This window comes from Streptomyces sp. NPDC056347 (genome assembly GCF_042262625.1).
Lineage (GTDB): Bacteria > Actinomycetota > Actinomycetes > Streptomycetales > Streptomycetaceae > Streptomyces.
Window position 1 is genome coordinate 1 of the sequence record NZ_JBHJQP010000009.1, and the last position, 56,413, is coordinate 56,413.

Below are 56,413 nucleotides of genomic sequence, written 5' to 3' on the forward strand. Positions count from 1 at the left end.
CCGCGTACCGAGCAGTACCGAGCCCCCGGCCGTCGGCCGGGGGCTCGTTCGTGGGCCGGGCGTCGACCGGGTCAGGCCGGGGCCAGCGGGTCCGCCCCGTACGTGATCCGGATGACGCCGTCCGGATGCCGTCCGGCGTGGGCGCGGACGCCGAAGACCTCGTGGAAGAGGTCCGGGGTGAGGACGTCGAGGACCGGGCCCGCGGCGACGGCACGCCCGTGGTGGAGCACGACGAGGCCGTCGCAGATCCTGGCCGCCAGATCGAGATCGTGCAGCACGGCGAGGGTCGTGACCCCGGTGTTCCTGATCAGGCCGAGGAGTTCGAACCGGGCACGGATGTCGAGGTGGTTGGTGAGTTCGTCCAGGACGAGGAGTTCCGGGGCCTGGGCGAGGGCGCGGGCGAGCAGGACGCGCTGGCGCTCGCCGCCGGACAGGGAGGAGAGGTCGCGGTCGGCGAGCGAGGCGACGCCGCAGCTCTCCGCCGCTCCGGCGACGGCGCGCCGGTCGCTCTCGCCGTCGCGTCCCAGCACCCCGTGGTGCGGGGTGCGGCCGAGGGCCACCGTCTCGGCGACGGTGAGGCCGCCCGCGCCCGCCCCGTCCTGGAGGACGGCGGCGGTGCGGCGGGCGGCGGTCCGCGAGGAGAGCCGCCACACGTCCGTCCCGCCCACCTCGACGACCCCCGCGAGGGGCCGCAGCGAGCGGTAGACGGCACGCAGCAGGGTGGACTTCCCGCTGCCGTTGGGGCCGACGAGGCCCACGACCTGGCCCGGCGCCACGTCGAGCGCGACGTCGTGCAGGACCGGGGTGCCGTCGAGGGCGGCGCACAGGCCGTTCACGGTGAGTCTCATGCGGAGTCGAGCCCCTTGTTGCGGCGCAGCAGCCAGAGGAAGAACGGTGCGCCGAGCAGCGCGGTGAGAATGCCCAACGGCAGTTCGCCGGGCCGGGCGAGGGTACGGGAGAGCAGGTCGACCAGTACGAGGTAGACGGCCCCGAGGAGGGCGCTCAGCGGGAGCAGCCTGCGGTGGTCGGCGCCGAGGACGAGCCGTACCAGGTGCGGGATCATCAGGCCGACGAAGCCGATGCCGCCCGCGACGGCGATGACGGTCCCGGTCAGCAGGGCGCTCACCACCAGCAGCACCGCACGGGTGCGGTGCACGTCCACGCCGAGCGATGCCGCCGACTCGTCCCCGGCGAGCAGCGCGTTCAGGCGCCGACCGAAGAGGGCGAGCAGCGTCACGCCGGTCGCCACCACGGCGGTGACGGTGGGCAGTTGGCTCCACCGGGCGCCGGCGACGCTGCCCAGCATCCAGAACATGACGCCCCGCAGCTCGTTCGGCGCGGCCCGCAGCTGCACGAAGCTCGTCGCCGACAGCAGTACGTAGCCGACCGCGACCCCGGCGAGCACGAGCCGCGTGGGTGCGAGCCGTCCGCCGCGCCGCCCGAGCACGAAGACCGCGGTCCCCGCCAGGAGCGCGCCCGCGAACGCCGCCCCGGAGACGCCGAGTCCGCCGAGCCCCGCCCCGCCGAGCGTCATCACCAGGGCCGCGCCCAGCGACGCCCCGTGCGAGAAGCCGAGGACCGTGGGGTCGGCGAGCGGGTTGGCCACGAGGGTCTGGAGTACGGCGCCGGATACGGCGAGTCCCGCCCCCACGACCGCGGCGAGGACCACACGCGGGGTGCGGAACCGCCAGACGATCTGGTCGAGGGCGACATCGTCCACCGGCCCCCGGCCGGTGACGTGGTGGACGAGGACCGTCCACACGTCACCGACCGGCACATCGACCGCGCCGATGCCGACGGCGAGGACCGTCGAGACCAGCAGTACGGCGGTGAGCACGAGGACGCAGACCCACAGCGGGAGGCGGCTCAGAAGGCCTCGGGATGCAGCATTCCGGCGATCCTCCTGACCGCCACGTCGTTGCTGGGGCCGAGATGCATCGAGTCGGACAGCACCACGAACTTGTTCTGCCTGGCCGCGGACCACTGGGGGAACTCCTTGAGCAGCTTCTTCGCGTACGCCGTCGGGTCCGGGTCGTTGTAGCTGACGACCACGAGGGCGTCCACGTCGGTGGCGGCGACCTGTTCCTTGCTGAGGTCGGCGAAGGACGACTTCGACGCGCTCGCGAACGCGTTGTCACCGCCGGCCTCGGCGAGGATGTCGTTGTAGATGCCGTGGGCGGCGACCGCACTGAACTCGTTGCTGCCCATGGTCATGTTGGCGAAGACGACCATGACCTTCGGTCTTGTGGTGCCGGCGACCTTCTCCGCCACTTCGGCGATGTTCCGCCGTGCGGTGGCGATGAGCTTCTCGGCCCTGTCCTCGACGCCGAAGACCTTGCCCAGGTCCCGCAGCAGTGTGTAGCTGTCGTCGATCGTCAGGTTCAGGTTGTCCCGGCCGCAGCCTTCGGGCGAGACATAGCTGCGCGCCCCGATCTCGTCGAGCTGCTCGCGGGTGGCGAAGCCGTTCGCGGCGTCGAAACCGTGGGCCATGACGGAGAGCACGAGGTCGGGGCGCAGGCCGATCATGGCCTCGCGCGGGATGTCGAAGGCCTCGTTCTGTTTCACCCCGCCCGTGGGCAGCTTCCTTATCGCCTCGGCGCGGCCGGGCACTTCGGACATGCCGTAGGACTGCTGGTTGGAGACGATCCGGTCCCCCTGGCCGAGGGCGAGCAGCGTGGACACCTCGGCGACCGATGCCCCGTTCATCACGACGACCCGGCCGGGGGGCTTGTCGAACCTCTGCTTCAGCCCGCAGTTCTCGAGGGTGACGGGGTACGCGCCCCGCGCGGCGGGGGACGCGTTCCCGGCGGCGGCGTCCGCCTTCCTGCTGCCGGAGCCGGAGCCCGGTTCCGCGCAGCCGGCCGCGGTGAGACACAGGAGGGCGGCGAGCGCGACGGCCGCCGGCCTGGGTGTCGGCATGGGGTTTCTCCTCGGTGGTCAAGTGGGGCGCTTCGAAGCGCTGTTGCAGGAGTCGGGAGCGGGGGCGGGGAAGTTCCCGGCGGACGCGGCGGGTCGAGGAGGCGGCGTACGCGTACGCGTACGCCATGCCGGGGCGGGGCGGGCACGCGGCACCGTCGGCCGTGACCCGTGTCATACCTCGTGCGCGGGAACTCGGGCGCCTCGCGCACCGACTCCTGTACGTCACCGTCCCCACCGGTCCACGTACGAGGAAGAGCCGATGCCCGAGACCACGCCTGCCGCGTCACCGCCGCCCCGGCAACGCCCGGCCGAGGAGTTCACCGCAGCCCAGGAGTTCCCCGCAGCCCAGGAGTCCGCCGCGACCGAGGAGTTCACCGCGACCGCGCCGAACGGCGGAGGCGGCGGCGCGTGGACCGGGCTGCGTCCCCTCCTGCTCCGCCTGCACTTCTACGCGGGCATCCTCATCGGCCCGTTCCTGTTCGTCGCGGCCGTCACCGGGCTGCTCTACACGGCCACCCCGCAGATCGAGTCCGTCGTCTACCGCCACGAGCTGAAGGTCACCCCGCACGGCGAGCCGAAGCCGCTCACCGCCCAGCTGGACGCCGCCCGCGGGGCGATACCCGGCGGGCGGCTCGTCTCCGTCACCAAGGGCGCGGGGGCCGACGACACGACCCGGGTCACCTTCGACGTCGAGGGGCTGCCCGAGGGGTACACGCGGACCGCCTTCGTCGATCCGTACACCGCGGAGGTGCGCGGCACGCTGCGCACCTTCGGCGAGTGGCTGCCCGTACGGTCCTGGTTCGACGGCCTGCACCGCACCCTGAACCTCGGTGACCTCGGCCGCAACTACAGCGAGACCGCGGCGAGCTGGCTGTGGGTCGAGGTGCTCGGCGGGCTCGCGCTGTGGCTCGGGGCGCCGCGGAGCCGGGAACGGCTGCGCGGGCTGTTCGTGCCGCGCCGGGGCCCGAAGGGGCGCAGGCGCACGCTGTCCTGGCACGGGGCGGTCGGGCTGTGGGTGTCGGTCGGCTTCCTCGCGCTCTCGGCGACCGGGCTGACCTGGTCGGCGCACGCGGGCGCGAACATCGGCAGGATCCAGGACGCGCTGGGCGGGGCGACGCCCGCCGTCTCCTCGGCCCTCGGTGACGGCGCTCAGGGGCATGGAGATCAGGGTCATGGAGATCAGGGGCATGGCGCTCAGGGGCACGGCGCGCACGGTGGCGGCCCGGCAGGGGCGGCCCCGGGCACCTCCGCCGAGGGTGCCGCCGTCCCGGCCGTCGATCTCGACGCAGCAGTCCGCATCGCCCACGCGGAGGGGCTGCGCGGCAAGCTCGTCATCACCCCGCCCGCGGACGCCCGGAGCGCGTACGTCGTACACGAGAACACCCGGCACTGGCCGGAGCGGCAGGACTCGATCGCGATCGACCCGGCCACCGGCCATGTCACGGACAGGCTGGCCTTCGACGACTTCCCCGTCCTCGCCAAGCTCACCCGCTGGGGCATCGACGCCCATATGGGCCTGCTCTTCGGTCCGGCCAACCAGATCGTCCTCGCGCTGATCGCCGTCGCGCTGATCGGGATGCTCTTCTGGGGCTACCGCATGTGGTGGCTGCGCAGGCCCACCCGGGCGGACGGGACGCGGCTCGGCCGGCCGCCGGCGCGCGGAGCCTGGCGCCGGGTGCCGGGCCGGGTCATGGCGCCGCTCGCCGTCGCGGCCGCCGTACTCGCCTACTACCTGCCGCTGTTCGGGCTGCCGCTGGTCTGCTTCCTGCTCGGGGACCTGGTGGTCGCACGGGCGCGCCGACACCGGAGCGCGCGCACGAAGACGCGCGCCGGGACATCCGAGGAGACCGCCCGATGATCACCGCCACCGGACTGCGCTGGATTCTGACGCTGCTCTTCTGCGCGCTCACCGTCTACGGGCTGTGGCGCGCCCTCGCGGCCCGCTCCCATCCGTGGACCGCGCGGCTCGCCCACGGTCTGCACGCGGTCATGGCGCTCGCCATGTTCGCGATGGCCTGGCCCTGGGGCATGGACCTGCCCGGCACACCTCAGGTGGTCCTCTTCTCCGCCGCCGCGGTGTGGTTCGTGCTGGCCGCGCTCACCGTGCCGGGTGTGCCCGGACCCCGGGCACGCGCCCTCGCGAACGCGCTGCCGCACACCGTGATGACCGGCGCGATGGCGTGGATGGTCGCCGCGATGTCCTCGGCCATGTCCATGGGCGCGGGAGGCGGGGGCCAGGCGCACGACATGCCCGGGATGGACATGCCGGCCCCGGGCGCGACCGCGACGATGACGCTCGACGGCACCGGTGACCGCTGGGGCGCCGGAGTGCTCGCCGTCGCCCTGCTGGCGCTCGCGCTGTGGTGGCTCGCGAAGGGGTTCGACACGGGCCGCCTCGCGCCCCGCACGACGAGCGGCGCGGGCGCGGACGGCGCGGGCCCGGACGGCGCGGGCCCGGACGGCGGGGTGCATGCCGCGTGGGACCTGGGCTGTCACGGGCTGATGGCGCTGGGCATGGCCGTGATGTTCGCCGTGATGACGTGATGACGTGATGACGTGATGACGTGATGACGTGACGGCGTGATGCCATGACGGCGTAGTCCTCGTAGCGCGGGGAGGAGGGCGTGATCCGCGTGATCCGCCGGGTCGCCCCCGGCCGTCGGAACCCCCGGGCCACCGTGGTGTTCCCGGGGCGCACGTGACAGGTGCCCGTTATGTGAGGCAGGTCACCCGATCATGGGGGAACTCGCGGCCCGGTCCGGCCGACCCCTGGACCGTACGACCCGCACTCTCGCCGGAGCCTGCCTCATGGATCACTCGGTGACGCCTTCCGCCGGACGGCGTGCCACCCCCGTGCCGTACGCGGCGCTCGGGGGCTTCCTGCTTCTGCTCGTCGCGCTCTTCTCCGTCTCGTACGGGGTGGGGCGCCTCGCCGGGCCTGTCGCCCCCGACATGCGCGGAGTGACCCGCCAGGACGACCCCCCGGCCCCGCACGACATGGGCGGGACGGACGGCACGGGCGGGACGGACGACATGGGCGGGATGGGCCACTGATGGGCCGGGATACCGCTCCGCACCCCCTCACCACGACCGATCTGATCGTCGGCGGCATGACGTGCGCGGCCTGCGTGCGCCGGGTCGAGAAGAAGCTCGGCGCCCTGGAGGGGGTAAGCGCCACCGTCAATCTCGCGACCGGAACGGCCCGCGTCGAGCACCCGGCGGGCCTCGGCACGGACGTGCTCGTCGCCGCCGTCGAACGGGGCGGGTACACCGCCCGTCTCCCCGAGCCGCCCGCGTCCGGCGGGGACCGGGAGGCCGGGGGCTCCGAGACCGGGGGCTCCGAGGCCGGGCCCCCGTCGCGGCTCCTGGTGACCGCGCTGCTCGCCGTCCCCGTCCTCGTTCTGTCGATGGTGCCTTCGCTCCAGTTCCGCAACTGGCAGTGGCTGTGCTTCGCGCTGGCCGCGCCCGTCGCCCTCTGGAGCGCGTGGCCCTTCCACGAGCGGGCCCGGCGCGGGCTGCGGCACGGCGCGGCGACCATGGACACGCTCGTCTCGCTCGGTGTCCTCGCCTCCTTCGGCTGGTCCGCGTACGCGCTCTTCCTCGGCGGGGCCGGCGTCCCCGGCATGCGGATGCCCTTCACCCTGCTGCCCACCGCGTCGGACGGCACGGCGCACGTCTACCTCGAAGCGGCGGTGGGCGTCCCGCTCTTCGTGCTCCTCGGCCGCCACCTGGAGGCCCGCGCCCGGCGCGGCACCTCGGCCGCCCTGCGCGCGCTCGCCGAACTCGGCGTGAAGGAGGTGACGGTGCGGGACGGGACCGTGGAACGCACCGTTCCGGCCGAACACCTCACGGTGGGCCGGGTCTTCCTCGTACGGCCCGGGGAACGGGTCGCGACGGACGGCGAGGTCGTGGAGGGCGCGTCCGCCGTGGACCTGTCCCTCGTGACGGGCGAGACGCGGCCCGTGGAGGTCACGGCCGGTTCCGCCGTCACGGGCGGCTCGGTCAACGCGGGCGGGCTGCTTCTCGTACGCGCGACCGCCGTCGGCGCCGACACCCGGCTCGCCCGCATCACGGCCCTCGTCACCGAGGCCCAGGCCGGGAAGGCCCGCGCCCAGCGGCTCGCCGACACCGTGGCCGGGGTCTTCGTGCCCGTCGTCCTCGCCCTCGCCGTCACCGTGCTGGGCTTCTGGCTCGGCGCGGGCGCGGACCCGCAGGCGGCCGTCACCGCCGGTGTCGCCGTCCTCGTCGTCGCCTGCCCCTGTGCGCTCGGGCTCGCGACCCCGACCGCGCTCATGGCGGCCACCGGCCGGGGCGCGCAGCTCGGCGTCCTCGTCAAAGGCCCGCAGGCCCTCGAAGCCCTCCGGCGGATCGACACCGTCGTCCTCGACAAGACGGGCACCCTCACCTCCGGGCACCTCACCGTCGCCGCCCTCACCGCGCGCGCGGACGGCCCCGGCGCACCGGAGGTGCTGCGGCTCGCGGCGACCGTCGAGACCGGCTCCGAGCACCCGCTCGGCCGGGCGCTCGTCCGCCACGCCGAGCGCACCCTTCCCGGGGGCGCGGTACGGCCCGGCGCGCTCGGCGGGTTCACCGCCACGCCCGGCAGCGGTGTGCGCGGACACGTGGACGGACGGCTCGTCGAGGTCGGCGCCCCCGGCGGCGAGCTGCCCGATGAACTGGACGCGGCGCTCGCCGCCGCCCTGGAAGCCGCCCACACCCCCGTCCTGGTACGGATCGACGGGCGCCCCGAGGCCGTCCTCGCACTCGGCGACGTCGTACGTCCCGGCAGCTACCACGCCGTCGACCGGCTCCGCCGCCTCGGCGTGCACCCCGTCCTCGCCACCGGGGACCGGGAGGAGCCCGCGCGGGCCGTCGCCGCCGCGCTCGGCATCGACGAGACGTACGCCCGCTGCACCCCCGAGCGCAAAGCCGAACTCGTCCGCACGCTGCGCGCGCGGGGGAAGCGGGTCGCGGTCGTCGGGGACGGCGTCAACGACGCGGCGGCACTCGCCGGGGCCGACCTCGGCATCGCGATGGGCACCGGCACCGATGTCGCCATCGGCGCCGCCGACGTCACCCTCGTCCGCGACGACATCGAAGCCCTCGCCGACGCCGTACGCCTCGCCCGCCGCACCCTCGCCACCATCCGCGGGAACCTGCTGTGGGCCTTCGGCTACAACGCCGTCACCCTCCCGCTCGCCATGGTGGGCCTGCTCAACCCGATGCTCGCCGCCGCCGCGATGTCCCTCAGCTCGGTCCTCGTCGTCCTCGGCAGCCTCCGCCTGCGCCGCTGGCAGCCCGTCGCGGCACCGGCCGCCGCGCGGCGCCGGCGCACCTCTCCCGGGGCGGCGTTCTGATGCCCGCCGTTCCCGCGCGCCTGCGCACGTCGGCCGCGGCCGTCGGAGTTCCCGTCCTGGCCTGCGGCCTCGCCCTCGCCGGTCTCGCCACCTGGGCGGTGAGCGGACGCGCCGGGAGCCCGCCGCGCGTGACCGTCACGGAGGCGTACGTCTTCCAGCCGCTCGGCCCGGCTCAGGAGACCGCCGCCTTCTTCACCCTCACCAACGACGGCGGCTCCGCGGACCGGCTCGTGGGCATCACCTCGCCCGGCACGGCCGCACCTCCCGCGCTGAGCGAACACCGCATGACGTCCTCCGCGGCCGCCTACCGGCAGCGGGTCGACTCCGCCGCCGTCCCCGCCGGGGACGGGCTCACGATGACCCCGTACGGGATCGACGTGACCGTCCGGCCGAAGGGAACGTGGCGGCCCGGCGACGAGGTCTCCTTCACGCTTCGTCTCAGGTACGGGAAGCCGCTGAAGGTCCGGGCGGTGGTGGTCCGCCCGGGTACGGGGACGGGCCGCCGCGCTCTCCCGTGACGGCGTGCCGCGCACCACCGGCCGTTCCCGCCGCATATGCCGGAACTCCGCTCCGGCAGGCAGGTTTCCGGCATTGGCGGCAAGCCGGACGCCCCGCCATGTCGCCCGGCGCCCCTCGATGGGAGGATGAGGCGCCATGGAAGCGGGACCGGTCGGACGCGCGGTGCGGGCGGCGATGTTCGCCGCCGTCTCCGTCGCGCTCGCCGCGACCGGGCACGTCCTCATGTCCGAGGCCCCGCTCCCCTTCTGGGTGCTTGCCGCCGGCTTCCTCGCGCTCGCGGTCCCCGGCTGGTGGTTCGCCGCCCGCGAGCGGGGCCCCTGGCTCGTCACGGGCCTCGCCGTCGCCGCCCAGGGCGTGCTGCACAACGCCTTCACCGCCGCCCAGTCCGCCCTCGGAACGGTCGGGGGTACGGCCGCACGGGCCGGTGCCGGAGCGACCGCGGCGCCGACGGACCCCATGGCGGGCATGGATCACATGGCGGGCATGAGCCACATGGCGGGCATGGACCACTCGGCCGCGAGCGGCGCGGTGGCCGGCCCGGACGGCATGACCGGCATGACCGGCATGGACCACGCCTCCGCCATGACCCACGCGGGCTCGATGGCGCACATGGGCCACGACATGGCCGGGATGTCCTCGGCGGGAATGCTCGCCGCGCACGTCCTCGCCGCCCTCGTCTGCGGCATGTGGCTGGCCCGCGGCGAACGTGCCGCCTTCCAGGTCCTGCGCGCGGTCGCGGGCCTGCTGCTCACCGCGCTGCACCCTCTCCTCACCGCACCGCTGCCGGCCCCGCGCCGCCGCCTGCGCCCCCACCGGGGCCTGAGCGACCGGCTGCCGCTCGGCCTGCGGTGCGCCCGCACCCGGGACCGGCGCGGACCGCCCGGGGTGCTCGCCGCGTCCTGAGGACGCGGCAGGCATTCCGGAGGACGTACGCACTCCGGCGCGCGACCGGTCGCCGACCGGCCCGCCGCCGTACCCGCACGCAGCGGGAGTCCTCCGGCACACCCGGCCCCGAAGGGCCCGGGTGCCCCATTCACCGGAGCCCCGGCCCCGTCCCGTACCCCGTCACGCACACCGTGGCCGCGGCGCGCGCCCGCGCGCCGTCACCGGACGCCCGGGCACCGGACCGATCCGTGAAGGACACATCTGGCGATGAACACCACGCCGCCCGCCCCGCGCGGGTCACAGTGCGCCTCCGTCCCGCGCGACAGGACCGAGACGGACGCCGCCGCGACCGGCTGGGCGCTCGCCGCCCGCGCCGGGGACCGCGAGGCCGCCGACGCCTTCGTACGGGCCCTGCACCGCGACGTCGTGCGCTACGTGGCCCACCTGTCCGCCGACCCGCAGGCCGCCGAGGACCTCGCGCAGGACACGTTCCTGCGCGCGCTGCGCACCCTGCACCGCTTCGAGGGCCGCTCGTCGGCCCGCACCTGGCTCCTCACCATCGCGCGCCGCGCCGTCGTCGACGACTTCCGCAGGACCGCCGCACGGCCCCTGCTCGCCGACACCGACGACTGGCGCGCGACCGTCGAGCGCGCCCAGCCGACGGGGCTGCCCGGCTTCGAGGAGGGGGTGGCGCTCCAGGAACTCCTGGCCGCGCTCCCGTACGACCGCCGCCAGGCGTTCGTCCTCACCCAGTTGCTCGGGCTCTCCTACGCGGAGGCCGCCCGCGCGGCGGACTGCCCGGTCGGCACGGTCCGCTCCCGGGTGGCCCGCGCGCGCACCGCACTGACCGCACAACTGGAAAGCGGCGAGGCGGAGGCCCTGGCCCCGGCCGCGTAGAACCCCACCGCCGGGGCCGCCCCCACACCGGGCGGCGGCCCCGGCGAAAGGTACCCCCGACGCCCTCGACCACACCGCCCTGCGGCGAGCGAGGGCTGTCGCGCGGAGGAACGGACCGGTCTCCCGTTCACAGGAGTGGGGGCCGCGGACCGGGCCGCTCGCTCCGGTCCCGTTCAACGCGGTCCCGTTCAGCGCGGTTCCGTTCAGCGCGGTTCCGTTCCGTTCCGGGGCCGTTCTAGGATCGCGGGCATGGCGCTGTCCGTGAGTGAGGTGGACCGGTTCGAGGCCGCCAGGCCCCGGCTGGAGGCCATTGCCTACCGGCTGCTCGGCTCCGCGAGCGAGGCGGAGGATGCCGTGCAGGAGACGTTCCTGCGCTGGCAGGCGGCCGATGTCGGGCGGATCGAGGTGCCCGAGGCCTGGCTGACGAAGGTCCTCACCAACTGGTGTCTCAACCTGCTCTCTTCGGCCCGTGCCCGGCGCGAGACGTACGTGGGGCGGTGGCTCCCCGAACCGCTGCTCGCCGGGGACCCGATGCTCGGCCCCGCCGACACCGCCGAGCAGCGCGAGTCGGTGTCGTACGCCGTCCTCGTCCTGCTGGAGCGCCTGTCGCCCAAGGAGCGCGCGGTGTACGTGCTGCGGGAGGCGTTCGACTACCCGCACCGGGAGATCGCCAGGATCCTGGACATCACCGAGGCCGCGGGCCAGCAGATCTACCACCGGGCCAAGAAGCACATCGCCGACGGCAACACCCGTACCGAGGTCGGCGAGGCCACCGCCCTGCGCATCGTCGAGGAGTTCCTGGCCGCGGCGACCAGCGGTCGCACCGAACCCCTCGTCCGCCTGCTCACCCAGGAGGCCGTCGCGGTCGGCGACGGCGGCGGCAAGGTCCCGGCCCGCGCGAAGGCATTCGAGGGCGCGCGCGCCGTCGCCACGTTCCTGCGCGGCCTGTTCAAGCCCGGCAAGGCCAAGCGGGCCCTCATCGGCGGCATTCCCGAGGTCTACGCCTCGACCGCCAACGGCGGGCCCGCCGTCGTCGTGGTCGTCGAGGGCCGGGTCGCCGGGATCGCCTGTCTGGAGGTCGGCCCGGAGGGCATCGTGGCGGTACGCAGCCAGGTCAACCCCGACAAGCTCGTCCGCGCGACCGGGCGTTGGGCCGCCACGGACCACGGGGAAGGACCGCTCCACACCCTCTGACGTGATGTGACGCAGCTCGCATCCCGGTCCTGTCAGGAAACCGGCGGCTGTCCGGTTCAAGGGGCGACACCACGCCGGACAACGGCGTACCCGCCCAGACAGGAGCACGGACATGCAGCACCGCATCGTCGTCCTCGGAGCCGGCTACACCGGTGCCATCGCCGCCGGCCGTCTCGCCAGGCGGCTGCACCCCGAGGACGTCACCATCACCCTCGTCAACCCCGAGCCCGACTTCGTCGAGCGGGTCCGGCTGCACCAGCTCGCGGCCGGCCAGGACCTCAGGCACCGGCCGTTCAGCGGGATGTTCGCGGGCACGGGAGTGGAACTGAAGCTCGCGAAGGTCACCGCCGTGCACGTGGAGCGCAGGACGGTGGCGCTCGCCGCCCCGGACGGCGCCGGACAGGAGGAGCTGGGCTACGACACTCTGGTCTACGCGCTGGGCAGCGGCTGGGACGACGGGGGCGTCCCCGGCGCCGCGGAGCACGCCCACGAGATCTCCGGCCGCCCCGGCGCGCTCCGCCTCCGCGACCGCCTGGCCACCCTGGCCCCCGGCCGGTCCGTGGTCGTGGTGGGCGCCGGTCTGACCGGGCTGGAGGCGGCGACCGAGATCGCCGAGGCCCGCCCGGACCTCGACGTCGTCCTGACCGCCCGCGGCGCCCTCGGCGACCGGCTCTCGGCGAAGGGCCGCGCCCACCTGCGGAAGGTGGTGGACGGGCTCGGCATCACGGTCCATGAGCGCACCCCGGTCGACGCCGTGGAGGCGGACCGGGTCGTGACCGCCGATGGACGGTCCCTCCCCGCCGATGTCACCGTCTGGACCACCGGATTCGCCGTCCACCCGATCGCCCGCGCCACCGCCCTGGAGGTCACCGACCGCGGTCGGATCGTGGTCGACGGCACGATGCGCTCGGTCTCCCACCCGGAGGTGTACGCCGTGGGCGACGCGGCGATGGCGGTCGGCCCCGGCGGCGAGCCCCTGCGCATGTCCTGCGCCTCGGGCGTCCCCATGGCCTGGCAGGCCGCCGACGCCATCGCCGCCCGGCTGGCCGGCGTCAAGGTCCCCCGGGTCCCCATCCGCTACTTCCAGCAGTGCGTCTCCCTCGGCCGCAAGGAGGGCCTGATCCAGTTCGTCACCGCCGACGACCGGGCGGTCGACCGCGCCATGACGGGCCGCGTCGCCGCCCGTTACAAGGAGCTGATCTGCCGGGGCGCGGCCTGGGGCGTCGGCAGGCCGACCCTGGGCATGCCGACCCGGCGCCGCCGGGTCGTACGGCAGGAGAGCCGGGGCCCGGCGCGAACGGAGGCGACTGCCTGACTCCCTCCCCCGACTGCCTGACTCCCTCGCCCCGACGGCCGGGGTACTCCCTTCCCTGACGGCCGGGGCAGTGCCCCGCCCGTCAGGCGAAGGCGGTTCGCAGCGCGGACCAGGCGATCTTGGGGTCGGCCAGGCCGTGGTAGATCGGCGGGATCTCCTCGTCGACGCCGAAGTGGTGGTAGACGGCGATCATGGCGGCCCGGACCGAGTACTCGACGGTGAAGACGACGTCCTCGGGGATCTCGACGAACTGGCCGAGGAAGGCGAAGTTCTCCGCGCCGTCCGGGACGACGCGGGGCCGGTCGGCCACGACACGGCGCTGGAACTGGGCGTCGATGTAGGGCATCTGGACGGTGGTGACCTGGGTGGTGGCACGCACCTCGTCGGCGATGTCGTCGAAGCCGAGGTGGCCGAGGAGTTCGTCGAGGATCTCGGCGCCGGTGCAGTCGTCCATCTTCTTCGGCACGTGGTCGCCGGGGACGTCGCCGAACAGCGCGTATCCCCACAGGGTGTACGTGTTCTCCGCCTGTTCCCGGAAGTGCGGCTGGGCGGGCACGACGACCGACAGCAGCCAGCGCGAGTCCTTCCAGGTCATCAGGGCGCCCTCGCCGGGCACGTTCCCGGTGTACTCCTGGATGCGGTCCAGGAGGGTGCGGCCGGTCGTGGTGAGGGTGAAGGACTCCCACTTCGTCTCGTCGATGTTGCCGCAGAAGGCCGTCGGGCGGCCGAAGTCCGGCGCCTTCTTGGCGATCGACTCCCACAGCCGCCAGGACCCGTCCCGCTTGTCGCGGATCAGCTCGGGGACGGTGGTGCGGTCGCCGTAGGTGGCGTCGGCGGTCATGGAGCCGATGGTCAGGAACGCGTAGTCGTCCTCGCCGAGCTCGATCGTCCCGGCCCCGGCGCCGTCGCGTTCCAGGTGCAGCCGGGAGATCCGGCGCGCGTCGGAGTCGGAGAACTCCGCGTCGGCGACGGTCACACCGAAGTCGATGTGAACGCCCTGCGCGGTGATCCACTCCTGGATCGGGCGGATGACGGAGTCGTACTGGTTGTACTTGCTGCGCCGCACCCCGGACAGGGTGTGGATACGGTCGAACTCCTGGACGAAGGCGAGGAAGTACCGCTTCAGTTCGATCGCCGAATGCCAGGTCTGGAAGGCGAAGGTCGTGCGCCACATGCACCAGAAATTGGTGGTGAAGAAGTGCGGCTGGAAGAAGTCGTCGATACGGCGCGCGCCGATGACCCGTTCGGGTAGCGCGAGCAGCCGGGTCATGTCGGCGCGGTCGCGGATGTCCAGGCCGAGCCGGGAGGCGTCGGCGATGGTGCGGTCGGCGTTGATGATCCGCGCCTTGGCGTTCGTGGGGTGCTCGATGTTGAAGGCGAGCATCTCCTGGCGCACCGAGATCGCCGGGTCGTCCAGGGTCGGGATCGTCTCCAGGAGGTTCCAGAGGCACACGTAGTGCTCCTCCTCGAACATCCGGCCGCCCCGGGTGACGTACCCGCCCTCGGGCGTGGGCGCGGGCGCTCCGTCCATCGAACCGCCGGCGATCGGCAACTGCTCCAGGATGTGCACGTTCTCCCCCGGGACACCCGCGTCCCGTACGAGGAAGGCCGCCGCGGCGAGCGAGGCGATACCGCCGCCGACCAGGTAGATCGTGGAGTTCTTCGATGCCGGCACGGTCGGACCTCCGGTACGTCGTGGTGCGGAGCGAGTACGGGGCTGGGCTCGATACAGGTACGGGGTGCGGCGGGGCCGGTCAGCGGTTCCGCCGCCCTGGACGCGTGCTCACGAGCCTGCCCCAGATGCGCTTCCGCCGCGATCGGAGACGGACCCGCGCGCGCATTCGCGGCGCGGCTGAACACGTACCGGGTCCCGTCCCCCGTCACACGCCGCCCCCGGCGCCGTCCTGGGTGGGCGGCGCCGGAGGGGTGTACTGCTCTGCCGTGGATCAGTGGCCGACGGCCGTCCTCGGCTTGTTCTTGTGGCATCCTCCGCACGGCTTGTTCTTCTCGGTGACCGTGATGCTGGCCTGGGCCCGGTTGCTGGCGACCTGCTCGCCGCCGGAGTCCGTGGCGGTCGCGCGGGCCACGTTGGTGATCACGCACTTCTTGCCGTCGTCGTCACCGCCTCCCCCGTCGCCGCCGTAGCCCTTGCTGCCGCCCTTCTCGCAGTTGTCCAGGCTGCTGCTGGTGACGGTGTACGTGCCGCGGCAGGTGGTCGAGGCGCCGGGGGCGAGCGTGGTCGCCTCGCAGGTGACGCCCTGGATCCGGTCGTCGCCCACCCGTACGCCGGTCAGGACCTCGCTGCCGGTGTTGGTGACGGTGTACGTGTAGTCGACCTTCGATCCGACCTTGAACGGGCCCTTCGAGGCCACCCGCTTCTCCAGGCTCATGGAGGACTCCCCGAGGGGGACGGTGACCTCGGCCTGTGCGGGCTCGCTGACGATCTCCCGGCCCTGCGGATCGGTGCCACCGGCCTGGGCCACGTTGACGATGGTGCAGCTCGCGGTCCCGCCGGTCTCCCGGCAGTCGTCGATGTCCGCCTGGGTGATCGTGTAGGTGGCGTGGCAGGTGGTGGACGCACCGGCGGCGAGCGTGGTCGCCGCACAGGTGACGTCGGTGGCGTGGTCGTCCAGCACCCGTACGTCGGTCAGTGTGGTGCCGCCGGTGTTGGTGACGGTGTACGCGTAGTCGACCCGCGATCCGACCTGGTACGGGCCGCTCGACGTGACCCGCTTCACCAGGGTCACGTGGGGCGTCCCGACGGGCAGGGTCAGCTCGGTCTCCGGAGAGGTGACCGTCTCGCCGTCCGTCGTGCCCGTCGCCGTGGCGGTGTTGGTGACCGAACCGGCCGTGCCGTCCGCCGCGGTGATCGTGTAGGTGCCGGTGCAAGTGGTGCTGTCACCGGCCTCTCCGGCGGGGGCCAGGGTGGTCGACAGGCAGGTGATGCCCGTGACGTGGTCGTCGTGGACCGCCACGGAGTTCAGCTGCGTCCCGCCGGTGTTGCGGACGGTGTAGCGGTAGGTGACCGTCTGCCCGACCGCGTAGGGGCCCGCCGTCACCACGTTCTTCTCGATCCCGATGGACGGGGGACGCCGGATCGGAACGGTCTCCGACGACGGCGGCGAGGTGACCGTGTCACCGTCCGATCTGCCGGTCGCGACAGCGGTGTTGTCGATGGAACCGGCGGCCGCGTCGGCGGCGGTCACGGTGTAGGTGGCGGTGCAGGTGACGGTCTGCCCGACCGCGAGGGTCGTGGTGGGGCAGCTCACCGGGCCGACCTTCGGGTCGGTGACGACGAGATCGGTGATGTTCGTCGTGCCCGAGTTGGTCACCACGAAGTCGTACGGGACCTGGGAGCCGGGGGCCAGATCACCGGGCAGCGGCTTCCTCGCCTGCTTCACCAGGTTCAGCTCGGGGAGCGGTTCGGCACTGTGGACGACCACGTTGCGGATGAGGTGGACGTCGGTGTTCGCGCCGGTCGAGGAGGCGAAGCCGAACTTGTAGGTCGAGGGGACGGGCTGCGGCGCGGGCGTGGAGAGGACCTGGTGCGAGCCGGTGCCGTCGTTGAAGTCGACGGAGACCGTGAGCACCGGGGCGGCGCCCGCGGAGATGTGCACGTTCACCCGGCGCCGGTCCACTTCGAGGATCTGCGCCGCCTCCTGCGGGGTGACGCCCGGCGGCATGGTGGTCGTCGGGCCCTGGAGCTCGCCCGGGAGGGTGGAGGGCCACGGCCCCGTGGTGGAGAAGTTGTTGGTCGTGGCGGTCATGAAGCAGTAGCCGGTCACGCCGTCGCCCGGACCACGCACGGTGATCACGTTGGGGGCGGGCGGCGGCCAGGACTCCATGCTCGGCGAGCGGTCGGTGCAGCCGTTGCCGCGCGACTCCCCGTCGCCGAAGAAGTTGCCGTACACGTCGAGGCCCACGCCGACGTAGCCGTGGTCGACGCCCGGCTGCATGGGAACCCCCGGATTGTCGCCCTCGCGGATCTGGGCGTAACCGAGGCTGCCGCCGAAGGCTCCCGGATGGGTCAGCGAGGCGGCGCCGTCGACGAGGAAGAAGGAGATGCCGTCGGCGGGACGCGCCGGGGTCGTGCTGCCGTACTGGTACTGGTCGAAGGTGACGTCCAGCCCCTGTCCCGCCGGGAGGGCGTGGTTGTACAGGACGGCCGCGCTCTGGAACTGGCTCGCGTCCGTCAGCCGCAGGAAGCCGTCCGGATCGGCGTTGTTGGGCGGTACGGGCCCCAGCGCGTTCGGGCCGCAGCTGCCGAGGGCGTGGCTGCCGCTGGGCGGCGCGGCCCCGGTGGGCGCGCCGGTCAGGCAGGAGGGCCCGACTCCGGTGAAGTCCGGGGCGGTGGCGTGGGTGAAGGTCTCGTCGACCAGGGGGGAGCCGACGGCCCGGGGCTGGGAGACGCTGTCGGCACTGGCGTCGGTGGCGAGTGCCAGAGGTGTTCCCGCGCTTACCAGGAGAGCCAGGACCGCGGTGACGAGTCGCGAGGCGCGTCCGGACGACGCTCGGCGGCCGGGCAGGGAAGGGGGGCGTTTTCTCCACATGATCGGAATGAGTATCAAAACGACCGGAAAACGCCGGGATGAGCTCCCGTCACCTCCCCCCAATGGCCGCCCGGCTCCACCCGCCTGCCCCAGCCGTCACGACCTTTCGTGACGGCCGTTCGCCGAGGATGCCGCGGGCCACGAAGTGCGCCTGCCCGGTCCTGGCGACGGCCTTCGGGTCGTCAGGTTCCGGAAACGTCGGTGATCCTTCACGGATGCACGGGTGGCACGGGTGAGCGATCCGTGCTTCCTGCGGCTCCCGCCCGGTGTGCCGGCGTACTCGTCCAGGGCGGTCGTTCAGGTCCGCCGGTCGCTCTCCGGCCCTCCCCCGTCCGAGGCGTCGGAGGCATCGGAGGTGTCGGAGGCATCGGACGTGGGTGCCGGGGCCCGGCCGGTCGCGCCGGGAGCGGATGCCGTGGAGACGCGCAGGCACCCGTCCGTGCCGAACATCTCGACCAGCTGAGACAGATGGGCTCGCGCCACGCTCCGGCCGGGGAACTCTCCGATGGTCATCCACGCCCCTCCAGTTCCGCCCAGACGACCTTCCCCCAGCACCGCTGGTCCGTTCCCCAGTCGGCCGCCAGCGCCGCCACCAGGAACAGGCCGCGCCCTTCCTCGTCACCGCCGCCCGCCTCGCGTTCCACGGGCAGCGCCCGCGAGAAGTCCGCGACGGCCACACGCACCGTGCCCGTGGCGATCCGCTCCACCACCACGCGGATGGACTCCCGCCGGGCGTGCCGCACGGCGTTTCCCACCAGCTCGGAAACAACCAGGGCGCCGTCGTCGCCCAACCCCTCCAAACCCCACACGGCGCACGCCTCGCGCACCAGGCGCCGGGCCGAGGCCGCACTCTCCGGCACGCGCGGCAGGGTCTCGCTGTAGCCGGGGTGCCCGGTGGGCCGGGATGTCGTGGTCGCGGTCATCAGGATCCCTCTTCGTTGAGCTGGAGATGCGGCCCGCCTCCGGCGAAAGCTGGAACGGGCCGCCCCAACAGGCCGTCGTACTGTCCCTTGCGGCGGCAGCCTGTACTCAGTCAACGACGCACCGTGACACATCGTCAGGAAAAGTCGCGCGACCGCGCACTACCGCCAACCGGAAATTTCGCCGCTTCCCAGGCGCCGAGATCGCGCTTCCTCGCTACCTTTTAGAGGTGGAGGCGAACAGGTGCCTGACGGAGGCGCTCGGCCAATCCGGGTTCACCCAGGCCGAGTTGGCAGAGGCGGTGAACGACTACCTCCGGTCCCTCGGCCGGGACGGCACGGTGAGCGACCGCACAGTGCGCCACTGGCTGACCGGAAAGACCCGCTGGCCCCACCCTCGGCAGCGCGACGCCCTGGAGGCAGTGCTGGGCCGAAGCGTCGGGGAGCTCGGATTCCGGCCCCCGGCGGACCGACGAAGCCCTGCCAGGACGGAGGACCCTGTGCATCGCAGAAACTTCCTGACCGCCGTCACCGGCACGACTGCCGCCGTCGTGCCCCTGGTCGCCGCCCGGCCTTACGCGGTCGGCACCGCCGACGTGATCCGGCTGCGCAGCGGCCTGGACGCCCTGACGGCCCTGGATGCCTCCAAAGGCGGGCACGAGGCCCTGGAGCGGGCCGCGCTCGCCGGTGCCTCCGAGGCACTGGGCCTCCAGAAGCGGGCCGCCTCGCAGCGAATCCGGCAGCGCCTCTTCGGTGTGGCCGCGAACTACACCGCGTCGGCCGCCCGGTCGGCCATGGACGCCTGGGAGAGCGACCGCGCGCACGGGCACCTGAACAGGGCGCTGTACCTGGCGGGCATGGCGAAGGACCCGGTGGCCGAGCTCCAGGTGTGGAACCTGCACGCCATGCTCGCGCTGCACCGCGGGGAGTTCTCGCAGGCCGTGCACGCGGGTCAGGCTGCGCAGGCGACCGCCGTCACGCGCCGGGACCCGCTGTTCGCCTCCCTCGCCCACGCCCGTACGGCCATCGGGCGTTCCAGCATCGGCGACCGTCAGGACGCCCTGCGGTCCCTGGGGCACGCGGAAGAGGCGTTGGCGAAGGCGGGCACGGACGAGTCCCGGCCGTCCTGGCTCGCCTTCTACGGACCCGCCGAGCTGCTGGCCCTCGCCTCCGTCGTACGGGACAGGACCGGGGACAGCGCGGGTGCGGAAGCGGCTTCGCACCGCGCCCTGTCAGCCATCCCGCGGCACTTCCGCCGCAACCGGGCCCTGGCCACCCTCCAGCTCGCCACGGCGCAGCTCCACCAGCGCGATGCGGACCAGGCCTGTGCCTCGACCGCGAAAGTGTTCGCACTGATGCGCGGCAACGCCCTGCCCGGCCGGATGCGCTCCTACCTCGGAGATTTCCACCGTGACCTGATCACTCTCGCGCCGGGCTCCGGCCTCGTACGGGAGTGGGAGGACCGCTACCGATCAGAATGGAGCCAGGCCCGATGACCCCAGCCCTGGAGCTGCGCCACTACGGCCACGCCAACTTGCCGGAGATCCGGCAGACGTTGATCGACGTTCACGCGGACGTGCATGCCGACCGGATGGCCGACGACGCGTTCCTGCGGAAGTTCCCCTGGTTCGTGGACCACTGGGGCGGGAGCCCCGGCTTCTCGTGCGTGATCGCCTACGACCGGGGCGAGCCCGCGGGCTTCTCGTACGGCGCACCGGGCACCAGGGGCCGCGAGTGGTGGCGGGAGCACCTGGACCCGGCACCGGCGAAATCGCGCACCTTCCACTTCTCCGAGCTGATGGTGCGTGAGCAGTGGCGCAGGACGGGGACTTCGGAGCGGCTGCACCGCGCGCTGATGGACACCCGCGACGAAGCCCTGGCCACACTGCTGGTGGATGTGACACACCCGAAGGTCCAGGCCCTGTACGAGTCCTGGGGGTACCGGAAGGTCGGGGAGGACCAGCCGTTCCCCGACTCACCGGTGTTCGCCGTCATGCTCGTGGACCTGCCGCTGCCCTGAGCCGCGCCCCCGCTGTCGTGGGCACCATCGCGGGTGAGAACGATCGGCGTTCAGTGGCGAGAGAGGGGTGACGGTGGTGGTGCAGCAGTGGCCGGAGGGTCCGCGCGCCGATCCCGATGCGGCGCGGGAGCGCTACGACGCGGAGATACGGGCGTCGCGCGGCGCGCTGCGGGACCTGTTCAGGGTGGAACTGCCCGTCGCGCATGTGGGATTGGCGCTTGTGCTCGTCGTGAGCGCGGTCGTGGGCGTGGCCCTGTCGCCGAAGGCGGGGGCGATCATCGCCGGGGCCTTTGCCGGGCTGTTCGTCGTGGCCCTGGTCGTGGCACGCCTGGCGGGCAGGCGGGGGTGGTCCGCGGTGCGTACGGCGTACAAGTTCGCCTTCGGGTGGGCGAATTGGGTCACGCCCTGAACGGGCGGTCCGGGCTCGAACCGGTGTTGGGCGATTGTGGCGCAAGCGGACGTTTTCATGCGGTACGGTGATCGCGTCATCACGCTCCGTACGCCTACGTGCACACGGAGCGGCCCCCGGGGGTGTTACAGCACCGATCCGAGGGCCTTCAACCGCGAGTGGAAACTAGGAGTCCACTGGGATGCTTTTGCATGCTATCTCGCCGCCCCGGCGCTTCACGAAGGCCTCGCACGATGTCGTGCGGCATCCGCGTCTGAGCAGCGACGCGAAGATCCTCCTCCTGTACGTACAGGGGCTCCCCGAACAGAATGCCGACAAGGCGCTCAGCGAGCACGCCAAGAAGATCGGGATCACCGGGCGGGCGTATCAGCGGGCCAAGGGGCTGCTGGTCATGTTCGGGTTCGTGCACGAGTGGAAGCGGCAGAACGACCGCGGCTTCTGGGTGACCGACCAGCTCTTCGCGAACGTACCCCTGACCACCGAACAGGCCGCCGCCGTACGGGACGAGCGGGTGGGCCGCGCCTCACCGGCCCCCGCGGCCCGGACCACCGATCCGGGTACGCAGTCTCCGACGGTCGGACCGCCGGGGGATCGGGTGGTCGGTGACTACAAACCCGCAGACGAAGAACCTGGGGAGAACTACCCCCACCCTCCCCCCGAAGACGGCGCGGACGACGCGAGCGACGCGGACGACGAAGGCGGCAGGCGCGACGGGGCGGACGGGACGGACGGGAGCGATCCGAGCACCAGCAGCCCCGAATTCGCCGAGGGGGAAGCGGTGTTGCTCTCCCTGCGGCATGCGCATCCGCAACTGCATCTCGGGGTGCGGGAGGCCCGTGGCCTGGCCGAAGCCGCCGCCGAGTGGATTCGGCGCGGGGTGAGCGGCGCCGATCTGCGGCGGGTGCTGACCCGCGAGCTGCCCCGGGACGGCGTACGGTCCGCCGTCGGGTTCCTGCGGCACCGGCTCGTCCAGAAACTCCCGGCCCCGCCCGTCCCCCCGCCCCCGCCCGTCGCACCGCCGCCGGTGAGGGAGCTGGTCGTCTGCGCGGGTTCGGACGAGGACGACGAGCACATGTTCCGGCCGCTCTTCGACGAGGCCATGTGCGGGCCGTGCACACGTGCGGCGAACGCCGCCTACGCGGCACGGCGGCGCGAGGAGGCCAGGAACGAGCCCCCACCACTGTCATGGCGGGAGCGGGTCGACGCGGAGAACGGCCGCGCCCCGGACGCGGGCGCGGACTGTCCCGAATACGGTCCGCCAAGGGCTGGTCAGGAAGCGAGTACGGCACATCCGTCCTTGGTCTGACCTCATACCGGGGTGATAGCCGTGCGACTCGCCCTCGATGGCTGCGAGGGCGGGTCCACGGATCAGCGGGTGATCAGCTCACGGACTGCGTCGCTGACCGGGGGCAGGTCGGTGGGACGGGCCCACTGGTGGGCATCGTGCTCGGTGAGGACGACGGGCTCGGTGTTCTTCACGGTGACAGCGAAGTTGAACTGGCGGGTGATGCCGCCTCGGCTGTTGGCATAGTCGAAGTGGCCGATGTAGCCGTTGACCGTGTCGATGATCAGCCCGGTCTCCTCGGTGGTCTCCCTGTGAAGGGCCTCCAGGATGGTCTCGCCGTCCTCGACCTTGCCGGAGGGAACCTCCCACAGGCCACCCATGTAGTCGTCCGGCCTTCGTCTCACGAGCAGGACGCGGTTGGCGTCGGTGACGACGGCAGCGGCCACGAATCCGGTAATGCCGTCTGCTTGGGCGTTGCTGACCAGGCCGGTCAGCAAGTCGGGCGAGGCAGCGGTCATGCCAGCAGCTCCTTGTGGTGGTCACTCACCTTGCTGGCCGCGCGCACGTACTGCCTGGCCAGCGCGAGATCCTGCTCACGATGCCAGACCGGGAGCTTAATCGTGTGCCGGTACGTGTGCTCGGCCACCGGGAAGGAGCCGGGCAGCCGCTGGCGGTGGTGCTGCGGGTGGCCGGGGAACAGCTGGTCCGGGTGCTGGTAGAGCGGAAGCGCGTACAGCGGACCGGTGGAGCCCGGCCGGTCGAACTCGGTCGCCCCCTCGGCCAGCAGAGCCTGGTGAAACCGCTCGATCGGCAGACCACCGAGATCATCGGGCCGATAAGTGAGCGTCAACCCATACCAGGAGTGGACCACCCCTTCGGGGAGCGGCGTGATCTCCAGTCCGGGGATCCGGGAGAGATTCTCGGTGAGATGGCGCGCGATTTCGGCGCGGCCCGCGAGGTAACTGTCCAGGCGGGAGAGCTGGTCGCAGGCAAGGGCCGCTGCGAGCGGGTGGATGCGGAGCTTGAGTCCGGATCCGGTGACCGCGAAGCGCGCGAGCGGATGGCCGTTCGGGATCTCGGACCGACACCGCTTGTTGTAGTGGGCGAACGTCAGCACCCTGTAATACAGATCGTCGTCGTTAGTGAGGACAAAGCCGCCCTCACCGCCGGACAGCGGCTTGGGACCGTTGAGGGAGAAGGCGGAGGCCAGGCCGAATGTTCCGGCCTTCTTGCCTTCGATACCGGCGCCGTGGGCGTGCGAGCCGTCCTCCAGCAGCACTAGCCCGTGAGCATCGGCGATTGCCACCAGCCGGGCCATGTCAGCCGGACGTCCCCACAGGTGAGTGACCATCACGGCCCGGGTGCGCGGGGTAATCAGCTCCTCCACCCTCGCGGGGTCGATATTGCCGTCCGGGCCGATCTCACACAGCACCGGTACCGCGCGCAGGTGAAACAGCGGAGAGGCGGTGGCGTGGAATGTCCAGGCGGGCACGATCACCTCGTCCCCGGCCTCGATACGCACGGCTGCGTAGGCGGCATGCAGGGCGGCGGTGCCGGAATTCGTAGTGATCGCGTGCCGGACACCGAAGTATTCCTTCAGACCGTCCTCCAACTCGGCAATGACACCCGAGCGACCGGGGATGGAGACGGCGGTGTCCAGTTGAGCAGCGACCCTGGTACGGGTGGTGCCGTCGATCGGCGGCCAGGTGAAGTGCGGGGCTGCGGCGCTCACAGCGGGACGGCCGCCGAGCAGGGCGAGCGTGGTCACAGCAGCTCCTTGGGGTCGACGTACCGCCCGGCCGCCTTGGACTCGTAGCAGGAGGCGATGAAGGCGGCGTGGGCAAGGTGCTGGTCGGGTCCGGAGGCATTGGGGCGCTCGCCGTCCAGAACCCGGCAGAAGTGGTCGATCTGCGCGGTCGCGGCGCTCGTCGGGGCGTGCGGGCGGGTCAACTCCTCCACCACGGTGCCAGTCAGGTCAAGCCGCTGTACCTGGCCTTTGGCCAGGAGTACCGAGCCACGTGTGCCGACGACGTGCAGCTTCTCGGTCTTCGGAGCCGCCCAGCGCGACAGCAGCACCGAACCGTACAGGCCGTGCTCGTAGCCCAACTGGATGATGGCGGTGTCCTCCGCGTCGTAGCACGCGCCGGGCACAGCGGTGGCGGAGAACTCGGCAAGGATCCGGCTGGGCAGGCCGAAGTACCACAGCAACAAGTCGATCAGGTGGTAGCCCATATCGATGATGCAGCCTCCACCGGCCTGCCTGACGTCACCGCGCCAGCCGGCTCCGGGGGCGTCGGTGTGGAAGGTGTACTGGCCGTCGATCAGGAACGGAGTGCCGATCTGGTCGAGCAGGCCGGGCATGCTGGTGTAGATCGGGTTGAACCGGCGCTGGAGGGTGACCATCAGCACGATCTGTCCGGCCTGGCAGACTCGGGCGAGCTCGCGGGCCTCGGCGAGCGAAGTGGCGAATGGCTTCTCCTTCAGCACATGCACGCTCCGCTTCGCGCACTCCTCAACCACCGCCCGGCCCGCGTGGTGCGGGACGGCAACGATGACGAAATCCGGCTCCACCGCATCCAGCAGGTCGCCGGGGCGGGCGAAAGCGGGCACCTGATACTGGTCCCGGCGCTCACGCAGGATGATGGGATTGCTGTCACAGACGGCGACAAGCTCGGCCCGACCAGAGCCGAGCAGGCCGGGCAAGTGATCTCCGAGGGCTTGGTGGCCGAGGCCAATGATCGCGGCGCGTCGCTTCATGGGCAGACTCCTTCCGCTTCACGAAGGAAGTTCGTCGGAATGCGTCGAGTACAGCCCAACTCGCCCTCGGTAGAAAGATTTTGTCGGTAGTCCCGGGGTTGTCCCGCCCTCGCTGACGGTAGGCTCGCGGTCACTGTCGATGATGGGATTGATCCCGTGGACGACCCGATCCGACACCCTCTCGCCTACGCGCGTGGCCAACGTGGTTGGTCCCAGGGCGACCTCGTCGCATCCCTCGACCGGGTGGCGCGTCGCCACGGGCTCCGCTCCGGCGCCGACAAGACGGCCGTCAGCCGGTGGGAGAACTGGCGCAAGACGCCGAACCTCGAATCCCAGCTGCTGATCGCCGAAGCCTTCGACGTGCCGGTGACGGACGTGGAGGCGTACGGCTGGCCCTACTGGCTGCCCGGGCGCGACAGTCCGCTGCCTCTGGGGTCCGCGTACACCGTCCGAGCACTCCACGACGCACAGAGAGCCTCCATGGACCGCCGCAACTTCATGGCCTACAGCGCCATCTCACTGGCCGGCCTGGCTTCCCAATGGGCCGCGATCGAACCCGACCGCCTCACCTCGGCGCTCAGTGGCAAACGGGTGGACCCCGAACTCGTGGACTGGCTGGAGGACACCAGCGCGAAGCTGACAGCTCTGCCCACCGAACAGCGTCAGCACACCATTCGCCTGCTGGACGCCCACCTCTCCACCGTCACCGAGCTGATCGAGGAAGGCCGCTACAGCGAGACCACGGGCAGCCGTCTTCACCTGCTCGCGGCCTCCCTCGCCACCACCTGCGGCTGGTACCGCTTCGACCACGGCCGGCACTGGGCAGCCGGGAAGTTCTGGGGCGCTGCCCTGCAGTCCGCCCACGCCGCCGGCGACCGCGACCACGGCGCCGGAGTCCTGTCCGACTTCGCCTACCAGTCCAACTGGCTCGGCAAGCCGAGGATCTCCGTCGACCAGCTCGGACACGCCCTCTCCGGCACGCAGCACCCCACCGCCCGCGCTCTGCTGTTCCTGCGCCGGGCCCGGGCGCACGCCGCCCTGGGTGAGCGGACCGCCTGCTACCGCGATCTGTCCGAGGCGGAGGCAGCCCTGGGTGCGGAGGCCGGTGACTCCGCCCCGGGCTGGTGCGCTTGGATGAGCCCGGCCGACCTCGCCGTCGACTCCGGCCAGTGCCTGCTCGACCTCGGCCGCACGGACGAGGCCCACGCCCGGATCTCTGAGGGCATGGCCCTGCTGCCACGCTCCCGGGACAAGACGCGCGGGATCTTCCTGACCTACCGGGCCAAGGGGTTTCTGCAGTCGAACGATGTCGAGCAGGCGCTCGCCGTCACCGGCGAGTCACTCGATCTGGCCACCCGGATCGGCGCCCCGCGATGCGTCGCCCTGGTGCGCGACCTGGCACCGGCGTTCGAGCCCCACCGCCAGGTGGACGGCGTCCCGGAGTTCCTGGAACAGCTCAGAGCGAGTTGAGCGCGATCAGGGCCACGATCCGGGCGGCCCGTCCGGGTCACCCCGTACCCGGAATCCCACTGCTCGGCCCCGCCTTCTGCCCGTGCAGAACAGCCCCCGCCCCGACAACTCCGGGGGCGGGCGGTGGCGCCACGCCTGCTCCGGGCTGTGGGGCGGGCGCGGGTACGGGGTCGTAGGCTCGCGGCCACGGAGCCACGGAAGGGGCACGCGATGGCGGACTTTCGGGAGCTGAAGTTCAAGGCGGTCACCGCGCTTCAGCGCAACGTCGTCAACCCGCTGGCCAGACGGTCGAAGGCGCAGATCCTGCTGGAGACCACGGGGCGCACCTCCGGCCGGCCGCGCCGGACGCCGGTCGGCGGGCGGAAGGTGGGTCAGGAGTTCTGGCTGGTCTCGGAGTACGGCACGAAGTCGCAGTACGTACGCAACATCCAGGCCGATCCCCGGGTCCGGGTGCGTATCGGTGGGCGCTGGCACAACGGCACGGCCCACCCGCTGCCGGACGACGACGCGCGCGCCCGGCTGCGTACCCTGCCGCGTTACAACAGTGCCGTCGTCCGGGCGGTCGGCACGCAGCTGCTGACGGTGCGGGTCGATCTGGCGGACTGAGCCGGGGCGTCGGGTACGTACGCGTGTGCCCGGACGGGTCGTCCTCCGTCCGGGCACACGGTGTTCGGTGGTGCGGCGGTCGCCGCGCCGGTCAGTCGGTGATCTCGATGGGGGTCTCGGCGGCCGGGGCCGGGGCCGGGACCTCGGGCTTCTTGTCGGACTTGGACTGGAGGTTCTGGAGCAGGGCGGCAAGGTCGACGCCCGTGGTGGAGCTGAGGAGTTCCATGCCCTGGGCGACGTTGTCCGTGACCGTACGGGACAGCCGGCTGGCGCCGTCCGTGGAGATCACGGTCATCTTGTCGACCGCGCTCAGCGGCTCGGACGCCTTGGCGACGACCTGCGGCAGCACCTCGACGAGCATCTGGAGCACGGCCGCGTCGCCGTACCGCTCGAAGGCGTCGGCCTTCTTGTGCATGGCCTCGGCCTCGGCGGAACCCCTCGCCGCGATGGCCGCGGCCTCCGCCTCACCCTCGATGCGGACGGCGTCGGCCAGCGCCGAACGGTGCAGCTTCTCGCCCTGACCGGTCAGCCGGGCGCGCTCCGCGTCCGCCTCGGCCTCCTTGACCTGGGCGATCCGGCGGGCCTCGGCCTCCTGCTCGGCCTGGTAGCGGGCGGCGTCGGCGGGCTTGCGGATCTTGGTGTCGAGTTCGCGGTCGGTCAGGGCGGCCTGGCGCTCGGCGACCTTCTCCTGCTCCGCGAGGATGTCCTGCTGGCGGGCGGCCTCGGCGAGCGGGCCCGCCGCGTTGGCCTGGGCGGCGGCGGCTTCCGTCTCGGCCTTGATCTCGGCCTGCTTGAGGTAGAAGGTCCGCTCGGCAATGGCGATCTCCTCGGCCGCCTTCAGCCGGGCCTGCTCGGAGGCGCGCCTGGCGATCGCCTCGGCGATGTCGGCCTCCTGCTTGGCGCGGGCGGCCTCGGGGCGGCCGAGGTCCTCCAGGTAGGAGCCCTCGGTGGTGATGTCCTGGATCTGGAAGGCGTCCAGGATCAGGCCCTGGCCGGAGAGGCTGGCCTCGGCCTCCTCCGCGACCTGGCCCGCGAACGCGGCGCGGTCGCGGATGATGTCCTCGACCGACATCCGGCCGACGATGGCGCGCAGCGCGCCGGAGAGCACTTCCTGGGTGAAGCCGACGATGCCGTCCTGCTGCTGGAGGAAGCGCTGGGCCGCGGCGCGGATCGCTTCCTCGCTGCCGCCGACCTTGACGATCGCGACGCCTTCCAGGTTGGACTTGACCCCGCGCAGGGTGACGGCACCGCGCACCGCGATCGGGATGTGACGGCTGGAGAGGTCCAGGGTGAACTTCTGCTGGACGAACGGGACGACGAAGACGCCGCCGCCGACCACGACCTTCTGGCCGCTGTTGTCGATGCTGGTCCGGCCGGTCACCGGGTCGGTCGACTTCTTGCCGCGGCGGCCGGTGATGATGAACGCCTCGCTGGGCCCGGCGACCTTGTAGCGGGTGATGACGACGAGTGCGAGCAGCACCAGGAGTACGACGACTCCGGCGACCGCGGCAACGACTGGACTCATGAGGTGTCCCCTCCTGCCGGCTCCAGGGCCGGCAGCTAGGTTTCGGGCAGTGCGCCGCGCTCGGGCGAGGGTGCGTGTGTGTGCGTGTCCGGGCGCGGTGGTGGTGGCAGTGGTCGGCGGGTGTGGCGCCGCCGGGGTGGGTGTGCGGTGGTCGGCCTACCTGGGGTTGTCGGCGGGCGGGGCGTTTGTCGGCGGGCGCGGTGTCAGTGCTCGACGGGGCGGACCGCGACCGAGGTGGTCGACAGCGCTGCCTCCACCCAGATCTCGGTGCCGCGGGCGATCGGCGTCGCGCTCTTCGCCGCCAGCTTCACGGGCTGGCCCGCGAGGCGCAGCAGGACCTCGCCGTACCCCTCGGCCGGGATGGCCGTGACGACCGAGCCTGAGGTTCCCACGAGGTCGTCGCCGCGCGGGGTGACGCTGGTCTGGTCCCGCATCAGGGCCCGGCTGAACTTCCAGGTCAGCCAGGCCGCGACCAGCCCGGCCAGCACCCCGGCCGCGGTCGCCACGACCGTACCGGCGCCGGTGGTCCCGAGCACGATCGCGCCCCCGAAGCCGAGCATCGAGAGGAACCCGGCGATGACCGGGAGCGAGAGCAGGCCGTCGAACAGGGCGTCCAGGACGCCCCCGAAGAGGCCTTCGAGAATCCCGTCGAAGATCAAGGACAGTACGAGCAGGACAATCCCGGCAATGCCGAGACCGAGAAACACGTTCACGCGTTCATCACCCTCCCCGATCCCGGTCTCGGTCCTCGTTCCCCGGAATCCCCCGAACGAACAATTCCACCGAACTGGCTGGATGGTGCCATACCTACGCTCTACGGTCACTGCCGGGTTCCGGCAGTCTTTTACGTTCCCTTTATGCCGGGGTTGCGCGAGCGGCGCCGTGCCGGGGGAGCCGATTCGTCCACAGGCTGTGGATGACTTCCGTCGTGCGCCGTGGTGCGCGGGCGGGGGAACGGGCGCACCCTGGTAACGAGGTGATCGTCATGGTGATGACAACCGTCGGATGGCATGTGGAGCTGGAGTTCGAGGAGGACACCCATCGCACCCGCGCGGCCGCTCTCGTACGGCTTCCGGACGGGACCGAGGTGCGGGCCCATGGTTATGCCAGCCGCCATCCCTCCGACAAGTCCCAGCCAAGAGTGGGCGAGGAGATCGCGGGGGCCAGAGCCCTCAACGAGCTGGCGATGCAGATGCTGACGAAGGCGCACGACGAGATCGACGAGGCGTCCGGCCGGACCTCGCACCCGCTGACCTGAACCGGGCCCACGACCCGGACCGGGCCGGCCACCGCGCCGGCCGGAGGGCCGACGCCCCGGGCCCGGCCGACCAGCGCGCCGACGCCCCGGGCCGGGCACACGCGGGCGCCGACAGCCCTGCGCCCGACCGTGCCGCGCCGGACAACCCTGCGCACGACGCTTCCGCGCCTTCCGTGCCTTCCGCGCCTCCCGCACCTCTCGCGCTGGAGTCGCTGGCAGCGCTGCTCGACGGCACCACGGCCGGGGTCGCCGTCTTCGACGAACGGCTGCGCTACCGCTACGTCAACCCGGCACTCGAACGGATCAACGGCATCCCGGCCGCCGAGCACCTGGGCCGCACCATCGGCGAGGTACTGCCGGGGCTCGACGCGCGCGAGGACATGATCCGGGCGGTACTGGCCGACGGAAAGCCCCGGGAGATCACCGTCAGCGGGTTCACCGCCAGCGACGCCACCGTCCGGCGCTACTGGCAGGGCGCCTTCCACCGCCTGGAGGCCGACGGGCGGATCATCGGCGTGGCCGCGATCGTCCTGGAGGTCATGGCCGCCGACCGCAGACAGCGCGAGCTGGAGCAGGCCCGGCGCCACCTGAACCTGCTGGACACCGCTGCCACCCGGATCGGCACCACCCTCGACATGGACACAACCTGCGCCGAGCTGGCCGGGCTGACCGTGCCGGGGCTGGCGGACGTCGCGATCGTCGAGGTCTTCCCGCCGGACGTCGCCGCGCCCGTCCGGCCCGCGCCCCCCGGAGTGCTGCGGCTGCGACGGGCGGCGCTGCGGGCGGTGCCCCGCCTGGAGGAGGATCTGGCGGCCTTCGGCTTCGGGCTGACCGGTGAGTACATCGACTACCAGGAGGGTGCGGCCGTACAGCGCTGCCTGGCCGCCAACCAGCCGGTGGTGGAGAACCTCACCAGCGACGAACAGCTGCTGCGCTCGGCCCCCGGACCCGGACGGCTCCCCTCCTACCGCGCCCTCGGGCTGCACTCGGCGGTCACCGTGCCCCTCGCCGTACGCGGCGGGCCGCTCGGCGTCCTCGGGCTGATCCGGTCGGGCGACTCACCGGTCTTCACCGACGAGGACGTACTGATAGCCCGGGAACTGGCCTCGCGGGCCGCCGTCGACCTCGACCACGCCCGCCGGTACGCGCACGAGCACACCATCGCCCTGGAGCTCCAGCGCTCGCTGCTGTCCGAACCGCGCCCGCCCCACCCGCACATCGAGATCGCCACCCGCTATCTGCCCGCCGACCGGAGCGTGATGGTGGGCGGCGACTGGTTCGACGTCATCCCGCTGCGGGACGGGCGCCATCTGAAGGCGATGGGCGACGTGATGGGCCACGGGGTGGAGGCGGCGGTCGCCATGAGCCACTACCGCTCCCTGCTGCGGATGTTCGCCGACGACGAGCTGCCGCCGCACCGGATACTCGAACAGCTGGACCGGATGGTCGAACGCTCCGGTCTCGACCGGGCCGCGACCTGTCTGCTGGCCGTCGTCGACCGGTACGGCGCGGCGTGCGAGGTGTCGAGCGCCGGGCACCTGCCGCCGGTGCTGCTCGATCCGCGCACGGGGACCCGGGTCTGCAAGGAAGTGGCGGTGGGGCCGCCGCTCGGCACCGGGTTCGGCGGCTACCGGACGACCCGGCTGGAATTCGATCCCCGTACGGTGCTCTTCCTGTACACGGACGGGCTGGTCGAGCGGCGGGACGAGGACATCGACATCTCGGTCGGCCGGCTGCGGGAGCTGGCCATGCCGGCCGGCGGCAGCCTGGAGGACCTGCTGGACGAGGTCCTGGAACGGTTCGGTCCGGGCGCCGAGGACGACATAGCCGTACTCGCCTCCCGGACCCGGAGCCCGGTGCAGCAGGCGTACGACCCCACCTGAGCCCGCACGGGCGACGCCGATCCGGTCCGGAGCCGCCCTCAGCCCAGTTCCAGGCTGGTGATGCCGAAGAGTCCGGAGCGGTCGCCCTCCCAGACCGGCCCGGTGTACATCCGGGCCGTCTCGAACGAAGGGCTCAGCCCCAGGTCCTCGGCGAGCCGCACCGCCGCCGGGTTGACGTCGGGCACGTCGATCGCGACCGGCACGCCGGGATCGGCCGCCGCCAGCGCGCCGACCAGCGCGCCCGCCACCTCGGGCGACCGCGCGTACACCGGACCGATGCGGGAGGCGGCCCGGCACGGGCGCGTCACGGCCAGCCCGCACAGCTCCCCGTCGCGCACGGCGACGAGCGAGGACCGGGTGGGGTGGGCGATCCAGGGGGCCAGGAAGCTGTCGCGCTCGGCCGGGAAGAAGCGGCGGTCGTACGCGGCGAGCCGGTCGAACGCCACCGACCGGCCGTCGACGAGCTCGACCCCGGCCGGGACCGGGGAGGCGGGCGGCAGCCCCTCGTACCGCATCGTCGTCCACGCCGGACGGAAGCCGGATTTACGGTAGTTGTCCTGCTGGGCCACCACACCGTCCAGGCCCACGTTGCGCCCCTCCAGCCGGGCCATCCCCGCCCGCCAGGTCCGCAGCCCGTACCCCTGGCCGCGCAGCTGCGGCCGGACGAGGTAGAAGCCGAGGAACCCGAACCCGGAGCCGTAACGGACGACGGAGACGCAGGAGACGGGCTCACCGTCGAGCCGTCCGACCAGGAAGCCGCGGGGATCGGCGGCGTGGAAGGCGTGACGGTCGGTCAGCCCGGGGTTCCAGCTCTCCTCATGGGCCCACTCGGTGAGCATCGTGAGGTCGTCGGCGCTTGCGATGGTGATCTCGAAGTTCGGCACGGAGCAAGCTGTACCCCCGGGGCGGCCCGTTCAGCGGCACCTTTCAGCCGAGCAGGAACGCGATGGCCGTGGTGGCCCCCAGCGTCGCTCCGGCGACCGTCTGCGCGACCGTGTGGTACCGCAGCGCGACGCGCGACCAGCACACCGCGACCGTCATCACGTAGCCCAGCAGCCACCACGGCGAGTGGACGGCGGCGAGCAGCGCGACGACGGACGAGGCGACCGCCGCGTCCACCGAGATCTTCCACACCGTGTTGACGGCCAGCAGCACCACGGTCATCGCCCAGAGGGCCAGCATCGCCCGCAGGATGCCGTTCGGGGCGTGGCCGAGAACCATCAGCACCGAACCGGTGCCGATGGAGCCGAGGATGACGAAGAAGATCGGGGCCCGCTTGGTGCGGTCGACGACATGCCGGTCGCCCCAGGTGCCGCGCCCGCGCTCCCACTCGATGTACCCGGCGGGCACCAGGCCCGCGCACAGAGCGCCGAGGAAGCCCCAGAGCAGCCCGGTCCAGTGACCGGCGGCGGCCAGCCCGATGCCGAGCATGCCGACCAGCAGGACGTTGCGGGGCTGGAAGACGTCGGTGACGGTGCGGGCGGTGCGGTTGGTGCGGGTCGTCCCGGCGGCGTCAGCGGCTTCGGGGGTCTCGGGAGCTCCGGGGGCTTCGGTGGTTCCGGGGGTGCTGTCGGCGGTGGTCATGCGGTCTCCTCGAGGGCGGAAGGGGCAGCGGTGGCGTCCGCCAGCACCTGTGCCGCCCGGTCCTGGGCGACCGTCCGGTACGCGGCGGCGACCCGGACCAGCCAGGTCACCTCGCCGTCCTGGTCGGTGGCGTGCTGGGTCTCCACGGCCGCCGCGGTGGTGGCGGGGGCGCCGTTGTTCCGGGCGGTGAGCGCCGCCTTGATCCAGTACGCCTCGGTGAGCGGACCCGCCCGGTCCGGGTCCGTGACGCCGTCCGCCGCGGCGGCCGCCTTCGCGGCGGGCAGCAGGGTGTCGGGCACGTAGTGGCGCAGCTTCTCCACCGCGTCCGCGATGTCGGCGGCCCAGCGGTCGACGCGCAGGTCGGCGGGGGTGCCGAAGCGGGTGATCTCCCGGCTCAGCGAGGCCGGGGGGTCGAAGGGCTGCTCGGGGAAGGACGTCATCAACTCGCGCCACAGACCGTGCAGTCGGACCTGGGCCCGCCAGAGCTTCGCGCGCCGCCGCCCCTTGCTGAGGGCCGGGATCGAGGCGCCCACGGCGAAGAAGGCGAACAGCACCACCTGGGCGGCCTCGGTGACCTCGTCGAAGCGGAGCGCGAAGGACTGGCTCGGGGTGTCGACGACGCTGACCCACAGGAACAGGGTCCGGCTGACGGTGTAACCGACGCCGATGATCATGGCGAACGTCATCATCCCGAGGCCGACGCGCAGATGACGCGTCCCGGCCCCGGCGGTGGCCAGCGCCCACTGGTACGCGCAGACGGCGGAGGCCGCGCCGAGGTAGAGGTAGAAGACGCTCATGTACAGCGTGGCGCCCCACTGACCGGCGTGGTCGGAGACGAAACGGTCGGAGGGGGTCGAGCGGTCGACGACGGTGAAGAACAGCACCGTGAGCAGGACCAGCGTGGCGATCGACGCCTTGGCCGCCACCTGCTGGATGGCACGGGCGAAGCGCACATGGCGCGGTACGCCCCCGGCGTCCGGGTAGCGGCCGTAGATCGCCACGATGTAGCTGAGGATGGCCAGAATCGCGATCGTCGCCGTGTAGTGCTTGATCAGTACGGCGAGGTCGGTGACGGCACTGTCGTTGAGCGCGATGCGCACGGCCCGGGTCTTGGTCCACAGGGCGGCGGCGAAGCCCGCGTAACAGCCCCACAGGGCCCGGCGGCGCTTGTCTTCCTCGTCGCCCCACAGGGCCGAGGGCATGCGCCACAGGGCGACGGCCGTCATCAGGGCGGCTATGAGGTAGCCGGCTAGGTCGAGCGGGGTCACGGCAGGGTCCTTGGGGGGAGGGGGACGGGGAACGGGGCGGGTCAGTCTCGGCGGAACAGGCCGCGGCGGCGGTTGGCGACCGGGCGGGAGAGGGAGTTGGCCAGCCGCCCCACCATGTCGTCGCTCGTCACGTCCAGGGCCAGGCGGGGGATGAGCGAGGCGCCGAGCTCGGCCATCCGCTCGTCATGGGTGTCGTACTGCGCGCGAGCCTGCACGGTGCCGTCCCCCGAGCGGATCGCGTCGGCGATCTCGGCCACCGCGGGCGGCCGCGGGGCGGTCGGTGCGGCGGGCGACGGCGGGGAGGACGGGGGGCCGGTGCCCAGGACCCGGCTGATCAGCGAGGTGTCGAAGACCGGGAGCAGGCGGCGGAGCTGCTCCGGATCAAGGGAAGTGCCGTGGTCGAACCACTCGTGGCACAGCTCGTGCAGGATCACGTGCTGGGTCTGGTACGCGGTCGGCCGGCGGCGGTAGAGCACGAAGCTCGTCCCGCCGGTCTTCAGGCGCAGCCCACAGGCGGCGTTGACCCGGGCCAGCCGGTCGGGCATCTCGTGCAGCATGATGGTGCGGCCGCGGGCCGCCTCCATGTTCGCCACCAGTGCGTCGATGGAGAAGGGTGCGGGTATGGGCAGGTCGGCCAGTCCGGCCTCGCACTCCTTTCGCAGTTGGCGCAAGGACATGGAGGACTACTCCTCCTGTTCGCCGGGTGCACCGCCGACGCCCGACGCGCCCGGCCGGCCCGTGGACCGGCCCGCGGACCGACCCTTGGGCTGCCCCTTGGACTCCTCCAGCAGGGAGAGCGCGAACTGCAGCAGCTCCGGCGGGAGTCCGTCCTCGTCGAGGCCCCGTCCCGCCACCCCGCTGATCTCCCCGGTCCGCCGCATCGCGAGGAACTGGAGCCCGGCCACGACGTCGTCGACGACCTCCGACTCCTCCTTGAAGAACCGCCAGTCCACGCCGAACCCCAGGCCGAGCGCCTTGAGGATCTCCTCGGAGGGCTGAGTGACCTTGCCCGCAAGGATGTTGGAGAAGTAGCTGTGCGAGAGCGAGCCGCCGCGCTCCTTGACGAGCTCGGCGAAGAAGCGGCCCGAGATCTTCTGGCCGGGGAAGGTCTTCTCCACCATGTACTCGACCTTCTGCTGCAAGGTCCGCAGCTCCGGCGTGCGTTCCTCGGCGCTGTCCATCGGGCCCCCCACGTATCCGCCGCTTCCGTTCGATCGGTGATCACGGTCATCGACTCGGTCAACGGGCTCGTACTGTAACGAACGCCGACGCGACGCCCCCCGAGCGGTAGGCGGAACGCGAACGGGCTTGCGCAAACACGCAACGTCACTGTTAACTCGAAAAAACACGGGCAGGGGACCACGAGGGGAGTCCCCTGCCCGTGAAAGAACGTGCCCTGCGCGAATTCACCGAGGACAAAAGGTGCATTGCGCACACAGATGGCCGGTGAGCGCTCCGCGGGCATGGGTGTAGCCCTTCACGACGGGGGATGCGTGAAGGGCTACACCTGCATTATGGCCACTGGCCAGGCCATCATCAACTGCCCTCCGGCGCGGCGCACCCGTCGGCAGGCGCACGGAAGCACGGCACGGGCGGACGGCCGGGACCGCGCGCCGGGGGTGGAAAATGAGTTCCCCGGCCCGATCGGGCGGAATATCGCACCGCGCAGCCGGCCTACCCGAGAAAGAATTCCCGGGCACATCGCGCAACACCCTCCCCCAGCACTCCTTCGACACTTCCCGGAATTCCCCCCACGCTTTCCGTGAAGTTTTCCCGGACACTTTTCCAGCGATTTTCCATATACGTCCTGCGGAAATCACACGCAATTCGAGAGGAATTTTCGCGTGCTATTCTGCGTGGGGGCCGAGTCGTGGTTCGCCGTGGGGTACGGGGCTGGTCGCCCGGAACCGGACGGCTCCGGACGGTTCGCCCGAGCCGCCCGGACAATTTGGAGGAAGGGTTCCTCTCATGGATCACGACCACGACAGCACCACGCATTCGACCGACCATAATTCCCCTGACGCCGGGGCACGTTCCGAAAACTCCGTCAGGAACACCGTCACGGACGCCAGTCCTGTCACGGACACCAGCCCTGTCACGGACGTCGGTCCCGTCACGGACGCCGGTCCCGTCACGGAGTTCGCCGAACTCCCGCTGCCCGCCGCGCTGCTGCCCGTGCTCGCCGGCGAGGGGATCACCACCCCGTTCCCGGTCCAGGCGGCCACTCTGCCGAGTGCCCTGGCGGGGCGCGACGTCCTGGGGCGGGGCCGGACCGGTTCCGGGAAGACGCTCGCCTTCGGTCTCGCCGTGCTGGCGCGTACCGCGGGCAGCCGGGCCGAGTCGCGTCGGCCGCTGGCCCTGGTCCTGGTGCCCACCCGGGAGCTGGCGCAGCAGGTCACCGAGGCGCTCGCCCCGTACGCCCGGGCGTTGCGGCTGCGGCTGGCCACGCTGTACGGCGGGGTGCCCGTGGCACCGCAGGCGGCCGCGTTGCGCGAGGGCGCCGAGGTCGTCGTCGCGACGCCGGGCAGGCTCCGGGATCTCGTCGAGCGCCGGAGCTGCCGGCTGGACCGGGTGGCCGTCACGGTCCTCGACGAGGCGGACCGGATGGCCGACATGGGCTTCCTGCCGCAGGTCACCGCAGTGCTGGACCTGGTACGGCCGCAGGGGCAGCGGCTGTTGTTCTCCGCGACCCTGGACAGCGACGTCGACGAGCTCGTGCGCCGCTATCTGCACGACCCGGTGGTGCACTCGGCCGATCCGGTGGCCGGTGCGGTGGCGGCGACGGAGCACCATCTGCTCCTGGTCCGGCCCGCCGACAAGTTCACCGTCGCGACCCGGATCGCGGCCCGCGACGGCCGGGTGATCCTCTTCCTGCACACCAAGCACGCCGCGGACCGGTTCGCCGCCCATCTGCTCGGCAGCGGTGTACGGGCCGCGGCGCTGCACGGCGGCAAGTCCCAGCAGGAGCGCACCCGTACGCTGGAGCGGTTCCGGGCCGGACAGATCACGGCGCTGGTCGCCACGGACGTCGCGGCGCGCGGCATCCACGTCGACGAGCTGGACCTGGTCGTCAACGTCGATCCGCCGGGCGACCACAAGGACTACCTGCACCGGGGCGGGCGCACCTCGCGCGCCGGAGCGTCCGGCACCGTCGTCACGCTGGCGCTCCCGACCGAACGCCGCGAGACGGTCCGGCTGATGGCCGAGGCCGGGATCACCCCGCTGACCACCCGGGTTCACCCCGGGGACGCCGAGCTGAGCCGGATCACCGGGGCGCGCGAGCCCTCGGGCGTACCGGTCGACGGCGCCGCCCCCACCCGGGAGCGGACCGGCGCCGGCGGCGGCGGGGGCAACGGCGGTGGCGGTGGCGGTGCGCCGTTCCGGGGCCTGGGCAGCCGTCCCGCGAAGCCGGGGCGTTCGCGCCGCGCGGACCTGCCCACGGCCCAGGCCCGCGCCGCGGCGAAGCAGCGCCGCGCCAACCGGAGCGGCTGAGCCCCGCGCCCCTGCCGAGGGCTCCGGGCCCCCGCCCCTACCGGCCGCCCGCGACCCGCAGCACCGCGCCGGTCACGTACGACGCCTCGGCCGACAGGAGCCAGCTGATCGCGGCGGCGATCTCCGGGGCGGCGCCGGTCCGGCCGAGCGGGATGCCGGGGACGGCCGCCGCCGCCCGGCCCGGGTCCCCCGCCTCGGCGTGCATGTCGGTGTCGACCATGCCCGGGGCGACCGCGTTGACCCTGATGCCGTCGGGGCCCAGCTCCTTGGAGAGCCCGACCGTCAGCGCGTCCGTCGCCGCCTTCGTGGCCGCGTAATGGACGAAGTCCCCCGGGCTGCCCAACGTGGCGGCGGCCGAGGACACATTGACGATGGCGCCGCCCGTGCCCGCCGCCATGTCCTTCGCGGCCCGGCGGCAGCAGAACAGGCAGCCGAGCAGGTTCACATCGACGACCCGGCGCAGGTTCTCGGCGGAGGTGTCGGCGAGCCGTCCGAGCGGGCCGGTCACGCCCGCGTTGTTGACCAGCCCGGTGACGGGGCCGAGTTGCTGGGCCGCGATGTCGAAGAGCCGTTCCACCTCGGCCTCTTCGGCGGTGTCCACCCGTACGGTGACGCAGCGCGCCCCGGCGGACCGTACCGCCGCCGCGGTCCGCTCGGCGGCCTGCGCGTCGCGTACGTAGCCCAGCGCGAGGTCGTGTCCCTCCGAGGCGAGGCGGATACAGGTCGCGGCGCCGATGCCCCGGCTGCCGCCGGTGACGACGGTGACGGGACGCGGGGGCGCGGGGGCAGTGCTGTCCGGCACGGGAGAGCCTTTCGGTCGGCACACGGAGCGGATCGTGTGCGGGGTACCAGGATGCGTCCGGGCGGGCGGGAACGGCACGGGCCCGGCGGCCGGTGCCGCATCGCGCGGCACGTGGCGGACCTCGGCCACGACGACGCGCACGGCACCACCGTCCTCGCCCGGGGCGGGCCGCCCGGCGGGCCGACGACATCCGGTGTGCCGTCGAGGACCGGCCGAAGGCACCGGCCGAAGGGGACCCGCCGGCCGGGGTACGTCCGGGGCCGCCGTTGGGGTGGTGCCGGGCGGGGGCGCGGCGTGGTGGCGGGGGCGGGGCGCGCGCGGTTGCCTAGCGTCGGCGCCTGACGGACCGCTCCGGCGCACCACGGGTTGAATCGCCCGGCGCTCGGTGCCGGCTCCTCCTCAACGGCGTTCCCCTGCCATCGCCTCGCATTGCGGTGGCAGGGGACGCCGACCGCCCGACGGAGCCGCTCACGCCCAGAGGGCCCGCGCCAGCTCGACCCCGGCGAACGCCGCGCCCAGCCCCGCCGCCACGCTTCCCACGACGTTGGCCACCGCGTACGACCGCGCCCCGTCCTCCGCCAGCCGCAGCGTCTCGTAGCTGAACGTCGAGTACGTGCTGAGCGCCCCGCACAGCCCCGTACCGATCAGCAGCTGTACGTGCGAGGAGGCCGCACCGGCCGCCACCGCGCCGGTCAGCAGGCCCAGGATCAGCGAGCCCGACACATTGACCGTGAACGTCCCCCAGGGAAAGACGCTGTCGTGCCGGGACTGCACCGCCCGGTCGGTCAGATAGCGCAACGGGGCGCCGACCGCGGCCCCGACGATCACCAGCAGCCAGTTCACCGGCCCTGCTCCCCCTCGCCGCCGCCGAAGCCGTTGCTCTGGCTGCCGCCGTCACCGTCGCCGTCGCCGTCGCCGCTGCCGAAGCGGACGATCTCGCACTCGTCCAGGACGGCCATTCCGCCGGTCGCCACCAGCTCCTCGATGAGCGGCAGGAACGCGCGTATCCGCTCCTCGCGGTCGACGATCACGACCGCCACCGGCAGGTCCTCGCTCAGCGAGAGCAGCCGCTGGGTGTGGATCATCGAGGAGGCGCCGAAGCCCTCGATCCCCCGGAACACGCTGGCGCCCGAGAGCCCCGCCCGATGGGCCCGGTGCACGATCTCGGTGAAGACCGGGCGGTGGTGCCATCCGTCGGACTCGCCGACGAGGACCGTCAGGCGCAGGGCCCGTTCCGTCCGCGGCGCCGTTGTCGTCATGCCTGCCTCCAGGCCAGTACGCGGCGGGTCGCCCACACCGCGCCCCACACCGCCGTGAGCGCCGCGAGCACGGTCAGCCCCAGATACCCCAGTCCGGCACGGACCCGGCCGCCCTCGACGAGACGCTGGATGTCCACGGCGTACGTGGAGAAGGTGGTGAACCCACCGAGGACCCCCGTGCCGAAGAACGGCCTGACCAGCCGGTGCGCCGACCACGCCTCGCTGATCACCACCATGAACACGCCGATCACCGCGCATCCGACGACGTTCACGACGAGCGTCGTCCACGGAAAACCGGCCGTGGTGGTGGGCCAGAGCAGCGACGCCCCGTACCGGGCACACGCGCCGATCACACCGCCGAGCGCGACCACCGCGACGACGGGACCCTGCGGATTCGGGGCTGCTCCCATGGACACGAATCTCCTGCCTGCTCCACTCACCAGGCTATCGCCGCCGGGCGCCGCCGTGCGCCGGGGACGGCGGATCCCGTACGGCCCCGTGGGGTCCCGTACGGCCCCGTCCCCGGCGCGCGCGCCGTCTACCCGGCCCGGCCCGTCGGGTGGAAGTTGACGCGCTCGCGCACCACGGGGAAGCCGGCCCTGGCGAAGTTCGCGGCCATGGGGAAGTTGCCCCGGTCCGTCGCTCCGCCGACGAACTCCGCGCCCCGCTCCACGAGGAAGTGGGTGCACTCGGCGAGGAGGTCGTAGGCGTAGCCGCGGCCTCGGTGCCGCGGGACGACTCCGATGAAGCCGATGGTCGGGCCGGAGGGGTTGTGCGCCGGAATGTGGATGCCGACGAGCTCGCCCTCCGGTGTGTACGCGGTCTGCCACCACTCCCTCGGGGAGGGGCACCAGTGGAAGAAGTCGATCTCCTCCTGGGCGGCCCGGTCGAGGCCGCCCTCCTCGACGGCCCTGAGCGCGTGGGCGTCGAGGGTGGCGGAGTGGATGTCGCGCAACGCGTCGAAGAACACCGCATCGTCGGGCTCGGCCCTGAAGCGCAGTCGTCCGGGCCGCTCGGGCAGGCCGTGATCCGGGGTCCAGCGGTACAGGAAACGTTCCACCAAGAGTTCGTAACCGGCGGCTCGCGCGGCGGTGAAGCGGGCCTCGGCGGCGGCGCGCAGGGTGGGCTCGTCCCGCCAGCCACCCGGCAGGTTGATCTCCAGTTCGACCTGCCAGGGGGCGGAGCGCAGGAGCTCGGCCCCCGCCGCCTCCTGGCCCTCGGCCACGTCGAACCAGTTGATGTTGACGGGTTCCGGATCGTCGGGGCCGCCCCACCAGGCGCCCCGGGCGACGACCTCGCCGTCGCGCAGGGCGACACGCATCCACTCGGTGCGGAACCGGGTACGCCGATGGCTTTCACGGGCGCCCAGTGGGTCGGGCAGTGCGTCGAAGAGACGGGCGTCGCTCGTGGAGAGCGCGCGGATGACCGTTCCGGTCATGGATTCCTCCGGGATACAAGCTGCTCGGAGCGCTCCCGGTCAGAATTCACGCAACACGCCGGGACAGCGGAAAAGGGAGCGCTGGAAAGGTGTGAACCGCACGGCACTCGCCTCCTTCCGTCCATCTCAGGGCGTGGAGCCCACACAGTAGGGGATGCTCCGCGGCCCGTCCAAGGGATTCCGCGCCCCGGGCTCGTCCCGCCCGGCCGCCGGGGCGGATCGCCGCCGTATCCGCCGGGCCGTCCTCCCCTCCGCCTCCCCTCCGTACGACGTGACGCTTTCCCCTCCACCTGTCACATGCGCCCCGGGGGCTAACCCCACCGGCTTCCGTCATGGCTGCCGGATGGGCCCGGGGATCATGTCCCACCAGGCTGGGGGCATGAGGACCTACCGGGGATCGACCCCGCTCGCAGCCCTGTCCGTCACCGCTGTCACCGCCGCCCTGCTCGCCGGGGCCGCGCCCCCGGGGACCGCCGCCGCCTCGGCCGGCCCCGCGTCCGCGCTCTCCTGGCGGCCCTGCGCCCAGGAGGGCGGACCGGCCGGGCAGGAGTGCGCCGAGCTGCCCGTACCGCTGGACCACCGGGACCCGGACGGGCCGCGGCTCTCCCTCGCCGTGACCCGGGTCATGAGCGACCGGCCGGACGAGCGGCGCGGGACGCTGCTGGTGATCGCGGGCGGTCCGGGCGGCTCCGGGGTGCGGCAGGTGACGGAGACGGGGCAGGCGTTACGGCGGGCGACGGGCGGGCGGTACGACATCGTCGGCCTCGACCCGCGCGGGGTCGGCGGCAGCACGAAGGCGGGCTGCGGCCTGGAACCGGAGGACCGGGAGCTGGTGAACATGCGGTCCTGGCCCGGCCCCGACGGCTCGATCACCGAGAACGTGACCCGGGCCCGGCGCATCGCGGAGACCTGCGCCCGCAACGGCGGCGCCCTGCTGAGGAGCCTCACCACGGCCAACGAGGCCCGGGACATCGATCTCTTCCGGCAGGCACTCGGCGAGGAGAAGCTCTCGGCCTGGGGCGTGTCGTACGGCACCTACGTGGGAGCGGTGTACGCGCAGAAGTACCCGCAGCACACCGACCGCTGGGTGCTGGACAGCAACGACGACCCGGACCCGGCGCGGGTCGCGCAGGGCTGGCTGGCCAACATGGCGGTGGGCGTGGACGACCGTTTCCCCGACTTCGCGCGCTGGGCCTCCGACCCGGCCCGGGACGCGGAGGGGCTGCGGCTCGCGCGGCGGGCCGGCGACGTACGGCCGCTGGTGCTGGCGCTGGCGGCGCGGCTGGACCGCGAGCCGAGGGAGACCACCGCCCCGGGTGTGCCGCTGACCGGCAACCGGCTGCGCCAGGCGCTCCAGCTGGCCATGGAGGACGACGACTCCTTCGCCGGGTTCGCGGAGCTGGTCCGGGCGGCCGGGGACAGCACGGCGAAGCCGGTCCTGCCCGCCGCGCTGAGCGGGCCGCTGCCGGACGCGGACGCGACGGTCGCGATGGGCGTGGTCTGCAACGACGTGCGCTGGCGGGGCACCGTTCCCGAGTACCGCCGGGCCGTGGCCGCCGACCGTGCGGCGCACCCGCTGACCGCCGGGGAGCCGGTGAACCTCAACGCGTGCTCCTTCTGGAAGGACGCCCCCGCCGAGGAACCGGTCACGGTCAACGACCGGGGGCCGTCCAACATCCTGATGATCCAGGGCCTGCGCGACCCGGACACCCCCTATTCCGGTGCCCTGAGGATGCGCGCGGCGCTCGGCGGACGGGCCCGCATGGTCGCCGTCGACCGGGGCGGGCACGGCATGTACCTGGACAACGGGAACGCCTGCGGCGACCGCGTCGTCACCACGTTCCTGACGACGGGACAACGGCCGGAGCGGGACGTCCTCTGCACGGACTGACCCGACCGCCCGGCCCGGGCCCGCCGCACGGGACCCGGCCCGGCCGCACGGACCGGCCGCACGGACCGGCACCGCGCGGCACGTCGGACACCCCCGCGGCACGTCGGCCGTCCCCGCGGCACGTCGGACACCCGGGCGCCGGTCAGTCGCAGCCCGGTGTCGGGTGGCCGCCGTTGCGGGCCCGGGTCAGGAGGGAGATCACCTCGTCGTCGGGGGTCTGCGAGAAGTCCCGGTACCACTCGCCGACCGCGTGGAACATCCGCGGCACCGACAGGCACACCACCTGGTCCGCGACCCGGCGCAGCCGCACGAGCGCCTCCGGCGGTGCAACCGGAACGGCCGCCACCAGCAGGGCCGGGTGCTGGGCCCGTACCACCCGGCAGGCCGCCTCGGCGGTGGCGCCGGTCGCGACGCCGTCGTCCACCACGACCACCGTCCGGCCGGCGAGCGGAATCCGGGCCCGGCCCGCCCGGTACACCCGTGCCCGGCGGGCAAGTTCGGCCTGCTCGACGCGTTCGACCGCCGCGAGGTCCTGCCGCCCGGCCCGCAGCCGACCGGCGACGCCCTCGTTGACGACCCGTACCCCGCCCTCGCCCAGCGCGCCGAACGCCACCTCCTCGTGGTGCGGCACCCCGAGCTTGCGGACGACGATCACGTCCAGCTCGGCGCCCAGGGTCTGCGCCACCTCGAAGGCCACCGGGACACCGCCGCGCGGGAGGCCCAGCACGACCGGGTGCTCCCGCTCCAGGCGGCGCAGCGCCTCGGCCAGCTGCTGTCCCGCGTCGGCGCGGTCGACGAACAGCACGGCGGTCAGGAGACCGGGACGGTCGTGGGCATCTCGCCCTCGGTCGTGGTCACGTCGATCACGGAGAACGCGGCGCCCTGCGGGTCGGTCAGCGCGGCGAAGCGGCCGAACGGCATGCTCATCGGGCCGAAGCGCAGGACGGCGCCGCGCTCGGTGGCCTTCGCGACGGCCGCGTCGCAGTCGGCGACGGTGAAGTACACGTTCACGTACGGCGGGACCTCGGGCGGGAACTCGTCGCCCATCCTCATCCGCCCCATGACCGTTTCGTCGCCGACGTCGAAGAGCCGGAAGTCGACGTGGTCGTCCCGCATCTCCCGCACGGTGTACGGGAAGACGGCGGGGAAGAAGGCGTCGGCCTTCGCGGGCTCCCGGGTGAAGACCTCCGCCCAGCAGAACGCGCCGGGCACCCTGCGTGCCCCGAAGCCCTCGTGGGTGCCCGCCTGCCACACCCCGAAGGCGACGCCGCCGGGGTCGCGGGCCATCAGCATGGTGCCGAAGTCCCCGACCCGCATCGGGTCCATCAGGGTCTCGCCGCCGTTGGCGCGGATCTTCTCGGCGGTGGCGGCGGCGTTCGGCGAGGCCAGGTACAGGCACCAGGCCGACGGGGCGTCCTGGCCGGGCATCGGGGGCACCACCGCGGCGACCGCCTTCCCGTCGACGTACGCCTGGGTGTAGTTGCCGAACTCCGTCGAGGACTCGCCGAACGTCCAGCCCAGCACGTCCCCGTAGAAGCTCTTCGCCGCGTCCAGGTCGGCGAACGTCGCGTCGGCCCAGCAGGGGGTGCCCTCCGGTAGTGCGGCCATCGCCTGACTCCTTCCCGCTCGGTGGGGGTGGTCCGGCTCCTCACGCTAACCAGCACCCCGCCGTCCCGCGCGCCGAGCGGGGACGGCGGAGCACTACCCCCGGCTTCGCGGCGGGTCCACCCGGACCAGGCCCGACTGGTAGGCCATGGCGACCAGCTGGGCCCGGTGCCGGGCGCCCAGCTTCGTCATCGCACGGCCGATGTGCGTGCGTACGGTCAACGGGCTGACGTGCATCAGCGCGGCGATCTCGTCGTTCGACAGCCCCTCGGCGGCCTGCGCCATCACCTCGCGCTCGCGGGCGGTCAGGGCGTCCAGCAGCCCGGGGGCGGCGGCCCGGCCCTCCGGGCGGGCGAGGTAGCGGGTGATCAGGGACCTGGTGGCGGTGGGCGACAGCAGCATGTCGCCCGCGGCCACCGCCCGGATGGCGTCCAGCAGCTCCTGGGGGCCGACGTCCTTGCCGAGGAAGCCGCTGGCGCCCGCGCGCAGGGCGCGGGCCACGTACTCGTCGATCTCGAAGGTGGTGAGGATGAGGATGCGGGTGGTCCGCAGCGCGTCGTCGCGGCAGATCTCCTCGGTGGCGGTGAGACCGTCCGTACCCGGCATCCGGATGTCCATCACGACCACGTCCGGGACGGTGTCCCGGGCCAGTTCCACCGCCTGCCGGCCGTCCGCGGCGACGCCGACGACCTCCATGTCGTCGTTCGACTCGATCAGCAGCCTGAACGTCCCGGCCAGCAGTGCCTGGTCGTCGGCCAGCAGCACCCGGATGGTCACCGCGCCGTCCTCTCCTCGTCTCCCCCGGGCGGTCCGGGGAACGGCCCGCCTTGCTCCGCCGGCTCCCCGGGCCCGCCCGGCTCCTCCAGCGGAAGCTCCGTGGACACCTCGAAGCCGCCGCCCGGCCGGTGTCCGGCGGCCAGCCGCCCGCCCGCCGAGCGAGCCCGTTCGTGCATGCCGATCAGACCGTAGCCCGGTGTGCCGTGGTCCGGCGCACCGGTGGCCTGCGGGGCGTGCCCGTCGTCGGAGACCGTCAGGGTGAGCACCCGGTGCGCGTACACGAGCCGGACCGAGGCGTTCGCGACGCCCGCGTGCTTGGTGACGTTGGTGAGCGCCTCCTGCACGACCCGGTACGCGGTCAGGTCGGCACCCGGCGGCAGCGGGCGGGCCTCGCCCTCCACCCGGACCGACACCGCCAGGCCCGCCTGCTCGAACGAGGCGATCAGCTCCGGCAGCCGGGCCAGCCCGGGCGCGGGCTCCAGCGGCGCCTCCGGATCGCCCTCGCGGCGCAGCAGCCCCACGGTCGCCTTCAGCTCGCGCAGTGCCGAGGAGGTGGTGCCGGCCAGCTGGTCGAGGGTCCGCTGCGCCTGGTCGGGCTTGCTCCGCAGCAGGTACGCGGCGGTCGCCGCCTGGGCGTGGGCAAGGGTGATGTGGTGGGCGACGATGTCGTGGAGCTCGCGGGCGATCCGGGTCCGCTCCTCGCCGACCCGCCGCCGGGCCTCCTCCTCACGGGTGCGTTCGGCCAGCTCGGCACGTGCCTCCACGGCCGCCAGATGCTCGCGCCGGCTCCGTACCAGCTCGCCGAGGGCCCCCGCCAGCAGGACGGAGGAGACCAGGCCGAGCTGGTCGGTCCTGAGCAGCGCCGTGCGGCCCCAGCCGGTGGAGAACACCAGCAGGGCGACGGTCGTCCCGACGGTGTACGCGGCGGCGGTGCGCGGGGTCGTGCGCTGGGCCAGCAGGTAGAGGGCGACCAGGGCGGCGCCCACCACGCTGGTGCTGGGGTCGAAGCGGGAACCGGAGTCGGGGCTGCCCATCAGGCCGAGGGCGCCGCCGGCCAGCGTGGTCGCCACCACCGTGAGGCGCGGGTAGCGGCGATGGCCCAGCAGCAGGACGGCGGAGGGGACCAGGGCGGCCAGCACGAAGCGCGGCTCCGGAGACCGGACGATCCGGCCGTCGGCCAGGGTGCTGACGAAGACCGCGATGCCCCACAGCAGCGCCGCCACCAGCACGTCGACGGTGCGCGGGTGGCGTCGGAGCCACGGGCGCGCTTGGGTGAACACGCGGGTCCTCTCCCTCTTCCTGTTCCGGTCCGTCTTCCTTTTCCGGTCCGTCCCGGCTTCCTCCGATTGTCCAGGTACGGGACCGGGACACCGGCGCGCGCGGCACGGGCGTACGCGTCACACGCGTACGGGCTCGGGGGCGGGCTGCCGCTCCGGGGCGGGGCGGTTCAGCGCCTCGCCCTCGACGTCCACCTCGGGCAGGACCCTCGCCAGCCACCCGGGCAGCGACCACGCCCGGTCGCCCAGTAGGGCGAGCACGGCCGGGACGAGCGTCATCCGGACCACGAAGGCGTCGAAGAAGACGGCCGCGGCGAGGCCCACCCCCACCATCTTGATCATCGGGTCGGTCATCCCGACGAACCCGGCGAACACCGCGATCATGATGACCGCCGCGGCGCCGACGACCCGGGCGCTGTGCCGGAAGCCGGTGACGACCGCCGCGCCGGGGCGTTCCCCGTGCACGTACGCCTCCCGCATCCGGGTCACGAGGAAGACCTCGTAGTCCATGGCCAGGCCGAAGACCACGCCGATCAGGAAGATCGGCATCAGGCTGACCACGGGACCCGTCTGCTCGATGCCGAGGACATCGGCGAACCAGCCCCACTGGAAGGTCGCGACGATGGTGCCGAAGGCCGCCGCCACCGACAGCAGGAAGCCGAGCGCGGCCTTGAGCGGGACCAGCAGCGAGCGGAAGACGAGCATCAGGAGCAGGAAGGCCAGGCCGACGACGAGCGCCAGATAGGCCGGCAGGGACTCGTTCACCTTCTGCGCCAGGTCGATGTTGACGGCGGTGGTGCCGGTGACGAGCATCGTCGCCCCGGTGTCGGCGGCCAGGCCGCGCGCCGTGCCGCGGATGTCGTGGACCAGTTCCGCGGTGGCCCCGGAGCTGGGCCCGGTGGCGGGCACGACGGTGAGGACCGCGGTGTCACCGGCCTCGTTGAAGGCGGCGGGGGTCACGGCGGTGACGCCCCCGGTGGCGGCGAGCCGCTTCCCGGCCCGGTCCGCGGCGGCCTTCGGGTCCGCGGCGCCCTTGGCGTCGACGACGACGGTGAGCGGTCCGTTGAAGCCGGGGCCGAAGCCGTCGGCCAGCGCGTCGTACGCGCGGCGCTGGGTGGTGGAGGTGGGCTGCGCCTCGTCGCCGGGCATGCCGAGCCGCAGGTCGAGCGCCGGCAGGGAGATCAGCCCGAGGCCGAGCACGGCCAGGACCAGGACGGCGAGCGGGCGCCGGACCACCGCGCGGGCCCAGCGGACGCCCAGCGCCGGGCGGTCGGCGCGGGGCCGCTTCCGGCTCGGCCGTTCCCCGCCGTGGTGTTCCCCGCCGTGGTGTTCCCCGCCGCCCGGACGCTCCTTGCGCGCGGCGCGCGGCAGCACGGCCCGGGGGAAGAAGCCGAGCAGGGCGGGCAGCAGGGTCAGCGCGACCAGGACCGCGACCACGACGGTGCTCGCCGCGGCGACGCCCATCTTCGTCAGGATGGGGATGCCGACCACGGACAGCCCGGCCAGGGCGATGACGACGGTGAGACCGGCGAAGACGACGGCGGAGCCCGCCGTGCCGGTGGCACGGGCGGCGGCCTCCTCGGCGGTGTGGCCCTCGGCGCGTTCGGTCCGGTAGCGGGAGACGATGAACAGGGCGTAGTCGATGCCGACCGCGATGCCCAGCATCAGGGCGAGGGTGACGGTCGTGGTGGACATCCCGACGGCCACGATCGAGGCGGCGCCGATGCCGACGCCGACGACCGCGGTGAGCAGCGGGAGGCCCGCCGCGACGAGCGAGCCGAAGGTCACGAGCAGGACGACCGCGGCGGCGACCAGCCCGATGACCTCGGTGGCGCCGCCCAGCTCGCTCTCCGGGGCCAGGGCGGTGCCGCCCATCTCCACGGTCAGCCCGGCCCGCTGCCCGGCCTCCGCGGCGTCCCGCAGGGCGTCGGTGGCGGCGTCGGTGAGCTCGGCGGGCACCGCCGTGAAGGCGACGGTGGCGTACGCGGTCGTGCCGTTCTCGCTGACCGCCCCGGCCAGGGCGAACGGGTCGAGGACGGTCCGGACCTGCGGGCCGTCGGCCACGTCCGCGACGACGCGCTTCACGGCGGCCCGGTTCGGGCCCGCGGTGATCTTCTGGCCCTCGGGGGCGACGAAGACGATCCGGGCGTCGGCGGCGTCCGCGTTGCCGCCCGGGAAGCGCCGGTCCAGCAGGTCGAACGCCTTCTGCGACTCGGTCCCGGGCATCGAGAACGCGTCCTCGGGGGCGGTCGGCGCCTTGGCCGCGGCGAGCGCGCAGACGGCCAGGGCCACGGCCCAGAGCAGGGCGACGAGCCGGCGCCTTCGGAAGGACAGCCGGCCCAGCCGGTGGAGGAAGGTGGCCACGAAGGGGCGCTCCGGTTTCTCTGGATCGGGCGGAGGGGCTGCGGCGTACTGCCGCGCTCCGGCCGTGCCGGGACCGCGCCGGGGCTCGGCGGGGCCGGAGGGATGCCTCGATCCTTCGTGAGAGACGGGTGCCGTGTCGTCGTGCTGTTGCAGGCAGTCGCGGCTACGGCCGGTGCAGTACGCCCGCCGGATCCGTACGCCGCACGAGGACACCGGATCCGTACGCGGTACGGGGGCCTGTCCCGCGCGCGGACCACCCGGGCCCCGGCCCGGCGCGGCACGGCCCGCGCGCCCCGCCCGGCGCGGCATCCGGGGCCGGGCGGGCGGCTGGTCCTCCCGCCGGCGTCCCCGCCGGCGTCCCTACCGGCGCCGGGTCGCCGCCGCGACGGTGGCCATCAGTTCCGCGTCCAGCACCGACGGGTCGGCCAGCCTGGTCGGCGCGGCGTACGAGTTGAGCAGGGCCTTCGTGACGCGCAGGGCGGCCTCGGGGCGGCGCACCACGGGCTTGGCCCAGGCGGTGACGGCCGCGTCCAGCTCGCTCTCGGGCACGACCCGCTGGAGGACGGACAGCTCGTGCGCCTCGGCGGCGTCGAAGGCGCGCCCGGTCAGGATGAGCTCGCGGGCGCGGGCCGCGCCGACCTCGTGGATGAGCCGGGGCAGGACGCCGCCCCAGGCGGTGGGCAGCCCGAGCGCGAGCTCCGGCAGCCGGAAACCGGCGGTGTCGGCGCCCACCCGCAGGTCGCAGGCGAGGGCCAGCGCGAGTCCGGCACCGATCGCCCGGCCCTGGACGCGGGCGATGGTGACGGCGTGGCTGGCGGAGATCGCCTCGCAGACCCGGCGGGCCTTGTCACCGGCGATCCGGATGCCCCGCCCGGCCGGGTCCTCGTCCAGCCAGTCGGCGAACTCGCCGCGGTCGCCGCCCAGGCAGAAGTCGTCCCCGGCCCCGCTGAGCACCAGCACCCGGACGTCCGGATCGGGCACGGCCAGCACCCTCAGCAGATCGTCCAGCATGGCCTCGGTGACCGCGTTGCCGGTCTCCGGGCAGTCCAGCTCGATACGGAGCACGGCGCCCTCGCGCCCGACGCGCAGGGTGCCCGGCCGCGGCGGCGCGTACGGCGGAAGCGGCGGCACGTACGACGGGCTCGCGTACGGCGGCGGCGAGGGCGTCATACCGCCACGCCCAGCGAGACGATCCGGCGGAAGACGAGCCGCGAGGCGTAGTCGGCGGGGGCGACGGCACGCAGGGTGGGGAACCGTTTCAGCAGCTGGGTCAGCAGGGTGCGGGCCTCCAGCCGGGCGAGGGCGGCGCCCAGGCAGTAGTGCACCCCGCCGCCGAAGGTGAGGTGCGTGCCGCGGCGCCGGATGTCGAAGGTGTCCGGGTCGTCGTTGCGCCGCGGGTCGTGGTTGGCCGCCCCGTACAGCACGTGGACCATGCTGTCCTTGGCGATCGGCACGCCGGCCAGCACGGTGTCCTCGGCCGCGACCCGGGTGTTGATGTGGATCGGCGGATCGTAGCGCAGCACCTCGTCCACGGCCGCGTCGATGTGCCCCGGGTTGGCCGCCAGCCACTCCCAGCGGCCCGGCTCCTTCAGCAGCAGGTCGACCATGGCCGACAACAGCGTCGCGGTGGTCTCCAGCGAGGCGATGGTGACGAACATGGTGAGCCGGTAGAGGATCTCGTCCGCCGCCCCCCGGTCCGGCTCGCGGGCGTCCCAGTGGTGGATCCAGCCGGTCAGGATGTCGTTGCCGGGGCGGGCCCGGCGCTGCTTCACCAGCTCGGTGAAGTAGGCGCGCAGCTGCACGGTCGCCTCGGCGGACACGGCGAGCTGGCTCTTGGTCGGCAGCAGCTCCTGGGCGTGCACCTGGTTGTGGGTGATCTCCAGGATGTGGGCGTGGTCCTCGGCCGGGATCCCCAGCCAGGAGCCGATGGTGCTGATCGGCAGCTGCTCGCTGACGATGCTGACGAGGTCGGCCTCGCCCCAGCGCAGTTTCTCGGCCAGCTCGTCCAGGAGCCGGGTGGCGTGCTCCTCGACCAGCGGGGTCAGCCGCTCGATCGTCGACCGGTCGAAGAGGTTGCCGAGACTGCGGCGCTGGCAGGTGTGCTCGGGGGCGTTGAGCCGGGAGAGGGTCTTGGTCATCTCCTGGGTGGCCACGGCCTGCCAGCGCTCGCTGTCCTCCTGGCGCTCCTGCCAGGCGAAGTCGGGCGCCAGCCAGTTCCGGCCGCGCAGCACCTCGCTGCAGGTGTCGTAACCCGTCACGAAGTACGCGTCCCAGGGGGCACGTACGACATCGCCCATGGCCCGCAACCGGGCCAGCAGAGGGTAGGGATCAGCCTGCCCTTCGGGCGATTTGAGACGTCTGAGGAGGGAGATGAGGGCACGGCGGTCTTCGGGGGGACTGACGGTGCCACGTATAGCGCTCACGCAGAGTTCCTTGACCTGGGCTCATGGTTACCGGCAGAACCTACCCCTCCGCATATGCCGCCCAAGCGCGCTTCGTTGTTGGTCGTATCACAACGAAAGAGCCATCTGACCCCTTGTCAATCACTCACACGAGTATCAACTGTCTCCTGAGTCACTCCAGTTACAGGGAAATCGGGCCGGGATATACGGACAAGGCCGGTTTACGAGGATTGCGCGGAGCGCGGAATCGGGCGGCGGCACGGGCCCCGGTCCCGCGCCCGCCACGCCCGATTACGCGCCTTCATGCCCGATTCCACGCCGGTCGCACCCGATTTCGAGCCGGTCGCGTCCGATCCCCCGCCCGATTCCACGCCCCGGCGGACGACCGGCCCAGGATGTGGTGACCGACCGTCACACCCGGAAGACGTCCAGGAAGGAGCTCCACCAGCCCTTGGCCTTCTTCGGCTGCTCGGCCGTCCGGTCGTACGAGGCCGACGGCACCGGCTCCGGCGCCGCCTCACGGAGCGGGGCGGCGGACGACGGCGCGGCCGGGACCGCGGACGACCGGCGGGCCGGGGCCGGGGTGAAACGGACCGGCAGCGACACCAGGGCCCGGTGGAAGGGGCCCGGACGCCACTCCACCGAGGCGGGCGCCACGGCGAGGGCCAGGTCGGGCACCGAGTTGAGGACCTTCTCGATCGCGGTGAGCGCGATGAGCTGCGCCGGGGACTTCGCCGGGCAGACGTGCGGGCCCGCGCCCCAGGCCAGATGGGCGCCCTTGCTCAGGGTCTGGCGGGCGTCGGTGAGCGCCGGGTCGCTGTTGGCCGCGGCGAAGCTGATCAGGACCGGGGAGTCGGCCTTCAGCGTCACCCCGCCCAGGTCGATGTCCTGGACCGGGTAGTGCGCCGCGTAGTTGGCGATCGGCGGGTTGTTCCACAGCACGTCGTCGATGGCGTCCTCGACGAGCATGCCGGTGCCGCGCCGCTGCGGCGCGCCGGTCTCGCGGGACAGCATCAGCAGCAGCGCGTTGGCGATCAGGTTGCGCTCCGGCTCGACGCCCGCGCCCATCAGCATGACGAGCTGGTCCTTCAGCTCCTCGTCCCGCAGCCCCGCCGGGTGCTGGATCAGCCAGGAGGTGATGTCCTCGCCGGGCTGGCGCCGCTTGAGCGCGACGAGCTCCATCAGGCACTCGGTCAGCTCGGTGTTGGCCCGGAGCACGTCCACACCGTCGAAGATCGCCGACATGGAACGGGTGAGCCGGTCGCCGATGTCGCCGGGGCAGCCGAAGAGCTGGTTGAACAGCAGGAGCGGCAGCAGCTTGGCGTAGTCACCGAGCAGGTCCGCGCTGCCGCGCTCGACGAACTGGTCGATGAGGTAGTCGGCGATCCGCTCCACGTCCCGGCTGAGCCGGGTGGTGTTGAGCCGGGCCAGGCTCTCGGTGACCGCCTTGCGCAGCCGCAGGTGCTCGGTGCCGTCCGTGAACAGGCAGTTGGGCCGGTACATCATCATCGGCAGCACCGGGCTGTCCATCGGCACCCGGCCCTCCCGCAGCGCGGCCCAGCGCCGGGAGTCGCGGGCGAAGTACGACGGGTTCTGCAGCACCCGCAGCGCGGCCTCGTGCTGCACGACGAGAGTGGCCTCCACACCGGGGGCCAGCTCGATCGGGGCGGCGAGCCCGTGCGCCCGGAACGCGTCGTACACGCGCTGCGGATCGGCGGCGAACTCCGGCCCGTAGAGCGAGGTCTGCCGCTCACCGTGCATCGGGCACCCGCTGGGGGCGCTGTACGGGGTGGATCCCGACGACGAGTCCATGTGTTGATTCCTCGAGGTGAAGTGAACGCGGGCCGGGACCGGCCCGTACGGTGAACGGAGAACGGGGAACGGCCCCGGGCCCGGCCGGCTCCCGGAACCTCCCGGGCTCCGGAATCCCTCGGGCTCCGGGCCTTGTCGGCGCCCGGGGCCCTGTCGGTCCGGGCCCTAGGCCACGCGGGTCAGAAGGTGCTGGACCAGGGTGATCAGGGCCTGCGCGGACGACTTCTCGTCCCGGGCGTCGCAGTACACCACCGGGGTGTCCGGCAGCAGGTCGAGCGCCTCGCGCAGCTCCGCCTCGCCGTGCCGGCCGGCCGGGTCGAAGCTGTTGACCGCGACCGCGTACTCCAGTCCGTACGACTCGACCAGGTCGATCACCGGGAAGGTGTCCGCGAGCCGGGCCGGGTCGACGAGGAGCAGGGCGCCCAGCGAACCGCGCGCCATGTCCTCCCACAGCTCGACGAACCGCTGCTGACCCGGCGTACCGAACAGGTACAGCACCAGTTCGTCGCTGAGGGTCAGGCGGCCGAAGTCCAGCGCCACGGTCGTGGTCACCTTGTCCGGCGCGCCCCGCAGATCGTCGATGTGCGCCCCGGCCTGCGTCATCCGCTCCTCGGTGCGCAGCGGGGTGATCTCGGAGAGGGTGCCGATGAGCGTGGTCTTGCCCACCGCGAAATGCCCGACCACCAGGATCTTCGCCGCACGCCGTACCGCGTCCGACACATAGATGCTGTCAGCCGAACCGGACGTGGAGTCCATGCAACACCTCTTCGAGGATCTTCCTGTCAACGAGCTGGGCCGGCGGGGGCGCCGTGCGGCGCATCAGGTGACCTTGTTCCGCTAAATCGTTCAGCAGCAGCCGCGCCACCCCGACCGGCTGGCCGAGATGCCCCGCCACCTCGGCCACCGACAGGTAGCCGCCCGAGCACAGCTCCCAGATCGCCCGGACCTCCGGGCTCGGGTTCGGCGGCGGCTGCCGGTCGGGCGCGATGGTGACCAGGGTGACGAGCGAGAGCCCCTCCGCGTCGGGCAGGCTGCGCCCGCCGGTGACGACGTACGAGCGGACGAAGCCGCTGCTGACCGCCTGCTCGCCGCCCGGCGTCGTCATATGCCGGTTCCCGGTGCGCCGACCCCCGCGTCCTGGCGCGGCGGCGTCATCATCGCCTTGCCCAGCGCGGTCACCTGCTGCTGCATCCGGAAGGACATGGCCTCCATGTCCACGTCGGCGGCGGCCGCGGCGGCCAGATAGGCGCCCGTTCCGGCGGCGATCAGGAAGATCCAGCCGTGGTCGTACTCCAGCAGGGTCTGCCGCCAGCGGCCCGGGGCCGCCTGGGCCCCGATGAAGGGCGCGACGGCCCGGCTCAGCGACTGCATGGAGCTCATCGCCGCCGCCACGGTCTCCGCGTCGTCCCGGCCGATCTCACTGGAGTTGGCCAGCAGCAGACCGTCGGCGGAGACCAGGATCGCGTGCCGCGCGCCGGGTACCTGGAGCAGATCGTTGAGTACCCAGGACAGATCGGGGTTCACTGGAACTCGGGTCCTTCCGTCGTCGTCGTGTCTCGGCCGGACCGCGTTCCGCGCTGGAACGCGCCCAGCCGGGAAGCGGTCTCCTCATTGCTGCGCACCGGCCCGTTCTCGGCCGGCGGTACCACCGACACCGGGCTCTTGCGACGACGCTTGGGCAGGCCGCCCGCGGTGGTGGCGGACCCGAAGGGCTGCGGGGCGGCGCCGGCGGGTGCGGCCGGAGGAAACAGCGGGGTCGGGGACGGCACCGGCGCGGGGGCCGGGGCGGGCGCGGGCGCCTGGCGCCGGGGCAGCGCCGCGATCTCCGCGTCGTACCGCTCGGCGACGACCGGGGCCGGGACCGCGGCGGGAACGGCGGCCGGGGCGGGCAGATCGTTCGTCAGCAGCTCGTCGGGCAGCAGAACCACCGCGCGCACACCTCCGTACGGGGACACGGAGTCCACCGAGACCTTGAAGCCGTACCGGGCGGCCAGCACCCCGGACACGGCGAAGCCGAACTGCGGGGGGATGCCCAGGCTGGAGACGCTGATCGCGGCCCGCGGGGCGAGCAGGGCCGCCGCGCGGTCCTTCTCCTCCTGGCCCATGCCGAGGCCGGCGTCGTCGACGATCAGGCAGACCCCGGACGGCACCGCCTGGATGTTGATCTCCACGGGCGTGCCGGGGGCGGAGTAGTTGGTGGCGTTGGCCAGCAGCTCGGCGAGAACCACCGCGACGGGCTCCACGGCCCGGCTGACGACCGAGAAGTTCACCTGGCCGTTGACCCGGACCCGGTCGAAGTGGCGGATGCGGCCCTGGGCGCTGCGCGCCACGTCGTAGACGGACGCGACGGTCTCGCGCCGCCCGAGCCAGCCGCCGCACAGCACCGCGATGCCCTGCGCCCGGCGCCCGAACTGGCTGTTGGCGTGGTCGACTGCCATCAGGTCGGCGAGGATCGCGGGGTCGTCGCCGTACTTCCGCTGGGCGTTCTCGATGACCACCTGCTGCTCGTCCGCGAGGCTCTGGAGGGTACGCACGGCGGCCTTGAGGACCGCCTTGGTCTCCTCCTCGGCGTCCCGGCGGACCTCGGCCAGCTCGGCGGAGTGCTGGTGCGTCAGGCTGGTGTGGGCGACATGGAGTTCGTCCCGCTGCCTCTGCAGCAGATCGCGCTGCTGA

Annotated in this window: 52 protein-coding genes and 1 pseudogene (1 of these 53 cut by a window edge); 19 read left to right on the forward strand and 34 right to left on the reverse strand. The window is 72.9% G+C overall.

Going from position 1 to position 56,413, the window contains the following annotated elements:
• Positions 1-71 precede the first annotated feature (71 nt).
• The 3 genes from ACFCV8_RS04030 to ACFCV8_RS04040 are packed head-to-tail and all read right to left on the reverse strand — an operon-like array spanning position 72 to position 2,919.
• Positions 72-848, reverse strand: coding sequence for an ABC transporter ATP-binding protein (locus ACFCV8_RS04030; RefSeq protein WP_376683659.1), 777 nt, complete (start codon positions 846-848; stop codon positions 72-74).
• Positions 845-1,837, reverse strand: a complete 993-nt coding sequence (locus ACFCV8_RS04035) for a FecCD family ABC transporter permease (protein ID WP_376683660.1) — start codon at positions 1,835-1,837, stop codon at positions 845-847. Before ACFCV8_RS04035 ends, ACFCV8_RS04030 begins: the two co-directional genes overlap by 4 nt.
• A 29-nt stretch (positions 1,838-1,866) precedes the next feature.
• Positions 1,867-2,919: an ABC transporter substrate-binding protein gene (locus ACFCV8_RS04040; RefSeq protein ID WP_376683661.1), complete on the reverse strand. Its 1,053-nt coding sequence runs from the start codon at positions 2,917-2,919 to the stop codon at positions 1,867-1,869.
• 259 nt (positions 2,920-3,178) lie between these two features.
• On the opposite strand from ACFCV8_RS04040, the gene ACFCV8_RS04045 reads away from it, so the two are divergent.
• The 9 genes from ACFCV8_RS04045 (at position 3,179) to ACFCV8_RS04085 (ending at position 13,086) form a co-directional block, all read left to right on the forward strand.
• Positions 3,179-4,777 carry a PepSY-associated TM helix domain-containing protein gene (locus tag ACFCV8_RS04045; protein WP_376683662.1) on the forward strand — a complete coding sequence of 533 codons (1,599 nt, stop codon included), beginning with the start codon at positions 3,179-3,181 and terminating at the stop codon, positions 4,775-4,777.
• Complete coding sequence (locus ACFCV8_RS04050; RefSeq protein WP_376683663.1) at positions 4,774-5,463, forward strand: DUF5134 domain-containing protein; 690 nt, start codon at positions 4,774-4,776, stop codon at positions 5,461-5,463. The genes ACFCV8_RS04045 and ACFCV8_RS04050 overlap by 4 nt, the downstream gene beginning before the upstream one ends.
• Positions 5,464-5,739: 276 nt before the next feature.
• Positions 5,740-5,973, forward strand: coding sequence for a hypothetical protein (locus ACFCV8_RS04055; protein WP_376683664.1), 234 nt, complete (start codon positions 5,740-5,742; stop codon positions 5,971-5,973).
• A complete protein-coding gene (locus ACFCV8_RS04060; protein ID WP_376683665.1) occupies positions 5,973-8,276 on the forward strand; it encodes a heavy metal translocating P-type ATPase in 2,304 nt (767 codons plus the stop codon). Before ACFCV8_RS04055 ends, ACFCV8_RS04060 begins: the two co-directional genes overlap by 1 nt.
• Positions 8,276-8,794, forward strand: a complete 519-nt coding sequence (locus tag ACFCV8_RS04065; RefSeq protein ID WP_376683666.1) for a copper chaperone PCu(A)C — start codon at positions 8,276-8,278, stop codon at positions 8,792-8,794. The genes ACFCV8_RS04060 and ACFCV8_RS04065 overlap by 1 nt, the downstream gene beginning before the upstream one ends.
• A 136-nt stretch (positions 8,795-8,930) precedes the next feature.
• Positions 8,931-9,698 (forward strand): hypothetical protein, encoded by a 768-nt coding sequence (locus ACFCV8_RS04070; protein ID WP_376683667.1) that lies wholly within the window; start codon positions 8,931-8,933, stop codon positions 9,696-9,698.
• Positions 9,699-9,947: 249 nt separating this feature from the next.
• Positions 9,948-10,577: a sigma-70 family RNA polymerase sigma factor gene (locus ACFCV8_RS04075; protein WP_376683668.1), complete on the forward strand. Its 630-nt coding sequence runs from the start codon at positions 9,948-9,950 to the stop codon at positions 10,575-10,577.
• A 249-nt stretch (positions 10,578-10,826) separates the two neighbouring features.
• Positions 10,827-11,771: an RNA polymerase sigma factor SigJ gene (sigJ, locus tag ACFCV8_RS04080; RefSeq protein WP_376683669.1), complete on the forward strand. Its 945-nt coding sequence runs from the start codon at positions 10,827-10,829 to the stop codon at positions 11,769-11,771.
• Positions 11,772-11,883: 112 nt separating this feature from the next.
• Complete coding sequence (locus ACFCV8_RS04085) at positions 11,884-13,086, forward strand: NAD(P)/FAD-dependent oxidoreductase (protein WP_376683670.1); 1,203 nt, start codon at positions 11,884-11,886, stop codon at positions 13,084-13,086.
• A gap of 82 nt (positions 13,087-13,168) precedes the next feature.
• Here ACFCV8_RS04085 and ACFCV8_RS04090 read toward each other — a convergent pair whose 3' ends face one another.
• The 4 genes from ACFCV8_RS04090 to ACFCV8_RS04105 all read right to left on the reverse strand — a co-directional run bounded on the left by ACFCV8_RS04090 (position 13,169) and on the right by ACFCV8_RS04105 (position 18,559).
• Positions 13,169-14,761, reverse strand: a complete 1,593-nt coding sequence (locus ACFCV8_RS04090; RefSeq protein WP_376683671.1) for an oleate hydratase — start codon at positions 14,759-14,761, stop codon at positions 13,169-13,171.
• A 271-nt stretch (positions 14,762-15,032) separates the two neighbouring features.
• Positions 15,033-17,636, reverse strand: a complete 2,604-nt coding sequence (locus ACFCV8_RS04095) for a hypothetical protein (RefSeq protein WP_376683672.1) — start codon at positions 17,634-17,636, stop codon at positions 15,033-15,035.
• Positions 17,637-17,933: 297 nt separating this feature from the next.
• Complete coding sequence (locus tag ACFCV8_RS04100) at positions 17,934-18,149, reverse strand: hypothetical protein (protein ID WP_376683673.1); 216 nt, start codon at positions 18,147-18,149, stop codon at positions 17,934-17,936.
• Positions 18,146-18,559 (reverse strand): ATP-binding protein, encoded by a 414-nt coding sequence (locus tag ACFCV8_RS04105; protein WP_376683674.1) that lies wholly within the window; start codon positions 18,557-18,559, stop codon positions 18,146-18,148. Before ACFCV8_RS04105 ends, ACFCV8_RS04100 begins: the two co-directional genes overlap by 4 nt.
• Positions 18,560-18,786: 227 nt before the next feature.
• Between ACFCV8_RS04105 and ACFCV8_RS04110 the strand changes: the two genes are divergently transcribed.
• The 4 genes from ACFCV8_RS04110 (at position 18,787) to ACFCV8_RS04125 (ending at position 22,291) form a co-directional block, all read left to right on the forward strand.
• Positions 18,787-20,052 carry an XRE family transcriptional regulator gene (locus ACFCV8_RS04110; protein WP_376683675.1) on the forward strand — a complete coding sequence of 422 codons (1,266 nt, stop codon included), beginning with the start codon at positions 18,787-18,789 and terminating at the stop codon, positions 20,050-20,052.
• Entirely contained in the window at positions 20,049-20,576 is a 528-nt protein-coding gene (locus ACFCV8_RS04115; protein ID WP_376683676.1) for a GNAT family N-acetyltransferase, read from the forward strand. Before ACFCV8_RS04110 ends, ACFCV8_RS04115 begins: the two co-directional genes overlap by 4 nt.
• A 73-nt stretch (positions 20,577-20,649) precedes the next feature.
• Positions 20,650-20,985 (forward strand): hypothetical protein, encoded by a 336-nt coding sequence (locus ACFCV8_RS04120; protein ID WP_376683677.1) that lies wholly within the window; start codon positions 20,650-20,652, stop codon positions 20,983-20,985.
• 181 nt (positions 20,986-21,166) lie between these two features.
• The gene (locus ACFCV8_RS04125; protein WP_376683678.1) at positions 21,167-22,291 is read left to right on the forward strand and encodes a hypothetical protein; all 1,125 of its coding nucleotides are present in this window, start codon (positions 21,167-21,169) and stop codon (positions 22,289-22,291) included.
• A 62-nt stretch (positions 22,292-22,353) separates the two neighbouring features.
• On the opposite strand, the gene ACFCV8_RS04130 is transcribed toward ACFCV8_RS04125, so the two are convergent.
• The 3 genes from ACFCV8_RS04130 to ACFCV8_RS04140 are packed head-to-tail and all read right to left on the reverse strand — an operon-like array spanning position 22,354 to position 25,027.
• On the reverse strand, positions 22,354-22,788 hold the full coding sequence (locus ACFCV8_RS04130; protein ID WP_376683679.1) for an NUDIX domain-containing protein: 435 nt from the start codon (positions 22,786-22,788) through the stop codon (positions 22,354-22,356).
• Complete coding sequence (locus tag ACFCV8_RS04135) at positions 22,785-24,038, reverse strand: DegT/DnrJ/EryC1/StrS family aminotransferase (protein WP_376683680.1); 1,254 nt, start codon at positions 24,036-24,038, stop codon at positions 22,785-22,787. Before ACFCV8_RS04135 ends, ACFCV8_RS04130 begins: the two co-directional genes overlap by 4 nt.
• Complete coding sequence (locus ACFCV8_RS04140) at positions 24,035-25,027, reverse strand: Gfo/Idh/MocA family protein (RefSeq protein WP_376683681.1); 993 nt, start codon at positions 25,025-25,027, stop codon at positions 24,035-24,037. The genes ACFCV8_RS04135 and ACFCV8_RS04140 overlap by 4 nt, the downstream gene beginning before the upstream one ends.
• A 156-nt stretch (positions 25,028-25,183) precedes the next feature.
• Here ACFCV8_RS04140 and ACFCV8_RS04145 point away from each other — a divergent pair, with 156 nt between their 5' ends.
• Both ACFCV8_RS04145 and ACFCV8_RS04150 read left to right on the forward strand, forming a co-directional pair.
• Positions 25,184-26,497 (forward strand): helix-turn-helix transcriptional regulator, encoded by a 1,314-nt coding sequence (locus ACFCV8_RS04145; protein WP_376683682.1) that lies wholly within the window; start codon positions 25,184-25,186, stop codon positions 26,495-26,497.
• 210 nt (positions 26,498-26,707) lie between these two features.
• Positions 26,708-27,103 (forward strand): nitroreductase/quinone reductase family protein, encoded by a 396-nt coding sequence (locus ACFCV8_RS04150; protein ID WP_376683683.1) that lies wholly within the window; start codon positions 26,708-26,710, stop codon positions 27,101-27,103.
• A 91-nt stretch (positions 27,104-27,194) separates the two neighbouring features.
• Here ACFCV8_RS04150 and ACFCV8_RS04155 read toward each other — a convergent pair whose 3' ends face one another.
• Positions 27,195-28,628: a flotillin family protein gene (locus tag ACFCV8_RS04155; protein ID WP_376683684.1), complete on the reverse strand. Its 1,434-nt coding sequence runs from the start codon at positions 28,626-28,628 to the stop codon at positions 27,195-27,197.
• A 203-nt stretch (positions 28,629-28,831) separates the two neighbouring features.
• Positions 28,832-29,341 (reverse strand): hypothetical protein, encoded by a 510-nt coding sequence (locus tag ACFCV8_RS04160; protein ID WP_376683685.1) that lies wholly within the window; start codon positions 29,339-29,341, stop codon positions 28,832-28,834.
• A gap of 272 nt (positions 29,342-29,613) precedes the next feature.
• Between ACFCV8_RS04160 and ACFCV8_RS04165 the strand changes: the two genes are divergently transcribed.
• Both ACFCV8_RS04165 and ACFCV8_RS04170 read left to right on the forward strand, forming a co-directional pair.
• Positions 29,614-29,886 (forward strand): DUF1876 domain-containing protein, encoded by a 273-nt coding sequence (locus tag ACFCV8_RS04165; protein ID WP_376683686.1) that lies wholly within the window; start codon positions 29,614-29,616, stop codon positions 29,884-29,886.
• A 173-nt stretch (positions 29,887-30,059) separates the two neighbouring features.
• Positions 30,060-31,769 (forward strand): SpoIIE family protein phosphatase, encoded by a 1,710-nt coding sequence (locus ACFCV8_RS04170; protein ID WP_376683687.1) that lies wholly within the window; start codon positions 30,060-30,062, stop codon positions 31,767-31,769.
• A gap of 38 nt (positions 31,770-31,807) precedes the next feature.
• Here ACFCV8_RS04170 and ACFCV8_RS04175 read toward each other — a convergent pair whose 3' ends face one another.
• Genes ACFCV8_RS04175 through ACFCV8_RS04195 form a run of 5 tightly spaced genes read right to left on the reverse strand, consistent with a single transcriptional unit; the run spans position 31,808 to position 35,802 of the window.
• Positions 31,808-32,653 (reverse strand): GNAT family N-acetyltransferase, encoded by an 846-nt coding sequence (locus ACFCV8_RS04175; RefSeq protein WP_376683688.1) that lies wholly within the window; start codon positions 32,651-32,653, stop codon positions 31,808-31,810.
• Between the two features lie 43 nt (positions 32,654-32,696).
• On the reverse strand, positions 32,697-33,353 hold the full coding sequence (locus ACFCV8_RS04180) for a hypothetical protein (RefSeq protein WP_376683689.1): 657 nt from the start codon (positions 33,351-33,353) through the stop codon (positions 32,697-32,699).
• Positions 33,350-34,621 carry an MAB_1171c family putative transporter gene (locus ACFCV8_RS04185; protein ID WP_376683690.1) on the reverse strand — a complete coding sequence of 424 codons (1,272 nt, stop codon included), beginning with the start codon at positions 34,619-34,621 and terminating at the stop codon, positions 33,350-33,352. Before ACFCV8_RS04185 ends, ACFCV8_RS04180 begins: the two co-directional genes overlap by 4 nt.
• A gap of 41 nt (positions 34,622-34,662) precedes the next feature.
• The gene (locus ACFCV8_RS04190; protein ID WP_376683691.1) at positions 34,663-35,298 is read right to left on the reverse strand and encodes a toxin; all 636 of its coding nucleotides are present in this window, start codon (positions 35,296-35,298) and stop codon (positions 34,663-34,665) included.
• 6 nt (positions 35,299-35,304) lie between these two features.
• Entirely contained in the window at positions 35,305-35,802 is a 498-nt protein-coding gene (locus ACFCV8_RS04195) for a hypothetical protein (RefSeq protein WP_376683692.1), read from the reverse strand.
• A 787-nt stretch (positions 35,803-36,589) separates the two neighbouring features.
• On the opposite strand from ACFCV8_RS04195, the gene ACFCV8_RS04200 reads away from it, so the two are divergent.
• Positions 36,590-38,113, forward strand: coding sequence for a DEAD/DEAH box helicase (locus ACFCV8_RS04200; protein WP_376683693.1), 1,524 nt, complete (start codon positions 36,590-36,592; stop codon positions 38,111-38,113).
• Between the two features lie 37 nt (positions 38,114-38,150).
• Here the strand turns inward: ACFCV8_RS04200 and ACFCV8_RS04205 are convergent, their stop codons facing one another.
• The 5 genes from ACFCV8_RS04205 to ACFCV8_RS04225 form a co-directional block, all read right to left on the reverse strand.
• The gene (locus tag ACFCV8_RS04205) at positions 38,151-38,915 is read right to left on the reverse strand and encodes an SDR family oxidoreductase (protein WP_376683694.1); all 765 of its coding nucleotides are present in this window, start codon (positions 38,913-38,915) and stop codon (positions 38,151-38,153) included.
• Positions 38,916-39,383: 468 nt separating this feature from the next.
• Positions 39,384-39,758 carry a fluoride efflux transporter CrcB gene (gene crcB, locus ACFCV8_RS04210; RefSeq protein WP_376683695.1) on the reverse strand — a complete coding sequence of 125 codons (375 nt, stop codon included), beginning with the start codon at positions 39,756-39,758 and terminating at the stop codon, positions 39,384-39,386.
• The gene (locus ACFCV8_RS04215; RefSeq protein ID WP_376683696.1) at positions 39,755-40,174 is read right to left on the reverse strand and encodes a DUF190 domain-containing protein; all 420 of its coding nucleotides are present in this window, start codon (positions 40,172-40,174) and stop codon (positions 39,755-39,757) included. The genes crcB (ACFCV8_RS04210) and ACFCV8_RS04215 overlap by 4 nt, the downstream gene beginning before the upstream one ends.
• Positions 40,171-40,584 carry a fluoride efflux transporter CrcB gene (gene crcB, locus ACFCV8_RS04220; protein WP_376683697.1) on the reverse strand — a complete coding sequence of 138 codons (414 nt, stop codon included), beginning with the start codon at positions 40,582-40,584 and terminating at the stop codon, positions 40,171-40,173. Before crcB (ACFCV8_RS04220) ends, ACFCV8_RS04215 begins: the two co-directional genes overlap by 4 nt.
• Positions 40,585-40,712: 128 nt before the next feature.
• Positions 40,713-41,612, reverse strand: coding sequence for a GNAT family N-acetyltransferase (locus tag ACFCV8_RS04225; protein ID WP_376683698.1), 900 nt, complete (start codon positions 41,610-41,612; stop codon positions 40,713-40,715).
• A gap of 379 nt (positions 41,613-41,991) precedes the next feature.
• On the opposite strand from ACFCV8_RS04225, the gene ACFCV8_RS04230 reads away from it, so the two are divergent.
• Positions 41,992-43,503, forward strand: a complete 1,512-nt coding sequence (locus tag ACFCV8_RS04230) for an alpha/beta hydrolase (protein WP_376683699.1) — start codon at positions 41,992-41,994, stop codon at positions 43,501-43,503.
• 178 nt (positions 43,504-43,681) lie between these two features.
• Here the strand turns inward: ACFCV8_RS04230 and ACFCV8_RS04235 are convergent.
• The 12 genes and pseudogenes from ACFCV8_RS04235 to ACFCV8_RS04290 all read right to left on the reverse strand — a co-directional run.
• Positions 43,682-44,308: pseudogene (locus tag ACFCV8_RS04235) on the reverse strand (phosphoribosyltransferase); the annotation flags it as partial.
• A gap of 5 nt (positions 44,309-44,313) precedes the next feature.
• Positions 44,314-45,111 (reverse strand): VOC family protein, encoded by a 798-nt coding sequence (locus tag ACFCV8_RS04240; protein ID WP_376683700.1) that lies wholly within the window; start codon positions 45,109-45,111, stop codon positions 44,314-44,316.
• 93 nt (positions 45,112-45,204) lie between these two features.
• Entirely contained in the window at positions 45,205-45,885 is a 681-nt protein-coding gene (locus ACFCV8_RS04245; RefSeq protein WP_376683701.1) for a response regulator, read from the reverse strand.
• On the reverse strand, positions 45,882-47,165 hold the full coding sequence (locus ACFCV8_RS04250) for a sensor histidine kinase (protein WP_376683702.1): 1,284 nt from the start codon (positions 47,163-47,165) through the stop codon (positions 45,882-45,884). The genes ACFCV8_RS04245 and ACFCV8_RS04250 overlap by 4 nt, the downstream gene beginning before the upstream one ends.
• Before the next feature lie 117 nt (positions 47,166-47,282).
• Entirely contained in the window at positions 47,283-49,526 is a 2,244-nt protein-coding gene (locus ACFCV8_RS04255) for an MMPL family transporter (protein ID WP_376683703.1), read from the reverse strand.
• A 360-nt stretch (positions 49,527-49,886) separates the two neighbouring features.
• A complete protein-coding gene (locus ACFCV8_RS04260) occupies positions 49,887-50,696 on the reverse strand; it encodes an enoyl-CoA hydratase/isomerase family protein (protein WP_376683704.1) in 810 nt (269 codons plus the stop codon).
• Entirely contained in the window at positions 50,693-51,823 is a 1,131-nt protein-coding gene (locus tag ACFCV8_RS04265) for a cytochrome P450 (RefSeq protein WP_376683705.1), read from the reverse strand. Before ACFCV8_RS04265 ends, ACFCV8_RS04260 begins: the two co-directional genes overlap by 4 nt.
• A 516-nt stretch (positions 51,824-52,339) precedes the next feature.
• Entirely contained in the window at positions 52,340-53,740 is a 1,401-nt protein-coding gene (locus ACFCV8_RS04270) for a cytochrome P450 (protein WP_376683706.1), read from the reverse strand.
• A 165-nt stretch (positions 53,741-53,905) separates the two neighbouring features.
• A complete protein-coding gene (locus ACFCV8_RS04275) occupies positions 53,906-54,496 on the reverse strand; it encodes an ATP/GTP-binding protein (protein ID WP_376683707.1) in 591 nt (196 codons plus the stop codon).
• Positions 54,471-54,845 carry a DUF742 domain-containing protein gene (locus ACFCV8_RS04280; protein WP_376683708.1) on the reverse strand — a complete coding sequence of 125 codons (375 nt, stop codon included), beginning with the start codon at positions 54,843-54,845 and terminating at the stop codon, positions 54,471-54,473. The genes ACFCV8_RS04275 and ACFCV8_RS04280 overlap by 26 nt, the downstream gene beginning before the upstream one ends.
• Complete coding sequence (locus ACFCV8_RS04285; RefSeq protein ID WP_376683709.1) at positions 54,842-55,264, reverse strand: roadblock/LC7 domain-containing protein; 423 nt, start codon at positions 55,262-55,264, stop codon at positions 54,842-54,844. Before ACFCV8_RS04285 ends, ACFCV8_RS04280 begins: the two co-directional genes overlap by 4 nt.
• On the reverse strand, positions 55,261-56,413 hold the 3' portion of the coding sequence (locus ACFCV8_RS04290) for an ATP-binding protein (protein WP_376683710.1). Its footprint extends 122 nt past the window's final position; only the last 1,153 of its 1,275 coding nucleotides appear in the window; the start codon falls outside the window, past its right edge — the gene reads right to left on this strand; the stop codon is at positions 55,261-55,263. The genes ACFCV8_RS04285 and ACFCV8_RS04290 overlap by 4 nt, the downstream gene beginning before the upstream one ends.

Coding starts and splice junctions, on each gene's coding strand:
- ACFCV8_RS04030 (WP_376683659.1), bottom strand. CDS start 848: ATGAGACTCACCGTGAACGGCCTGTGCGCCGCCCTCGACGGCACCCCG.
- ACFCV8_RS04040 (WP_376683661.1), bottom strand. CDS start 2,919: ATGCCGACACCCAGGCCGGCGGCCGTCGCGCTCGCCGCCCTCCTGTGT.
- ACFCV8_RS04045 (WP_376683662.1), top strand. CDS start 3,179: ATGCCCGAGACCACGCCTGCCGCGTCACCGCCGCCCCGGCAACGCCCG.
- ACFCV8_RS04050 (WP_376683663.1), top strand. CDS start 4,774: ATGATCACCGCCACCGGACTGCGCTGGATTCTGACGCTGCTCTTCTGC.
- ACFCV8_RS04060 (WP_376683665.1), top strand. CDS start 5,973: ATGGGCCGGGATACCGCTCCGCACCCCCTCACCACGACCGATCTGATC.
- ACFCV8_RS04065 (WP_376683666.1), top strand. CDS start 8,276: ATGCCCGCCGTTCCCGCGCGCCTGCGCACGTCGGCCGCGGCCGTCGGA.
- ACFCV8_RS04070 (WP_376683667.1), top strand. CDS start 8,931: ATGGAAGCGGGACCGGTCGGACGCGCGGTGCGGGCGGCGATGTTCGCC.
- ACFCV8_RS04075 (WP_376683668.1), top strand. CDS start 9,948: ATGAACACCACGCCGCCCGCCCCGCGCGGGTCACAGTGCGCCTCCGTC.
- sigJ (WP_376683669.1), top strand. CDS start 10,827: ATGGCGCTGTCCGTGAGTGAGGTGGACCGGTTCGAGGCCGCCAGGCCC.
- ACFCV8_RS04085 (WP_376683670.1), top strand. CDS start 11,884: ATGCAGCACCGCATCGTCGTCCTCGGAGCCGGCTACACCGGTGCCATC.
- ACFCV8_RS04095 (WP_376683672.1), bottom strand. CDS start 17,636: ATGTGGAGAAAACGCCCCCCTTCCCTGCCCGGCCGCCGAGCGTCGTCC.
- ACFCV8_RS04100 (WP_376683673.1), bottom strand. CDS start 18,149: ATGACCATCGGAGAGTTCCCCGGCCGGAGCGTGGCGCGAGCCCATCTG.
- ACFCV8_RS04105 (WP_376683674.1), bottom strand. CDS start 18,559: ATGACCGCGACCACGACATCCCGGCCCACCGGGCACCCCGGCTACAGC.
- ACFCV8_RS04115 (WP_376683676.1), top strand. CDS start 20,049: ATGACCCCAGCCCTGGAGCTGCGCCACTACGGCCACGCCAACTTGCCG.
- ACFCV8_RS04125 (WP_376683678.1), top strand. CDS start 21,167: ATGCTTTTGCATGCTATCTCGCCGCCCCGGCGCTTCACGAAGGCCTCG.
- ACFCV8_RS04130 (WP_376683679.1), bottom strand. CDS start 22,788: ATGACCGCTGCCTCGCCCGACTTGCTGACCGGCCTGGTCAGCAACGCC.
- ACFCV8_RS04140 (WP_376683681.1), bottom strand. CDS start 25,027: ATGAAGCGACGCGCCGCGATCATTGGCCTCGGCCACCAAGCCCTCGGA.
- ACFCV8_RS04150 (WP_376683683.1), top strand. CDS start 26,708: ATGGCGGACTTTCGGGAGCTGAAGTTCAAGGCGGTCACCGCGCTTCAG.
- ACFCV8_RS04155 (WP_376683684.1), bottom strand. CDS start 28,628: ATGAGTCCAGTCGTTGCCGCGGTCGCCGGAGTCGTCGTACTCCTGGTG.
- ACFCV8_RS04165 (WP_376683686.1), top strand. CDS start 29,614: ATGGTGATGACAACCGTCGGATGGCATGTGGAGCTGGAGTTCGAGGAG.
- ACFCV8_RS04180 (WP_376683689.1), bottom strand. CDS start 33,353: ATGACCACCGCCGACAGCACCCCCGGAACCACCGAAGCCCCCGGAGCT.
- ACFCV8_RS04190 (WP_376683691.1), bottom strand. CDS start 35,298: ATGTCCTTGCGCCAACTGCGAAAGGAGTGCGAGGCCGGACTGGCCGAC.
- ACFCV8_RS04195 (WP_376683692.1), bottom strand. CDS start 35,802: ATGGACAGCGCCGAGGAACGCACGCCGGAGCTGCGGACCTTGCAGCAG.
- ACFCV8_RS04200 (WP_376683693.1), top strand. CDS start 36,590: ATGGATCACGACCACGACAGCACCACGCATTCGACCGACCATAATTCC.
- ACFCV8_RS04215 (WP_376683696.1), bottom strand. CDS start 40,174: ATGACGACAACGGCGCCGCGGACGGAACGGGCCCTGCGCCTGACGGTC.
- crcB (WP_376683697.1), bottom strand. CDS start 40,584: ATGGGAGCAGCCCCGAATCCGCAGGGTCCCGTCGTCGCGGTGGTCGCG.
- ACFCV8_RS04225 (WP_376683698.1), bottom strand. CDS start 41,612: ATGACCGGAACGGTCATCCGCGCGCTCTCCACGAGCGACGCCCGTCTC.
- ACFCV8_RS04230 (WP_376683699.1), top strand. CDS start 41,992: ATGAGGACCTACCGGGGATCGACCCCGCTCGCAGCCCTGTCCGTCACC.
- ACFCV8_RS04240 (WP_376683700.1), bottom strand. CDS start 45,111: ATGGCCGCACTACCGGAGGGCACCCCCTGCTGGGCCGACGCGACGTTC.
- ACFCV8_RS04260 (WP_376683704.1), bottom strand. CDS start 50,696: ATGACGCCCTCGCCGCCGCCGTACGCGAGCCCGTCGTACGTGCCGCCG.
- ACFCV8_RS04265 (WP_376683705.1), bottom strand. CDS start 51,823: ATGGGCGATGTCGTACGTGCCCCCTGGGACGCGTACTTCGTGACGGGT.
- ACFCV8_RS04270 (WP_376683706.1), bottom strand. CDS start 53,740: ATGGACTCGTCGTCGGGATCCACCCCGTACAGCGCCCCCAGCGGGTGC.
- ACFCV8_RS04275 (WP_376683707.1), bottom strand. CDS start 54,496: ATGGACTCCACGTCCGGTTCGGCTGACAGCATCTATGTGTCGGACGCG.
- ACFCV8_RS04280 (WP_376683708.1), bottom strand. CDS start 54,845: ATGACGACGCCGGGCGGCGAGCAGGCGGTCAGCAGCGGCTTCGTCCGC.